Source organism: Endozoicomonas elysicola (assembly GCF_000710775.1).
Classification (GTDB): Bacteria; Pseudomonadota; Gammaproteobacteria; order Pseudomonadales; family Endozoicomonadaceae; genus Endozoicomonas; species Endozoicomonas elysicola.
In genome coordinates, this window is sequence record NZ_JOJP01000001.1 from 760414 (window position 1) to 818084 (window position 57671).

Below are 57671 nucleotides of genomic sequence, written 5' to 3' on the forward strand. Positions count from 1 at the left end.
TGGCTGAAGCCCTTGGGCACCAATCATTCCGGTCTCTTCGGTGGCGGTAAACAGTGCTTCAATAGGACCGTGATGCAGGTCTTTGGCTGCCAGCACAGCAAGGGCTGCTGCCATGCCAATACCATTGTCAGCACCCAGGGTCGTTCCTTCAGCAGTGACCCAGTCTCCATCAATATAGGCTTTAATGGGGTCTGTCGGAAAATCATGAACGGTGTCGTTGTTTTTCTGAGGCACCATATCCATGTGTCCCTGAAAGATAACGCCAACGCGGTTTTCCATGCCAGGAGTCGCATGCTTTCGAATGATGACGTTGCCTACCGCATCGGACTGCCACTCCAGGTCATGCTCTTTGGCGAAACCAATCAGGTGCTCACGAATCTGTTCTTCATGAAAGGAAGGATGAGGAATATCACATATGGCCGAAAAGTGCTGCCATAGCGCGTGAGGCTGCAGTTCATGGATAGCGCTCATTTAAGACTCCAGTGCTAATTATGTTGACTGCTGTATCGGATTTTTTATTCGCAGTAGCCGTATAGTGGGGATGTTGGACACAAACATCAATGAGGGGTTTCTACTTTATTGCTATGGGTAGTGTAAAACAGCCGTCAATCTGAAAGATGAAAAAACGCTCTATGAAGAAGAACGGAGTGAAAGAGTAAGACGACGTTGATCTTTTAGAAACTTCTGGCGGGATAACTTATTTCTCCTATTCTTGTGTTCGAGATATAAGTCAATGTCAGGGTTTATTTGTCATGCAAGCTCACAATGTTTTTATGAAGCTGAAAGCGGCTCAATGGTTTGCTGTTGCCTTGTTTGCGACATCTGTACTTATGGTTGAGGCTGCGTATACAGGACCGGGTTCTAATGTCGGAAGTACAACAGTGTCTGCTATTTTAAAGCAGCCTCAGGATGATATGAGAGTGGTTCTGAAAGGTAAACTTGTCAGAAAAGTAAAGCATGAAACCTATATGTTCAGTGATGGAACCGGTGAAATTCTGGCGGATATTGATGATAAAGATTTTCCAGCTCAGCCTGTTGATGCCAAAACTAAAGTAGAAATTATGGGTGAGGTGGATGTTGACCGGAGGTCTGGCGTTGAAATTGACGTAAAGTCGCTTCGAATTATCGGCCAGTAAAGGATGCTCAAAAGTATCTGGCTAACTGCAAGGTGCTTGTTGAAACAGTTAGCCAGTGTCTTTTAAATCAGCAGATGTTTAACCACTCAGGGTTTTCCTGGCGTTTACCTCGCACCTGATCAAAGTACATGGACTGTAGCTTTTCAGTGATGGGTCCACGTTTTCCAGAACCGATCTTGCGTCCATCGTGTTCACAGATAGGCATTACTTCCGCGGCGGTTCCCGTAAAGAATGCTTCTTCAGCGATATAAACTTCATCACGGGTAATACGTTTCTCCCGAACTTCCAGTCCAAGCTCCCGGGCAAACTGAATGATGGTATCCCGGGTAATACCTTCCAGGCAGGAAGTCAGCTCAGGTGTGTAGAGAACACCACCTTTGACTATAAAGATATTCTCACCACTGCCTTCTGCGACATAGCCTTCATTATCCAGTAGCAGCGCTTCTTCACAGCCACTGTCCAAAGCTTCCCGCAGGGCCAGCATGGAGTTCATGTAATTACCATTGGCTTTGGCTTTGCACATGGTGATATTTACATGATGTCGTGTATAAGAAGAGGTACGAATCTTTATGCCTTGTTCCAGAGCTTCTGGTGACATGTAAGAGGGCCAGTTCCAGGCGGCGACCATGGTATGTACCTGAAGACCTTCCGCTCTTAATCCCATACCTTCGGAACCCAGGAAACACATGGGGCGCAGGTAAGCTTCATCAAGGCCATTCTCGCGAACGACAAGTTTTTGGGCTTCGTTCAGTTCTTCCTTACTGTAGGGGATTTCCATTCTCAGGATATGGGCACTGCGAAACAGGCGGTCAGTGTGTTCCTTCAGGCGGAAAATGGCAGGCCCCTTCGGAGTGCTATAGGCTCTGACTCCTTCAAAAACCCCCATGCCGTAGTGCAATGTGTGGGTCAGTACATGGGTTTTGGCTTCGCGCCAGGGAATCAGTTCTCCATCTAACCAGATTACGCCATCACGATCGGCGAAAGACATCGGGAAACTCCAGCTTTAAATTGTTTTATGGTTTGTTCTTTTGGGGATGGTGTTCCGTCTCTTATTCGTGGACACCACCCAAGACCCTGTGGTTGCCTTCAGCCGTCATCACTGAAAGCTATGTCATGTTCAAATGGGCCTGATTTTATGAATCAATATCCCTTGCCAGGGTGTGGCATGAGATGAGGTGTTTGATTCAGGAGGCTGTCATCTATCATCGTTACCCCGAAGAACATGGTGATAATACCCTCGGGTGACATCAGTCAGCATCCGTTTGTAACAGAGTTCTGACAAGACGCTATTGGATCATAAATCGCGCTTAATGCCAAAGCTGAGTTTAGCTGGGATATGTCAACAAGCCTAACGCCTTCATACCATCAGCTTTCTTATTAAACGTCCATGCATCCCCGCCAGACACCAATAACATTCTGACGCAAACTCTCTGCAATAGCTTCGCCGGCTATCGGGTCTTCATTCTGCAGCGCTTTTTGATGGATGCTGAGTCGGAATGTTTTGTAGGCTTCCCTGAGTTGATGAGCATTCTCATGAGTCAACAAACCTACGGTTTCAAGCTCTTCGGATATCCTGACGTTATCGGTCCATTTCAACAGTGACGGGTGCTGAGATGAGTACCTGAGAACAGCAAACTGCATCAGGAACTCAATATCAACGATGCCACCCGGGTCATGTTTTAAGTGGAACGCTTCGCCATTCTTTACTGAAGAGGGGGTTGGCTTGGTGCCGAGGTGTTCTCTCATTTTCTGACGCATGTCCACAACATCATCACGCAGCTTTTCAACGTCTCGTTTCTGGCTGAGAATTTCTGATCTCAGATCATCAAACATACTGGCAAGCGCCTGATCACCAGCGATAACCCTGGCTCTTACCAGAGCCTGATGTTCCCAAGTCCAGGCTTCTTCTTTCTGGTACTTCTCGAAATAGGAAAAGGAGTTTACCAGTAATCCTTTTGAGCCGGATGGGCGCAGTCTCATGTCTGCATCGTACAGAATACCGGATGGTGTTTGTGTCGTCAGAATATGGATGATTCTCTGCCCCAGGCGGGTGTAGAACGTCGTGCTGTCAATGGCCCTTGGGCCATTGGTCTCTTTATTGGTACCACCGCTATGAATGAACACCAGGTCAAGATCGGAGCCTGGGCCAAGCTCAATGCCACCAAGCTTGCCATAGCCGACGATAATAAAACCGGGATCGCATAGATGACCATCAGCATCCTGAGGCATTCCATGTTTTTCGGTCAGGTTTCGCCATGCGATGGCCAGGACGGTGTCAAGAATCACCTCTGCAATCCAAGTTAGGTAGTCGCTTTCTTTCATTAGGGGAAGCGTGCCGGAAACCTGAGCCGCCGTTACCCGCAGAACGTGAGCCATTTTGAAGTGGCGGAGCACTTCCATCTGGCTTTCAAGGTCATCTTCAGGAATATGGGCGAGTTGCTGTCGCAACTCATTGGCCAGAGCCTCTTTTTCAGGTGGGTTATAGAGGTCTCCAAGGTTAAGGAATTCATCCAGAAGCGCTGGAAAACGAGCAATCTGTTCAGCAATCCATGGGCTGGCAATGCACAACTTACCAAGATGTTCCAAAGCAGCCGGGTTCTCGATCAACAAGACCAGATAAGCGGTTCGGCGCAGGACTGCTTCGATCAGTGGCAGAATACGCAACAAAAAGGTATCAGGCTCTGAGGACTGTGCGGCAACTCTCAGGAGCAAGGGGATAAACTTATCCAGCCGGTCACGGCTCTGCCGGCGTACTCGAGTGATGGCCTTCCCATCTCTCAGGGAGATGAGTCGTTTCCGGGAGGCTTCAATATCCTTGAAGCCCTCCTGTGCCATCAGTTGCTGTTCTTCTTCCTCGCTGAGCTGGTCAAGCCAGAGGGCTTCCCATTGGTCGCTATGAGACTCTTTGGTATTTGTAGTTTCAGGGTCGGCAATAACCGCGTCGAAGTGGGTAGTGACATGCCGACGATGTTCCTCTAGTGTGTTGAGCAATTCGGACCAGTCTTTTTGTCCCATACTGAAGGCTACTCGTGCCTGAGCCTCCGAGTTTTTCGGTAGATCCTGAGTCTGTCGATCAGCAATGGCCTGAATGGCATGTTCAAGGTTACGAAGGAAGATGTAAGCTGCTTTCAACTCACTGGCTTCATCAGTAGAAAAATAGTGTTTGCTCAGCAGAGTTGAAAGCACACTCAGCAGGTTTCTTTCCTGTAGGCTGCGGTCGCGTCCCCCGTGGATTAACTGGAAAGACTGAATGATGAACTCAATCTCGCGAATACCGCCTGGCCCAAGCTTGATGTTACTCTCCATGCCTTTTCGTTTTACTTCCCTCCGGATCAGCTGCTTCATTTCACGCAGGGCGCTGATGGAACCAAAATCAATATAGCGGCGATAAACAAAAGGGCGCAGCTGGCTGAGCAGTAGCTGGCCCGCAAGGATATTGCCGGCAACCACCCTGGCCTTGAGCATGGCGTAACGTTCCCAGTCCCGCCCCTGGTCTTGGTAATACTGTTCCATTGCGGCAAAACTCATGGCCAGGGCTCCGCTGGAGCCATAAGGTCTCAGTCGCATATCAACCCGGAACACAAAACCATCGGCACTTTGGCAGTCGAGAACCTTGATCAGGCGTTGGCCAAGACGAATAAAAAATTCCTGGTTAGTAATGACCTTCTTGCAGCCACGGGTTTCCCCCTGGCAGGGATAGGTGAACATCAGGTCGATGTCTGAAGAGAGGTTCAGGTCTTTGGCGCCGAGTTTGCCCATACCCAGCACGACCATTTTCTGGGGAACCGGTTCTTCGCCCGGTATATTGGTGCCATAGGGTGTTCCCATGGTCTGGCAGCAGTCCTGGTAAAGCCAGTTGAGCGCGCTATCTATGCAGGCATCAGCCAGGGCAGACATCTCCGCTGTAGTTTCCTGCATGCTGACCCGACGATTCAGATCGAGCCAGATAATTCGGAGCATTTCCCGGTTACGGTAAAGCCGGAGAGCCTTGATCAGATCCTGCTCATTTTCGACAACATCAAGTGCCTTCTGTAAACGTCCAGGGTGGGTTTGGGCGAACTCAGGGAGTTTGTCATGGTTTTCCAGAAGACTGGCAAGCCACTCAGGGTAGCGAATGCACTGCTGTGCAGCAAAGTCACTGCCTGCCCAGCAATGGATCAGCTCATCCATAACCTCAGGGCTTAGTTGATCGTTCTTGTCAGAATAAAGGCTGTCAGGAAGAGTAAATGACGGGTTGTTATCAATAAACTGCTGCCAGTGAGCACTGACAACGTTTTGGATCTCTTCAGGGATCGTTTCAGGTAACCCGGAGGCAGTTAATTGTTGACTGAATTGCGCCTTGAGTGACTCCATAAACCCGCTCTCTTCTGGTTGCTGGAGCTATTTTATGGGAACTCAATATTTATGGGCAATGAAGTCTTTAGATTTTCTTATTTTTTGAAAATATCTTGCTGTTGCAACCAAAACACAGCTGCGCCAGTATCGAAATACTTTGACACACAGCGTGTGACCATAAGGTCAACAAGTTCAAATGCTTTACCTTCAAGGGTTTGTTCACAAAACTCTGCCTCTATTCCGTCGGGGAATATTTCTCTGGCTTTACATGCACTAAGAAAATTTTGAAATGTATTTTCATTTACCAGATAAGTTGCAATACGTTGTCTGTTTGTTTTTAAACACTCTTTTAGTGATGCATCTGAATGGTCTGGAAATTCATCAGGAAATTCAATAAGTTCCGTTTTTTGAGTTGCCTGAACTTTGGGCTCTGTCTGGCTAGTATCCTCAACTAGCCTCAGCTTAGGTTCTGCACCCTGCTGTTTTGTATTTAGTTCTGAGATAACCCACTCTAATATACTTTTTTGGTTAGATCGTGTTGCATACTCCCCTAACTCATCAGTTAGCAATGAAAGCACTTTATCACGGGTTTTGATTTTTGCATTTTGTTCAGTCTCATTTTGTGGTGCGCAATAGTTTACTTGTGGTGTCTGAGTTGAAGCATGTATGGTGTTTGACATGTCTGAATGACTTTTTTAAATGGTAAAAACATATTGTGTAGATATCTTTGCTAAATTTTAGTTTTAAATAAATTTTGCATAATTTTTCGACTTTTTATCTAAATAATCTTTAATTAAGTTCTGGTATTTTTGAGTATAACTTGAGATTTTGCTGTGTTAATCGGATTTTTGAGATTATTGTCGGTGCTCCCATTTTTTCTTCTTTACTTAATGTCCTCTATGGTGAGTGCTGCATTACTCTATATTTTCAGATATCGAAAAGACGTTGTTCGAAATAATATCCGCCAGGCATTCCCAGGAAAAAATGAAAAGGAAGTGTTATTTTTGACAAGGGCGTTTTATCAATATTTGGCAGATCTCTCGGTCGAAATAATCAAGGCTAGAGCAATGAGTGCTGTAGACTTTAAAAACAGGTGTGCAGTTATTGGCGGAGATAAACTCATACGTGAAACTGAAAGAGAGAGAAACCCTGTCATCGTTCTAACCATCCACCAGGGAAATTGGGAATGGATGCTCCATGCCGTTTCACAACACCTTGGAGTGCCTATTGACCCGGTTTACAAGCCTTTGCACCACAAAGGATGGGATCAGTTTATCCATGAGATTCGTAGCCGCTTTAATTCCCGTCCCATTCCAATGAAGCAGGCTGGGCGGGACATTCTCAAGCGCAAAAATGGTTTTCGGCTTTTCGTTATGCTGGCGGATCAGACTCCGGTAGAAGGAGAGCGCGGTTACTGGGTCTCTTATCTCAATAAAGAAGCGCCTTTTTATCTGGGAGCGGAAAAAATTGCTTATCTAACCCAGTATCCCGTCTTTTTCGCCCAGTGTCGACGTTTGAAGCGTGGTTATTATGAGCTTGAGTTCAAAGAGCTGGCTGTGCCTCCTTACGAGAATACTCGCGATAAAAATAATCATCAGATTATTGATGCTTATGTCAGAGCCGCGGAAGAAGCGATCTATGAACAACCAGAGACTTTTCTTTGGAGCCATCGGCGCTGGAAGCGGCATCGTGATAATGACACTCTAAGCGAAAAAGTCTGATATTAATTTTTGTCAGAGGCTTTCGGCTGCGAATTGCCAGTTCTTGATCGAAATCAATTTTTCTGACTACTGGGAAGGATTGCAGCACATTTTTAGGCCGCTAGACTGTCCGCTTGACAGCTTGTGTGCTGGGTTGTTTCGCTTTGTTGCTCAACACGAGAAGTTTCTCCTGAAAAATCAATACTATTTGTAAAAAAACTACACGTAAGTACTGGTACTCATTGCGGGAATTGCTTATCTTGTAGTTATATTACATTTGATTAATATCAATTTTTTTTTAAGCTTGGACTGTTAGACGAAATTTGTGCGTTACGCTTAGTGTTTCAGGTGATCAACCAATAACATAAGCGAACATTAAATTTGGTATGGCAGTCTGATACGTCAAACAGGTGTAAGGGTTGGCAGCATCGCTCTTGCTGAACAGAATAATTGGGTAAAAGACTCATCTGTTGAAGCTGGCAAGAGGCGTGGACATTACTTTCTGTGTGGAGTCTGTTCAATCCATTCCGACCATTTAGTCCGGAAACTCTGATCCAGGTACCGGGAAGGAATCGTATTCCTGCCCGGGCTTTGTTTCATCTGCGCCTGACCTGGGAGTTTGGCTTAGAATATATTGCCTTGCAATCATGGCAGTCTATTCTCAGTCAGATCCCCAGCTCTATCGATCTCGGAGCCGATTTGTATGCATGATATCGACCCTATAGAAACCCGGGAATGGCTGGAAGCACTGGATTCCGTACTGGAACAGGAAGGAGAGGACCGTGCGCATTTTCTGCTGACCCGTCTTTCACAGCACGCTCGTGCCCAGGGTACTCAGCTGCCTTATGCGATTACCACGCCGTATCGCAACACGATTCCACCGGAAAAAGAAGCCCGGATGCCAGGCGACCTGTTCATGGAACGTCGCATACGTTCTCTGGTTCGCTGGAACGCGCTGGCTATGGTTATGCGTGCCAACAAGAAAGACAGCAGTCTGGGTGGCCATATCTCCTCCTTCGCTTCCAGTGCTACTTTGTATGACATCGGCTATAACTACTTTTTCCACGGTCATGAAAGCGATCGTGAAGGTGACCTCGTTTACTATCAGGGACACGTGGCGCCTGGCATTTATTCCCGTGCTTTTCTGGAAGGTCGTCTGAACGAAAACCAGCTGGATAACTTCCGTCAGGAGGTGGATGGCAATGGTCTTTCTTCCTACCCTCACCCCAAGCTGATGCCTGACTTCTGGCAGTTTCCAACAGTTTCCATGGGGCTTGGTCCTCTGCAGGCGATCTATCAGGCTCACTTTATGAAGTACCTGATTAACCGCGGTATGTCTCCAGACCAGAACCGTAAGGTCTGGGCATTCCTGGGTGATGGCGAAATGGATGAGCCAGAATCTCTGGGTGCTATCTCGCTGGCCGGACGTGAAAAACTGGATAACCTGGTCTTCGTGGTTAACTGTAACCTGCAGCGCCTGGATGGTCCGGTGCGTGGTAACGGTAAGATTATTCAGGAGCTGGAAGGCGTCTTCCGTGGCGCTGGCTGGAACGTTATCAAGGTTGTCTGGGGCCGCCACTGGGACCCTCTGCTGGCTCAGGATAAGCATGGCAAGCTGCAGGAGGTGATGGATAAAGCCGTTGATGGTGATTACCAGAACTGTAAAGCGAAAGGTGGTGGTTGGACCCGCGAACACTTCTTTGGTCGTGACCCTGAAGCTCTGAAGCTCGTTGAAAACCTGTCCGATGATGATATCTGGCGTCTGAACCGTGGTGGTCATGACCCTTATAAAGTCTTTGCTGCCTATCATGAAGCGGTTAACCATAACGGCCAGCCTACCGTCATTCTTGCCAAGACGGTTAAAGGATACGGTACCGGTGCCACCGGTGAAGCGGCCAACGTTAGCCATAACGTTAAGAAGCTGCCTATTGATGACCTGAAACATTTCCGTGACCGTTTCGATCTGCCCATCAAAGACGAAGATATTGAAACACTGCCTTACTTCAAGCCAGACGCTGACAGCCCTGAAATGAAGTACATGCGCAAGCGCCGTGAGAAGCTGGGCGGTTTTATTCCTCAGCGTCGTCGTGAAACCGACATTAAGCTGGAAATTCCGGCACTGAGTGCTTTTGAAGCGGTGACTAAAGGCAGTGGTGAGCGTGAAATCTCCACTACCATGGCTTATGTCCGCATTCTGGGTGCTCTTGCGAAAGACAAGAGCCTTGGCAAGCACATCGTACCGATCATTCCTGATGAAGCACGTACTTTTGGTATGGAAGGTATGTTCCGTCAGTTGGGTATTTACTCTGCAGAAGGCCAGAACTATGAGCCGGTAGACTCCGATCAGGTCATGTTCTACAAGGAATCCAAGCAGGGCCAGATTCTGGAAGCAGGTATTAATGAAGCCGGTGCTCATGCTGCGTGGATTGCTGCTGCAACCTCATACAGCAACAACAACGTACCTATGATTCCGTTCTATGCTTTCTACTCCATGTTCGGCTTCCAGCGTACTGGTGACCTGGCATGGGCTGCAGGCGATATTCAGGCTCGAGGATTCCTGATTGGTGCTACCGCTGGTCGTACGACCCTGAACGGTGAAGGTTTGCAGCATCAGGATGGTCATAGCCATATTCTGGCGTCTACTGTGCCAAACTGTATCAGTTATGATCCAACTTACGGCTATGAAATGGCTGTGGTCATTCAGAATGGTCTGCAGCGTATGTACGGTGACGGTGAGAACGTCTGGTACTACATCACCGCCATGAATGAGAACTATCGTCAGCCTGCGCTGCCAGAAGGTCCTGAAGTTATCGAGGGTATTATCAAGGGTCTATATAACCTTGAAGAAAATTCCCGTAATCAGGGGCTCAAGGTTCAGTTAATGGGATGTGGTACTATCCTTGAAGAGGTTCGTGCTGCAGCGGGCATTCTGCGTGACGAGTTCAATGTAGAGTCGGATATCTGGAGTGCAACCAGCTTTAACGAACTGGCTCGAGATGGTCAGGATGCCAAGCGCTTTAACATGCTGAACCCTGAAGCTGAAGCCAGAGTAAGCTGGGTTGAGAAACAGCTGGCAGGTCGCAAGGGTCCGGTTATTGCTGCTTCTGACTACATGAGTCTGTACGCTAACCAGATTCGCGAGTTTGTTTCTGGAACCTTTGTTGCCCTGGGTACTGACGGTTTTGGTCGCTCTGACACCCGTGAGCAGCTACGTCGCTTCTTTGAAGTTGATCGTTACTTCATCGTCGTTGCTGCCCTGTACGCACTGGTTCGTGATGGAGAGCTGGAGGCTTCTGTCGTCAGTCAGGCCATCAAGAAGTTTGATATTGATCCAACCAGAGCTAACCCTCTGTATTGCTGAATCTGGAACTTTAGAGAAGGTATGAGGAATGAGTGACGAAATCATCAAGGTTCCAGATATCGGCAGTGGTGAAGCAGAAGTCATCGAAATCTGCATCAAGCCTGGTGATACGGTATCGGCTGAAGACTCCCTGATTGTTCTGGAGTCTGATAAAGCGACCATGGAGGTTCCTGCACCACGTGATGGTGTTGTGACTGAAGTACTTCTAAATATCGGTGATAATGTTGCCGAAGGTGCTCCGATGGTCAAGATGGCCGCAGCTGGCGATAAGCCTGCTGCTGCACCTCAGGCTGAAGCTGCTGTGCAACCAGCAGCGCCCGCGCCTGCTGCAGAAGCTGCTCCAGCTGGGGGGACCCATATTGAGTCTGTACGTGTGCCTGATATCGGTGCCGAGAATGTGCCGGTTATTGAGGTTTGCGTGAAAGTGGGTGATACCGTTGCCCTGGAAGACTCGTTGATTGTTCTGGAGTCTGATAAAGCGACCATGGAAGTGCCTTCCCCGGTGGAAGGTGTAGTGAAAGCCATTCACGTTAAAGAAGGTGATGCCCTGAACCAGGGTGATCTCGTGATTGACGTTGAAGCTAATGGTGGTGGTGCTGTCGCTGTCGCTGAAGTACCGGCACCTGTATCAGCACCTGCTGCTGTTACTGCGGCTGCACCAGCACCACAAGCTGGGTCTCGCATTGAGAAAGTGATGGTACCGGATATCGGAGCAGAGAATGTTCCGGTGATCGAAGTGTGTGTCAGTGTTGGCGACCAGATTGAAGAAGAAGCTTCACTGATTGTGCTGGAGTCTGATAAGGCCACCATGGAAGTACCTTCACCGTTCACCGGTGTTGTTAAAGCCATTACGGTCAAAGAAGGTGATACCCTCAGTCAGGGTGATCTGATCCTGGATATTGAAGTGTCTGGTGGTGCTGTAGCACCTGTTGTCAGTCAACCTGCACCTGCTGCAGCGGCACCAGTGCCGGCTCCTCAGAAAGCAGAAGTACCTTCTCGTGCCCCGTCAGCGCCGCCGCCACGAGCTGAAGCAAATCCGGTTGAGCTTGAACGTGTTAACCGCAAATATCATGCAGGTCCAGCAGTTCGTAAGCTGGCTCGTGAGTTTGGCGTTGATCTCGCTGATGTTTCGGGTACGGGACCACGCCGTCGGATACTGAAAGAAGACGTTCAGAAGTACGTTAAGACGCGCCTCAATGAGAAGCCAAAAGCTGCTCAAGGTGTTTCTTCTGGCCTGGGTATTCCTGCCATGCCAGAGATCGACTTCAGCAAGTGGGGTGAAGTTGAGAAGGTTGCCCTGAACCGTCTGCGCAAAGTTGCGGCTCAGAACTTCCAGCGTTCCTGGCTGAACGTGCCGCACGTTACTCAGTTTGATGAGTGTGATATCACTGAACTGGAAGTGTTCCGTAAGGCTCAGAAGGCTTTGGCAGAAGCTCGTGGTACGAAGCTGACACCATTGCCGTTTATTCTGAAAGCCGTGGCTTATGTGTTGAAAGAGCTGCCACAGTTCTGTACTTCCCTGAGCCCGGATGGTGAAACGTTGATCTACAAGAAGTACATCAATATTGGTGTCGCGGTAGATACTCCAGATGGCCTGCTGGTTCCGGTCATCAAGAATGTGGATCAGAAAAGCCTGTGGGAACTCTCTGCAGAGTGTATCGAACTGGCCGGCAAGGCTCGTGATAAGAAGTTGAAACCTGATGAAATGCAGGGCGGCTGCTTTACTATCTCCAGCCTTGGCTCTATCGGTGGTACTGCATTTACTCCAATCGTAAATGCTCCAGAAGTGGCAATTCTTGGCCTTTCTAAGGCTTCCATGAAGCCGGTATGGAATGGCAAGGATTTTGATCCTAAGCTGATGCTGCCTCTGTCTCTGTCTTATGACCACAGAGCGATCAACGGTGCGGATGCGGCTCGCTTCACCACGATGCTGGGTGAACTGCTGACGGATATTCGTAAATTACTGCTCTGATATTGAGTAATTAGCATTTGGAAATGCCTCAGGGGAAGTCTTCTCCTGAGGCATTTTTATTAATGCTCATTTTATATTTAAATATCAATTTTTCGTTTTTATCATTGTTCGTTCGAAGCTGTAGTTCTAAATTTTATCACCTCAGAATAGGCCCTGTTTTAGGATTAGGTTTTCTGACCAAAATAGGAAGCGCTCTTTTTAAAACTGAGAAATTCATAAAATAGTGCAGGATCTAGCATTCACCTGAGTAGTTTGGGCAGCTAAGGATGTTTTTACCTCTGAAGTTTCGGTATTTCTATCATTACTTTGGGGTGAATGATGTGAGGTGGGTGGGATAGCCATATTCGCTCTTGGTGCGATTGATGCCTCAATACGGGTGGATGGCGTTTCTGGCTTTAATGGCTGCTCAGCTTGCAGACCAGGAGCTTCTTTTAGTTTATCAAGTACTTTCTGAGCTTGGGGAGTCATCAAAGGCTTTACTCTATATCCACTGGTGGGCTCTTCCCTTGGGTTTCTTCCTATTCTTATGGGGATGATTGTTTCTTCACTAATTGTACTGGCGCTTGTTGACCTCATGCTTGCTAGTGAACAGGTTCGTTGTGGATCATAAAAGTTTACCTCTGCTTTTCTATCCAGTATTTTTTCTTCAGGGAGTATTTCTCGATTATTTGGCTCAGCCTGTTGTAAAGGCTTGGATTTTTTTTTGCTTCAGAATTATTTTTGGGCTCTTCCTTTAGAGTAGATTCGAATGAAAAACTATATGGACCAACTTGTAGCATTGAATTTACCTACTTGATTAAAAGATACATGATATTTTTTATATCACTTATATAGATTAGAATTAGCTTGATTTAAAATTACGTGGAATAATTTTCTTCTTATTTCAAGTAATTCTTTATTATTGATTTCAGCTGTATTTTCCCATTGCTCAGGAATTTTATCTCGAATTTCTGTCAGTAATTTTTTTGCTTCTGGATTTTCTTCAGATTCATGTTCAAGCCACTGTAACCAACGAAGATCAATAGTCGCTTCATGCAGATCCAGAAAGCGGCGGTGAATATTCAATGCTTTTGGGCATTGGTTTGCTGAAGGGTATATATAAATAACATCCCCCTCCCGGCCATCAGTGGGATCAAAGGGATCTGCAGTAGGCATACGGCCATGCCATTGTAAATAGCCATCAGCACCAGACCGCCACAGGTAAAGACCAGCGGCTAACCTTGGTCTTGGCATGTTATATAGCCAGACAGTACTGCCCTCTTTCAGGTGACTGATATTGTCTTCAGTAACCTCTGTTCCATGGTTGATCAGGAGAAGATCTGTTACTTTTGCAAGCTCAACCTGGTTTTTGTGATTCATATGGCCAGCCGTTTTAAATTGCAAAGAACCATCTTTAAGTAGGTTTGCTGTGTTCTTTATTTGAGAAAAATCGTCTTTGGCTGGCTCATCAAAAATTGACCAGTAAATCTCCGGAAGCCTCTGGTTTTTCAGTAATTGTTGAAGCTGCATTAAGTCCGCTCCGGCACTGAGTTCACTCTTCTGCTTTAAAAGACGCTTCAGCGGAGTGTAAGCCAGTACCTGTCCATCGAAACCAAAGCGTTTTACTTCGCTTAGCTGTTGAATAAACGCCTTTCGCGTTGCCTCGCTGTCGGGCGTTATCAATGCTGGTGCAACCGTACTGAAGCCGTGTGAGGCGAGTAATGAGAGGTCGCAAGATATAGACGTTGAGGATTGTTCTTTCAGTGATTTGAACCATTGGTAGTAGGGGGCAGGCTCCATATAGAGGCCTACGGAGGGTTTCAGACTGGGAAGTATTATAGGAAGTACTCTGACTTTGTAGTCCAATAGCTGGAGTTCACCGCGACTGAAAAGCTGAATCTTTCCAGAATAATCACCAGAAAATGCTTCAGAGGGAATCTTTACCTGCACATGGAGTCGTCTTGGTCTCTTATTGGATAGCTGAATGCTTTCCATATCCGCTCTGAGATAGCTGTCATCCAGTATCAGAGAGGTTGCATTAGGGGTTGGTCTTTCATAGCGCCAGTGCCCATAGCGTGTTGTCACCTTGAGGGACTTTCCATCGGAGGATTTTGGCGGTGAAACAATGATGACTGGGGCGATATCATCAACAGGGCTTTCGATTTCAAACGTCAGGTTCAGAATGCTATCTCTTGCAGAGAGATAGAATGCCTCGTTATCTTTAACCTGTTGACTGATGTCCTGTAATGAGAGTGATTCAGGAGGGCTGTAAGGGGGACTGGCGACCGGCCACTTACTCAAGAACCGCTCCCGTCGTTTTGCCTGTGTAGCTTGGGCAAAGATGCCATCAAGGGGCTCCAATACGAGGGCTGAAAGGTATTTGGCGTCATAGTTGCCTTTCAGAGTGATATTGACCATACCGCCGGAGACGTTGATGTTTTTGCTAATGAAGCCACTTCGACGCTCACCAATCAGTGTCCATGGATCGCCAGCAATACCGCCTTCTTTTTTGTTGCCCGCTAGATATACTTCGTTGATCCACTGCTCTCTGGTTCGTTTTTCATCAACGATAGTGATTCCATTGGCAATGATTTGCCGTGTGAGGAAGTGTGGTAAGTATTCCCATTCACCCTGATCCTGTGTCCAGAGGCTGAGCTTCCATTGTCCATCAGGCCAGGGGATCTGTAGGTTATTGATGCCTGCAATGCCGTCTTGAATTAATGAATCACCAGAAGCTCGAGAACGCTCAGTCACTTTTCCCGTGATGTAAGGACTGCTTTTGCTTATGGACTCGAAGCCAGGAAAAGCCGCACTTGTATTGGAACCAAAATCCAATGCGAGTGTTTTTTCTGGCAGTTTATTGGCTGAACTGATGAGAATTTTTTTCAGCTTAATACCAGACCATACATCTGCGCCGAAAATAAATAGTTTTGAATATGGCTGCTTAAACGATTTGCCATCAGATGTTCTCAGTCCAGAGAGAGGCAATACCAGTTCAAATGGGCCTGGCGTCAGAGTGAACTCTTCGTTGACCCGGGAGTGGTAATTTGAGGAGCTTTGGTTGTCAATACGGATAATCAGGGTTTGCTGACGGTCTGACTCGTTAGCTCCACTGATTATCAGTTCAGTGCCACTATCTAAGCTGGTTTGTTGGAAGTTATGGATAAAGGGTGGAGACTCAGCTTCACTCAATAATATCTCATCACTGATTGATGGAAAGGCAATCATCATGAGGCTTAAAGCAGAGCTTGTCAGTGAAATCAGATTAATAAAATCTTTTTTGACAGCTTTGATTGCTGGCCAAAAGGGCTGTTTAGTTGTGCGCTCAATGGCCTGCTCCATGTTGCTATCAGTTTCCTTCAAATGATGGAGGTAATAGCTTTAATATCGACAGAGCAATTAGCTTTTGAACACCTTGTCTATAGGCTAAACCTGAAGGGTATGACGAATAATTCCACTAAAGCTCACCTCTTCTGATCATGTCTCTAATTGCCATATGCATATAACCTAACGTGTTTTGTCCACTGCCGTTTTGACCGATCCCCCAGTAGTAATCAACTGGAGAATTTTCAAAAAGAACAGAGTTGCCGGTACCTATCAGTTCAGTACGGTATTGCAGGTCATCTACTGCTTTATGCGTTAATGTTTTCCACATGACTCTATCTTTTTCAGCTCCCCATGCATGGCCATTACCTCCATGCAGGCAATCCGGGTTATGTGGTTTGAAATGGTTTCCGGCGTGTACCCGGGCATGATCAGGTGATGGGTTATTTTTTATAGTACTCCATGAACTGGAGCCGACTTTAAACTTTGCGCATTGAAAGTAATGTTCAGCAGTTGGCCATCCCACACCATCAATGGTGATTGGATTCTGCCCTTTATGATAATTGGTTAAAGAGTAGAGCGGCTGGCCTTTGTCGTAAAAACCCGTCTTATCAGGTATGGACATCAGCGTTGGGTGATACTGATTTTTATATATTTGATAAGCTTGGTGTTTTCCTGATTTATTGGCTGCAGATAAGAGATTCTGGGCTGAAGGTGTTGGTGGTGTTTGCGAAGCAGTAGGAATCTTATCAATTTTGTATTCTGATAGCGCCCTGTAGCCTAAATACAGGGTAGTAACCAAACCAGTCAGGATGCATGCTCCCGCCCAGAAAGCCCAGCCGGCAGGGGCTGCTACAGAAAAAGCAGCTGCACCCAGACAACCCAAAACCAAGGGTAAGGCTGTTTTAATAACTTTTACCAGAAATCCTTTCCATGAGCCGCTTGATGTTGCATTTTTACTATCGTCTGGCGGGGCATGAGGTGAAGTGCCAGTAGATGTTATCGGATGGGAGTGGGTTGGGTTCATTATTAATTGTGCAGATTTTTTAATAAATATCAGGCTGTTAGCATTTAATGGGATATGAACGTTACTGAGTTTTTAGCCTGTATTAAGTAGTCATTATAAGCACCACTTTATGGAACTAAGAGTTTCTTCAAGGTTTGGACAGTGATTTGGATTTTTGGTTCTATTTATCTTGTGGGTTGGGATGGATAAACTGCCTGCTTCTGCTGTAATTTGATCAGTTCAAGAAGCCGGTTTTGAATTGATAACATGGCAGCTATTGCAGCTGCCATGTTAGGAGAGAAGCTTGCTTCAATTTCTTAAGCAAGAGCTCCCAGAAAGTTCTTCAGGGTAATAATAATGATCACCAGTACCATCAGGGAAAAATCCAGACCGCCAAGAGGGGGGATTACTTTTCTGATACGACTGGTTAGAGGTTCTGTGATTTGATGGAGTAGCATCAGTCCGGGGTTATAGCTGTTAGGGGCAACCCAGCTAGCAATGGCGATAATGATCAGGCTGAACATGTAAATATTCAGAAACTCAATACCCAGCTTAACCAGACTGCTGATCAGAACACTGGGAAAAGGGACGGCTGCAATGGAGTAGCCGCCAATAAGCAGCAGTACATAGAGCAACACTATCTGCAGTATTAGGGCCAGTACCAGAGAGGCTACATCAATACCGCCGAAACCGGGAATAATCTTGCGGATTGGTTTCAGTAGTGGCGATGTTGCTTTCACGATAGCCTGAGAAATTGGGTTATAAAAATCAGCCCGAACCAGCTGGAGTAGAAAGCGAATCAATACAGCCATGATATACAAACCACCCAGGGTTTGGATCAGAAAGCTGAGACTCGAAGAAAGTGCAGACATAGAGCGTATTGGATACCCGTCATGTAAAGGTATAAGGGAATAACCGCCTTATACTGAAGTTAATAATCTTTACGCATAATACAATAAAGACTCACCATCTCACGTCAACAGGGTGAAAATCAGTCTTTCAACGCTTCAGCCAGTTCTATCGACCGGTCGACGGCCGCATTCATTGCCTTCTCAACCAGTTCGGGGAGCCCCTGCTCCTGAAAAGTCTTTATTGCCTGTTCAGTCGTTCCTTTTGGGGATGTGATACGGCGGCGCAGTTCCGCAGCATCAACACTACTTTCTGTTGCCATTCGAGCAGCGCCCAGGGCAGTTTGCAGGGTCAGCTGTCGAGAGGTTTCGTTATCAAGGCCGAGGCGGGAACCCACTTGTTCCATAATTTCCATCAAGAGGAAGTAGTAGGCCGGGCCACTGCCAGAAACAGCAATAACAGCATCAATCAACGACTCCTGATCGACCCACTTGGCAATACCAATTGCATTGAAGATATCATCAGTCAGCTTTTTATGATCATTGCTGACATTGTTGTTGGCATACAGACCGCTGGCACCGCATTGCAGTAGAGATGGTGTATTCGGCATGCTGCGAACAATTGAAAGGTGCTCTCCCCCCCACTTTTGTAAGCTTTCCATGGTAATACCAGCAGCGACGGAGATGATCAGGGCATTCGGTTTTATGGATGAACTTAAGTCTGTCAGAACCTCTTTCATCACCTGTGGCTTCACGCAAAGCATAATGACGTCAGCCTTGCCAACGGCCTGATGGTTATCCACAGTCGTTTCAATGTTAAATTTTTCGCGGATATCAGAAAGTGTTTCTTCCGTTCTTGCGGTAGCAATCAGCTGATAGGTTGGCCAGCCATTATTGATCAGGCCTCCAATGATGCTGCTAGCCATATTGCCAGCACCGATAAAAGCAATGGTTGATTCGTTCATGAGTTGTTATCCGTTGGAGTAGCTTCTGGCACCAAAAAGAGCGGTACCTATGCGAACGATGGTTGACCCTTCCTGTATAGCCGCCTCAAGATCATCCGTCATGCCCATGGACAGGGTATCCATATTCAGAGAGAACTCTTTATTCAGAGCGTGTAAGGTATTGTTCAATACCTTGAAGGGTTCACACTGTTTTTCGATATTTGTTTCAGGGGCTGGAATGGCCATCAGACCACGCAGCTTAAGTTTGGGCAAGTTGGCAATGGACTGAATCAGTGAGGGAAGCGCTTGCAGTTCGATTCCTGACTTCGTGCCCTCCCCACTGATATTGACCTGCAGGCAGATATTTAATGGTGGAAGCTCGTCAGGGCGCTGATCATTAAGCCTCTGCGCGACTTTGAGGCGATCAACACTGTGAACCCAATCAAAGTGATTACTGATATCACGGGTTTTGTTTGACTGAATCGGGCCGATGAAATGCCAGTGGATGTCCGAAAGGTCACTTAGCTCATTAATTTTGCCTAAAGCTTCCTTAAGATAGCTTTCGCCAAAATGCTTTTGACCAAGATGCCATGCTTCACGCACCATAGAGGCAGGTTTGGTTTTGCTGACTGCCAGCAGTTGTACTTGTCCATCGCGGTTGCAGGCTTGCTCAGCTTGATGAATTCGGTCATAAACCCGTTGAAATCGGTTTTGTAATAAGGTCATCAGGTTGTACATTACCGGGTAAATAAATCGACTATTTTACCTGCTTCCTGGTGTAAGGGGGATAATAAATGGATATTACTGAGCTGTTGGCATTCAGCTTTAAACAGGGGGCTTCGGATCTGCATCTGTCAGCAGGGCTTCCGCCAATTATTCGCATGGATGGTGATGTCCGTCGTATAAACTTGCCTCCCATGGACCAGAAGAAGATTCATGGTTTGGTCTATGACATCATGAACGACAAACAGCGAAAGGATTTTGAGGAGCATCTGGAAACAGACTTCTCGTTTGAGGTTCCCGGTGTTGCCCGTTTTCGTGTTAACGCCTTCAACCACAATCGGGGTACTGGGGCGGTATTCCGTACGATTCCCAGCAAAGTGCTGACCATGGATGATCTGAGTATGGGGCAGGTGTTTAAAACCATTGCTGATAAACCCAGAGGGCTGGTGCTGGTTACTGGCCCAACAGGCTCAGGTAAGAGTACAACACTGGCGGCTATGCTGGACTACATCAATGACACAAAATACCACCATATCCTGACCATTGAAGATCCCATTGAATTTATTCACACCCCAAAAAAGTGCCTGATTAATCAGAGAGAAGTGCATCGTGATACGCACAGTTTCAGTAATGCGCTCCGATCAGCACTGCGTGAAGACCCGGATATTATTCTTGTTGGTGAGATGCGTGACCTGGAAACCATTCGGCTTGCGATGACTGCAGCTGAAACCGGACACCTGGTTTTTGGTACACTGCATACCACCTCTGCAGCCAAAACCATTGACCGTATTGTCGATGTCTTCCCTGCAGAAGAAAAGTCCATGGTCCGAGCCATGCTGTCCGAATCACTTCAGGCTGTGATCTCGCAAACACTTTTGAAGAAAAACGGTGGAGGACGGGTCGCTGCCCATGAGATTATGCTGGGTACTGCAGGTATTCGAAATCTGATTCGGGAAGATAAAGTTGCTCAGATGTACTCAGCGATTCAGACGGGTGGTGGGCTTGGAATGCAAACACTGGATCAGTGTCTGATGAACCTGATCAAAAAAGGATTAATCAACCGTGATGTGGCCCGTGAAAAGGCTAAGGATCAAGACGCATTTTAAGTGTCCCGGGGACTTTTGAGTCTATCTCTCCATTGTGCTCCCAGACTACTTACCAGTCTGGGAGCACATACATTCTCCTGACTGGAAGAGTATCGCATATAACCGTTTACCAAGAGTGAGCGACTGGCTGTATTTTAACGTCAATGTGATGATGAATGGATATTGAAAAATTATTAAAACTGGTCGCCGTTAAAAAAGCATCGGATCTGTTTATCACCGCAGGTTTTCCTCCCAGCATAAAGCTGGATGGACATCTGATACCTGTAACCAAGACACCGCTTACGGCTACGGAAGCAAAAGATATGGTGCTTGGTGTTATGGATGAGAAGCAGCGTCTTGAGTTTGAGCTGAAGCAAGAATGTAACTTTGCCATTGCTAAAGTGGGTACTGGACGATTCCGGGTCAGTGCTTTTCAGCAGAGAAACCAGGCTGGCATGGTTTTACGGCGAATTGAGGAGAAAATCCCCAGCATTGATGAGTTGAAATTACCCCGAATATTGAAAGACTTAACCATGATCAAGCGTGGACTGGTCATACTGGTTGGAGCTACCGGTACGGGTAAGTCTACAACATTGGCGTCAATGCTTGGCCATCGTAATGAAAACGAAACAGGCCATATCATCAGTATTGAAGACCCTATTGAGTTTATCCATCAACACAGAAAATGCATCGTAACCCAGCGTGAAGTGGGTATTGATACCAAGTCTTATGAAGTGGCTTTGAAAAACACCCTTCGTCAAGCTCCGGATGTCATTATGATTGGTGAGATTCGAAGTCAGGATACCATGCAGTATGCTCTGAACTTTGCAGAAACCGGTCATCTCTGTCTGGCGACTCTTCATGCCAATAATGCCAACCAGGCATTGGATCGTATCCTGCATTTCTTTCCCCCGGAGCACCATCACCAGGTCTGGATGGATCTCTCTCTCAATCTGAAAGGGATTGTTGCCCAGCAGTTGATTCCTTCACTGGATGGTACAGGGCGACGTCCGGCTATTGAGGTGCTTCTGAATACGCCTTTGGCCCAGGATATGATTCGCAAGGGTGATGTTCATGCGTTGAAAGAGCTAATGAAAAAGTCACGTGATCTTGGGATGCAGACCTTTGATCAGGCGCTGTTTGATCTCTATAACAATGGAGAGATCAGTTACCAGGAAGCTATCCGGCATGCTGATTCTGCGAACGACTTGCGTCTGATGATTAAACTGGGTTCTGAAGTTGACGAGAGTTATCTGACAGAGCGATCCGATAAGTTGACATTGCAGATGGATGAAGTCTAAGAGCTTGAACAGGCTCTATGCGTGAGATGATTGAAATGAGATGCCCACTGTTGGTTCAGCGGGCATGCTATGCCCATCGCCCTGCAAGTTGTTACTTTATTGGATGCAATCGCTCACTGGAGCCCCGGCCTAGCCCTGTCACTTATTTTGCCTAAGCTTCTGGGGCTTCGATCTTTTGCCGCCGCGTAGCAACTTGAAATCCTTTGGGTATAATCATTTCATTGGTTGTTCATCAGATGCTCATTTTTTGGATCGTTCAGCCAGGCCTCCAGTATGATCTGTGCGGCCATGGCATCAACTGGGTTTGATCCGTAATGCCCTTTATGACCTAGTTTGCCTGCCCACTCTTTGGCTTCAAAAGACGTGAGTCTCTCATCAGCCTCATAAAATGGCAGATTGAAGCGCCCGTGAATTCGGTTACCAAATTTTCTGGCCCGACGGGACATCTCTGACTCCGAACCATCCATATTCAGTGGAATACCCACTATGATGGCATCCGGTTTCCACTCTTGAATCAGGGCTTCGATCTGGTGCCAGTCAGGGATCCCATCCTTTGCTTTAAGTGAGGGGAGAGCTGAGGCTGTTTGGGTAATCACCTGCCCGGCTGCAACGCCAATATTGCGGGTTCCAAAGTCAAAACCCAGTACGGTTGTTAATGTTTTTTCAGTCATCACTTTCTTGTGCCAAAAGAGCCTATGCATGGCCAACCTGATCGGAAATCAGGTTGAGATTAACGCCCAGAGTATTGGCAGCAGTACTCAGACGCAGGTGGTAAGGTGTATCGAATACGATCGATGGATTTGCTTCACAGGTAAGCCAGGCATTCTCAGATATTTCCTTCTCCAGCTGGCCGGCACCCCAGCCCGCATAGCCAAGAGCAACCAGAGCCTGTTTTGGGCCTTTGCCCTCGGCCATTGCAACCAGAACATCAGTTGAGGTGGCCAGCTGTAATCCGGAGCAGATATCCAGGCTTGCATCCCAACTGGACTCTCCCGAGTTGAGAACAAATCCTCTTTCCTGAGATACAGGCCCGCCAGAGTATACTGCGTGTTGGCTGATATCCGTCTGGTCGTAGTTGCCAATCCCCACCTGCCGGAAGATTTCACTCATCGCCAGAGTACTTGGGCGATTAACAACAATTCCCACAGCACCCTGTGGACTGTGCTCACAGATGAGGGTGAGTGTTTCAGAAAAAGAGGGATCAGCCATGCTGGGCATGGCAATCAGAAAGTGGCTTTTGAAATTCTGGAAAGGAACACTGCTCATAGCGGCAGTATTAGGGTAAAGATCATTTATAGCAAGTCTGGATATCCGTATTCGCTTTATCCGGAACGCACTGGCTGACTTATTGACTAAATAGCCGGTCTCCAGACTCAAATCGCCAGGTACGTATGATTTCAACCATGTCGTAACTCTTCAGAGTGTCGTCAAATGGTGCAAAGGGCGAGGCCATTTTCACAATGCGGACAGCCGCATCATCCAGAACCTGATAGCCAGAAGAGTCTAGTATTTCAACATTCGACAATGTTCCATCACGATTGATCGCCACCATCAGGCGAAGCTCTCCATAGAGTTGGTCCTTACGTGCTTTTTCCGGATAATTCAGGTTACCGACCTTCTCTACTTTTCGTCGCCAGGATTCTTTGTAAAATGCGCCTGCTTCCTGCAGTGTTGAGGCTGCTGTCAGTCTTTTTATCCGCGGGCGCTTGGCATACTCCTGCCGTTGCTGGTGGAACTGGGCTTCGAGGCTGGCAATTTCATTTTTCAGGTCAATGTGTTTGCGTGGCTTATCTTTTTCAACTGCAACGGGTTCCTGCTTCTCACTGTCATCGGTTGCGGCAACTTTCTGATCACTCTTTGCTTGAGTGGTAATTCTTGTTTGTTGTGCCAGTGTCTGTTCTGGCTGTGCTGCCGTTTGTGATTGGGGCTGTACTTCCTTGATAGTGTCTTCCTGGAACTGAGCCTGCTGATCACTGGATGGCAGTGCTTTTTCTTCCAATGTGCCACTGCCCTGCTGATTGATTTGGGCAAGATAGTCGGCCTCTTTTGGCTTTTCCTTACTTTGATAGGTGGCCAGAGTGACTTCCAGAGTTGGCGGAGGAGCTGGTTTGTCCTTGAAGCTGAATGTCACTCCCAGCACGATCAGAACATGCAGGGCAGCAGCCATAAAGAGAGTAAAACCCAGGCGGTCTGAAGTTGATACGGCGGCAGGTGTTATGGTCGCTGGCTGAGTCATAGCTTTCTGATTACTGCTTTCCTTGGTAAAGCACTGTGGCAGAGCCGTCCTGACCAGAACCGGAGAGAGCCCCTGGTTTTCTTCGGGCTCTACATTGGGCTATAAATCCCATCTTACCGGTCAAGTCTCATATTAAAGACTATATGCAAGATCGCACTGGAAAAAAACAGTCTATACCCTTCGCCTTTCAAGTTGCTACTTTGTTGGTTGCGTTCGCTCTCTGGAGCGCCAGCCCGGCCCGATCACAGACTCTTTGTAAACTCACGGGGCTTCGCTGACTTGCCACCGCGTAGCAACGTGAAATCCTTTGGGTATAAAGGATAATCGTTACTCAATCTCTGGCCTTGAGCTTTTCTTCGATCTTATCCATTAACTGGCCGGCGATGTTGAGTTTAAACTGATTGTCCAGTTCACGGATACAGGTGGGCGAAGTGACGTTGATTTCTGTGAGGTAGTCGCCAATAACATCCAGCCCCACAAAGATAAGTCCCTTTTTGCGAAGTACCGGGCCTACCTGATTGGCAATCCATAGATCCCGTTCACTCAATGGTCGCCCTTCTCCGGTGCCCCCAGCTGCCAAGTTTCCCCTCAGTTCTCCAGCTGCCGGAATTCGTGCCAGGCAGTAAGGAACTGGTTCTCCATCAATCATCAGAATACGCTTGTCCCCTGATTTGATATCTGGAATGAACTTTTGAATCATGGCCTGACGCTGTCCCATCTCTGTCAGTGTTTCAATAATCACACTGAGGTTGGGATCATCAGGCCGGGTGCGGAAAATAGAGCTGCCACCCATGCCATCCAGAGGCTTGAGCACTACATCTCCATGCTCTGTTGCAAACTCCTTAAGCAACCTTGGGTTACGGGATACCATAACGGGGGGCGTGCACTGTGGGAACAGTGTGGCAAACATCTTCTCGTTACAGTCACGGATACTGCGAGGGTTGTTGACGATTAATGTGCCTGCAGCCTGGGCTTGTTCCAGAAGGTAGGTGCTGTAGATGAATTCCATGTCAAAAGGAGGATCCTTGCGCATCAGAATGACATCAAGCTCATCCAGTGACATCTCCTGACGTGCCTCAAGCTCAAACCAGTCGTTTGGGTCAGCCTTCACTTTCAATGGCTGTACGCTGCCCATGGCGACCCCTTCTTTCTGATAGAGGTCTGCCTGCTCCATATAAAACAGTTGCCAGCCTTTCTGGCTGGCGGCCAACAACATAGCCAGGGAGCTGTCTTTCTTGTAATTGATGGAGGCAATAGGGTCCATCACAACGCCGAGTTTGATGCTCATTTTCAGTGTCCCCGATTACTTTTCTGCAATAGCGTCGTCAGAAGGCGTTTTTTGGGTGTACATGTCTTTGCTGCGAGCCATCGCTTCACCCATTTGTATAGAAAGTCCGGGCTGCCAGTTTTCCAGCCACTCAATCTGATCCTTACCAAAAAGCACAATAGCAGTAGAACCCAGTTTGAAACGGCCCAGTTCACCGCCACGGTTCAGTTCCACAGACTGGCTGGCTTCTCCATAGGTTACAGAAGACACTTGTCCTCGCTGTGGTGTTACCAGACCTGCCCAAACGGTTTCAATACTGGCTACATTGATGGCGCCAACCATGATCACTGCCATGGGGCCATACTGGGTATCGAAAATACTGATTACTCGTTCGTTCCGTGCAAAGAGGTTGGGTATGTTCTCTACCGTACCCTGATTCACAGAGAAAAGACGGCCAGGGACATGGACCATTCTGTGTAATGCTCCGGCAGCCGGAACATGGACGCGATGGTAGTCTCTTGGAGAAAGATAAATGGTGGCAAACTTTCCACCCATGAACTCTTGTCCCAGTTCCAGGTCGCCACCCAACAGCTCTACCAGACTGTAGTCATGGCCTTTAGCCTGGAAAATTCTGCCATTCTTTATGTCACCAATCTGACTGATGACACCATCCGCAGGACTGACAATCATCTCCGGGTCTTCGGGTAAAGGGCGGGCACCATCCTTCAATGATCGGGTAAAGAAGTCGTTGAAATGGATGTAATCTTCAGCCTCTTCACGTTTAGCCTCACTCATATCGACATCGTAATGATCAATCGCCCAGCGAATCAGGCCATTCTTGAACCATGGAATCTGGCATTCCACAAAATAGTGTACTGTCCGGGAGATCAGGTGATGGGGCAGCACATATTGAATGGCTGCAAACAGTTTTTCTTTCACAGTGGTGGAATATCCTGTGGTTAATGTAAGTACCTGAACGGGTACTTACAATGCAGCAAATACCGTTTTAAGGCTGGCTCACCTGCGATGGAGACAGCTTCATTTGGAACGCAAGCTGATGAAGCTCAAGGTTGCGCTCCTGCAAAATATGAAAGTGCCCGCCATTGTAATTCATGCCATGAAAGCCTGCACCTTAAGTAACTAAACATGCTTCTTAAGCAACCGGGGTATGAGGCAGATTTCCCCATTCTGACCAGGAGCCGTCATACGCTCTGACATGTTTAAAACCAAGCGCTTTAGCGACCAGATAGGTAAAGCCGGAGCGATGGTGGGCCTGGCAGTGGGTAATGATTTCTTTGTCTCTTCTGATCCCCAGAGCGTCAAGTTCTGACACCACATCTTCTTTGATTCGGTAGTTCTTCTGTGGATCCATGGCCCGGGTCCATTCAAAGTTGATGGCACCGGGAATATGCCCAGCCTTCTGAGCCATCACTTTCTCCCCGGAATACTCCTCTGGAGACCGGGCATCCCAGATGGTGAATTCAGGGTTATCCAGTGTCTCAAGAATAAAGTCGCTGCTGGCAATGACACTGTCATCAATGGTCAGAGAACATGCAGTGGATGTTCTCTCATTGGCTCTGGACTCTCTTGGGTGACCCTCTTTCAACCAAGCATGAATCCCGCCATTGAGATAAGAGTATTTTCTATGGCCAATGACGTCGAGGGTCCAGATAAAACGGCCTGCCCAACCACCACCTTCATCATCGTACACAATAAAATGCTCTTCGCCGGTAAAGCCCAGGTCACTAAATAATGATTCCAGTTGGCTCAGTGCGGGTAACTTGCCACGAGCAGGCTGTGTGCCTGCAACCAGTAGGTGAGGCTGCACGTTAATGGCACCGGGAACATGGACCTGGCGGTAGAGTTGGGGGTTACACAGATCAATAATAATCAGGCGCTCTTTAAGGGAAGCGCTATCCTCAGAAGCCAGAAGAGATTCCAGTACATCCGGCTCCAAGACCAATGGCAGTTTGTTATTCTCAGTCATATTACGTCCAGCTTCTGTTTTGAACGCATTGTAATGGCAATTGCTGCTTTGATCACCTTGAAGCGTACTTAACTATGTCTGAGAGCGGTTTCCTCACGAGCAACAACGCCTAATCGAAGACCAACTCGTTGCTGATGTATTGAGTCATAGGGTTGGCCACAGTGCATGACCTGTGAGTTATCCCAGAAGACAATATCACCTTCCTGCCATGGATGAGCATAAACCACGCACTGTTCAAGTATTTCATCCAGCAGGTTCTGCCAGAAAGATTTTGCGGCATCAGGGTCATGCTCCAACCCTACAGGTATGGCAGTATCTGAACCCATATAAAGGCCTTCCCGCGCGATCAATTCATGTTCTGAAACCAGAGGGTGTGTTTTAAGTGGTGTTTCGGCAGTCCATGCATCGGGTGTCAGGAAAGGTGGTGAGTGAATAAGTTTGACCTTCCTTAGCTCTGACTGACGCTCAGGGCTGAGTGAACGCCAGGCTTCCAGCTGATCAAGAAAGTGAGTGGTATGAGGTTGGCCATCACTGTCAGTCCCTGGCACTTTGTGCAAATGAAGCATCACGATATAGAGTGCATTCATTGTCAGCCCTTCCAAGCGGGGAAGTGCATCCTTATCGTGATGCCACTGCCAGGCGACAGCTTCAATAGGCTTTTCAGCAGGTCCGAGGGGATTGCCAAGGATTGCGACATGATTACTGACCAGCTCTGCTGGTAAGGGAGGGTGTTCTTTGCGATAACGATTATCCCCAATCATCATTGGGCCAAACGTATCCAGTGTGAACTGTTCCAGTTCATAGGCGTTCATATGCTGCTTTCTGGCGAATATCACGCCGTGTTGCCAGAGGGCATGTTTCAGTCCCAGTCTCTGGCTACTGCTCAATTCTTTCAGGCTTGTGCCTTGGCAAACCTCATAGCCCAACCGAGGGTGATGGCTGGTCACTTTATAGTTGATCATTGTGGGATAGTTGATCATTGTGGGCCTGTTGATATTTCATTGCGAGGCTCAGTGACCCAGGAAAACGTCGTATGCGCGCCCTGATGCGCTGAGCACGCAAAGAAACGTCAACAGGCCCTAACTGTGGTAGTTTATGATGCTGCAGAGCAGTATAGGTAATCTCAGAACGAACCGATGAAAAGTCATTGGAAAGGGTTTTCAAACCACGGGAATTTGTGGCAATCAGCCTTTTCGTAGGGGACTTGAGTGAAGTCCGGGTTCAGTGGTCCGGGCGCACCCATTAGCAGAACGTCTTCTGCCACCGGAGCAAACCCAGCATAGAAGTGAAAAATTGATTTTACCACCAGCACTTTCATATGACTGAGGTCGATGCCAAAAGAGGTAAAGACTGAAGGGTGAAAAACCTGGGTTCGGATACTGTTAACAATAATTGAAATGCCCTTACACTCTAAGCAAACGGTATCTCCGCAAGGTACAGGGATATCACCTCCTGCTTCCTGTGGAAAAGGTTGGATCAAATTTCTGACAATACCTGTAACTTTGACCTTCAGATCCAGCGGTTGCCCGGAATCCACTGAAGTTTTGCCACCGAGGCGAACTTTTATGGTTGCACCAGCACCCGCTTTGCTGGCGATATTCACCACCTGAGGGTCCCATATCATACCGATGGCAGAGTCTTTAACTTCATTGGACAGCATGGCTGCAAGAGCAGACGTTGAGTCACTGGCTGCTCCCCCTCCGGCATTGTCGGAGATATCGGCAATAACAATAGGTTTTCCCGTATGCTCTTTTTTCAGAACAGTTTGCATGGCGCTATCAAGGCTGACAGGACTAAAAAGAAGCGGGTGTCGATGCTCAAAGAGACAGTCACCGATCTCCTTTGCAGTGTGGCGGGCCAGATCAGGAGCATTATTTGTAATAACCAGTGTCCGGGTCCCACAGTCAGCCACATCCCCCCAGGGGAAGCCATGGCCTATATCGACGGAGATAATATCAGGCCTTTGCTCAAACTTTGGAAGTTGGTCGACAATACTCCGCATGGGTTCAAGTGCTGTTGGATAAAGATTGATCATTTTGCAGTCGTACATTGCCATCACAGGCTGGGTTTTACCCTGAGCCATATCGACCGTCATATTCAGTAGTGCCTCAGCTCTCTGGAGAATATCGGTGTGAGGGTACTCACGGTATATGGCAATAAGATCTGCCTGGTTCACCATGGTCTCAGTCAGGTGGCAATGAAGATCCAGCTCTACGCCAATGGGAATGTCGGGGCCGATAATTTTACGGACGCTGGAGATGATATCCCCTTCACAGTCATCATAACCATCAGCCACCATGGCGCCGTGGAGTGGCAAGATGGCGATATCAACCGTTTGCAGCTTTTTGAGGTCAGAAAGCAGCATATCCCGGAGCTTCTCGTAAGTATCTCTGGTAGTTATTCCACCGGGTTCAGCTATAGCAATGAAGGATGAGCAGCACTCCCATCCCCGGGATTGAATCAGATGCTGTAAATGATTGAGTATCTGGCTTTCCAGGGCGCTTTCGGAGGAGTCTTGTCTGGAGATGACGTAGTCATCGAAGCCGGTGGGAACAGGGGAAAAAGTGTTGGTTTCTGTAATAATCCCGCCAACAAAGACTCTCATGGTATTCCTGAATGGTTATTGAAAGAACCTGGTTAAGGTAGATCAATTTTCGGGGGTACCATGAGAATTATTCCTGGCCTTTAAATCTTCTCCAGAGAATTCAGAATATTCTGATAGCTGTTCATTCTTTCCTGAAGAATGTCGCCATTGAGCAAGGCTTTGCGAATTGCACAGCCGGGCTCCTGCTCATGACTGCAGTCCCGAAATTTGCAATAGCCAATGAATGGGCGGAATTCTTTGAAACCGTGTAATACATCCTCTGGATCCATATGCCAGAGCCCGAACTCCCTGATGCCAGGAGAGTCAATCAGCATGCCGCCTGCCGGGAAATGAAACAGTTTTGCCGCAGTGGTGGTATGGGTGCCTTTACCGGTGCTTTCTGACAGGGGGCCTACCTTGGTATCAACACCCGGTAATAGTGTATTGACCAGTGAAGACTTACCCACGCCGCTTTGACCAACGAAAACACTGGTGTGCTCATTCAAAAGACTCTTGAGTTCATGGAGTCCATCTTCAGTGCGTGTTGATGCTTTAAGCACTCGATAACCAATGTGTTCATAGCTAATCAGCATATCGTCAAGAACCTGACGATCCGCTTCATTTTCCAGCAAATCTGTTTTATTTAGCAGAATTACTGGCTCAATACCTACGGTTTCTGCAGCGACCAGATAGCGATCGATCAGATTGGAGTGGGGGACAGGAACCGGAGCTATGACCAGAACAATATAATCAATATTGGCCGCTACCGGCTTTAACTGACCTCTCATATCCGGTCTGGATAACAGGCTCTCTCGATCTTCAAGGGCAACAACAACCCCCATATCGCCTTTATTAGAGGCCCGCCAGATAATCCGGTCACCGGTTACCAGCGGCGGCAGGTTAGCACGAAGATGGCAACGGTAGGTCTCTCCGGGCTTGCTAATGGGTTCGATATCAAGCTGGGCGCCATAGTGGGCAATAATCAGCCCCTGCTGCTCTGGTCCCAGTGATTCATCCTGAAGATCCTCTGTGATCTTCAGCTCACGCTTTTGGGCACGAGCTTTACGTTCATCCTGAATTTTCTGTATGCGCCAGCTTTGTCTGCGCGTTAGTTTGCGCTTACTCATGGTGCTTTGTATATAAAATTTGAAGTATCATAAATTTGTATTGAGCTGATTTCGCTGCAATTATGAATGAAGTAGACTTATTATGTCAGCTCATTCGTTATCTGCTCTTAAATTGATTTAGCTTTTGTCAAAAAAAGGCTCATAAAAAGGTCAGGTAAATGCAGATGTCTATAATATATTGAATAAGCTGGTATTTTGCCTAACTGGCTGATAATTAAAGAACAGTCCATATTTTCTAAACAGTGACTACTGGGTGTTGGATGGCTAAATCGGATAATCTCATATGGATCGACTTGGAAATGACGGGTCTGGATCCAGTAAATGACCGGATTCTTGAGATCGCGACAATTGTTACCGATAGCCAGTTAAACATTCTGGAGGAAGGACCGGTTATAGCTGTTCATCAGGGCGATGAAGTTCTGGATGCCATGAATGAGTGGTGTGTAAATACTCATGGTGCCACAGGTCTGACTGATCGGGTACGAGCCAGCACCATCAGTGAACGGCAGGCTGAACAGATCACCCTGGATTTTCTCCGCAAACACGTTGACCAGGGTATTTCCCCAATGTGTGGTAATTCCATTGGTCAGGATCGCCGTTTCCTCTGGCGTTATATGTCAGAACTGAACGATTACTTTCACTATCGGAACATTGATGTTAGTACTCTGAAGGAACTGGCACGTCGCTGGAAACCGGAATTACTGACCCAGTTTTCCAAAAAAGGTACTCACCTTGCGCTTGAAGATATCCGTGAGTCTATTGATGAGCTTCGGTTTTATCGTCAGCACTTTATAAAATAAATTCTTTAGTTGGTCCCCTTGATGACTATATCTTCTTGGGGACAGTCTGCTGCGAACTATTCATAGAAAACGGAATTGAGACCAGCTAGCCTGACTTATTATTTTAGGTAATGCCATTTTCCTTATCCACCAGCATTAAACTGTGTCTATGACCGTTTTTATACCTAAAAAGATAAACTAATCAAATTTGTATAAGTTTTTACAACGGCCTTGATGTTTGGCTGCTTGTTTAGTTTTGCGCGCCCAGTGGTCTGTGGGTATAAAGTTGGTCTAGGTTGTATGGTGTTACAGACCAAGGTTTCATTTGGCTAATAGAGTTACTTGCAACCATTTTGCGTGTACAGTGAGGGTTCTGTTGATCATGAGTCTTTGTAATTTCTGATACAGTTCCAACTTTGCCTCTGTACATAATCACAAACCTGCCACCACAGCCGCCAACACATTTCACCGCTGCTTTATCATTATTGTCAGAATATAATCCTGCTGCAGCAAAAGATCTGGCCTCTTCCAGGCCACTTACATGGGCTGGGCTGGGTTTGGCATTCGATGTAACAATATATTCCGTCACAGGTTTGTTATCTTTGCCGTCTTCTAAAATACATCCTGAAAGGTACTTTCCAGCGATCACTGTCACCACGTCTTTATCATTAAAAAAAGATCCCACCCTCATGTTTACATCAGGCATTGTTTTGGGAATTTCACTGTGATAATGAACGGCTGTTCGAAGGTACATGTATGAGGCTGCATCCATAGGTTTACTTCCTTTAAGTACTAAAACACACAAAAAACGGAACTGTACGGTTTGAGTGCAAAGTAGTGGTGAAGTTCAAATCGATTATATTTACGTAACTTTGCTGAATTACCAAAATTAAAAAAGCCTCTCAAAGAGAGGCTTCTAAATCATGAACCATTCGATCCATTCGCTTTTATTTGTTGATACCACTGCCCAAGCAAACTGCGTTCTTCGTCGGTCATCCCCGTGCGATTTGCCAATGGCATAATCTGTGTCTGTACTGTCTGGCTATAAATCTTATCGGCCTTGTTGGCGATGGAGTCATAGTCGTGGAAAACCAGACCGCCAGGAGGTGACTGAAAGAGAGGGTCCGTTGGTGTTGCTGAATGACAGGTGCTGCAGCGGGCAGTAACAATCTCAACAATTTCACTCTGCTCAAAAGCGGGCTGTTCGGCCACAGGTGTCTGTTGAACCGCCATTTGTGGCCGGATAATAAAGGCCAGAGTCAGCATTAATACAGCAGCAGCAGGCCATAGCCAGGTTAATATGGCTCCTTGATTTCGTCGGTTAAAGAAATGACGAACCAGAACTGACGCTGCAGCCAGAACAGCAAGAATGGCCCAGTTCCACTCACTGCCAAACGTCATGGCGTAGTGGCCACTGATCATGATAAACAACAATGGCAGTGTTAAGTAATTATTATGACGTGATCTCAACAGTGCATGCTGTGCAATGTTTGGATCAAAGCTTTTGTCCCCGTTTTCCGCTGCTGCCACCAGTTTTCTCTGGGAAGGGATAATGACCCGGAAGACATTACCTACCATCATGGTGCCAATCAGGGCACCCACATGAATATAAGCTGCCCGACCACTGAACAGTTGTGCATAGCCCCAGGCGGCAAACACAATCAATGAAAACAGAACCAGGCTGAACAGCGTTTCCTGCTTGAAAAGCGGTGATTTACATAAGCCGTCATAAATCAGCCAGCCGGCTAACAGGCTGAAAATACTGATAGTGATTGCCTGTATCGGAGTCAGGGAAGATTGTGCAGCCAGCAAATAACTTTCTGCCCCCCAGTAGTAAATGATGGCCAGTAGTCCCATGCCGCTGAGCCAGGTGACATAAGCTTCCCACTTAAACCAGTGCAGCGTTGTTGGCAGCTTTTCAGGGGCGAGATGATATTTGTTAACCTCATAAATACCGCCACCATGAAGTGCCCAAAGTTCACCCTTGATGCCCTTTTTCTGTTTGTCCGCTGGTGCCGCTTCGAGTCGGCCTTCCAGCCAGTTGAAGTAAAAGGATGCGCCAATCCAGGCAACACCGGCAGTGACATGCAGCCAGCGAAATAGCAGGTTTAGCCACTCTTGTAGATAGGATTCCATGGTCAGATACTCTTTTATTAATGAAAATGCTGATTTAAGCCTCCTGCCTTCACTGTGGAGGCAGGCAGCATTTTCTGCTTAAGGCTGTTTCAGGCTTCCTGGCCCATGATGATGGTTTTTTCAATGACTCGATCGTCACCCATAACCATCAGCACGCCCAGCAATTCTTCCAATGTTTTTGTTGTTTTAGTTCTAAACTCAAGCATCGGGGTGGCAGCAGGATTTAACACCAGAAAATCTGCTTCATTACCTTTACGGAAGCTACCAATCTTGTCTTCAAGATGGAGTGCTCTCGCACCTCCCAATGTGGCCAGGTAAAAAGCTTGAAGCGGCGAGATGGTTTCCTCCCGCAACTGAGATACCTGGTAAGCGTCTTTCATTGTATTTAACAGACAGAGACTGGTTCCTCCGCCTACATCGGTACCAAGACCCGTTGGAATACCATGAGCCTTTGCCTTGTTCAGGTTGAACAGGCCGCTACCGAGAAACAGGTTGGAGCCAGGACAATAAGCAATGGATGATCCTGAGCTGCCCATACGCTGCCAACTGTGATCACACAAATGAACTGAATGGGCAAATACCGACCGTGGACCCAGCAGGCCATGTTGATCGTAAACATCGACATAGTGTTTACTGTCTGGAAAAAGCTCCTGTACCCAGTCAATCTCTTTTGGATTTTCCGAGAGATGGGTGTGCAGATAGAGTCCGTCATGCTCCCGCAATAGCTGGCCAGCCAGCTTCAATTGCTCTGAAGAAGAAGTAGGAGCAAAGCGTGGTGTCACTGCATAAGACAGCCGACCTTTATCATGCCAGCGGTTGATGAGTGCCTTGCTGTCTTTATAGCTGTTCTCAGGGGTATCCAGTAGATAATCCGGAGCGTTTCGATCCATCATCACCTTGCCGGCGATCATGCGCAGATTTCTCTGATGCGCTTCCGAAAAGAAGGCATCCACCGACTGGGGAGCAACGGTTCCGAAAACCAGTGCTGTAGTGGTTCCATGACTGATGCATTGGTCGAGAAAGAAGCGCGCAACCTCACTGGCGTATTCAGGGTCTGAAAACTTCTTCTCTGCCGGGAATGTGTATTGATTCAGCCAATCCAGCAATTGAACACCACAACCTGCCAGTACCTCCAGTTGAGGGTAATGCACGTGGGTGTCGATGAAGCCAGGTACCAGAAGTTTTCCGGGAAGGTTTTTTATTTCAGTTCCAGAGGGCAGGTTGTTCATAACCTGGTCTGATGGGCCACAGTTTTTAATGTGACCATCTTCTATCAGGAGTGCACCATCCTCAAAAAACTCCCATGCTTCCCCGTAACTGGATTGCTGAGAAGGGTCTGCAAGAAAGTGGAGAACTGAAGCACGCCAAACTACCGATTTACTCATTTTGGCACCTCCACAATGAGGTGCTGTTCTAAAGGTATTAAGACTTCATCGCAGTTATCACCAGGCCCTTTGCGGTCAACCACCAGATACTCTTCGCCTGAATCAATGGAGAGCAGAGGGTGATGCCAGACCCCGGGATGATAGGTAATGCCCTGCTTTCCATTAGTCAGAAAGCAGCGGATAGACGATAAATCCGGTTTTTCTGCGTCGCTAGAGCCTGATGCAACCACTACCAGAAAACGTTGCTCTGCCAGAGGCATAAATGTCTGGCTTCCCAGAGGATGCCGCTCAAGAAGATCTAATTGATAGGCCTGGCGAATCCGGGCTGTTTTATAGATATGCATTGTCGCATACCCTTGGTCATCTGTTGTGACAGACGTCAGGTCACTGTATTTCTGACAGCGCCCCTGATTGATTACCAGAGGGTTATCCCGAATTTCGAGTACATCTCCAAAAGGTTCAAAGGCTTCACGGGTCAGTACTTCCACCTTTAGTGTTTGGGCTGGTATTTCTTTATCCATGTGCCTTCTTCTCTTTTTTATTACATGGCAGCCAGTAGCTGCTCACTATGGCTTAACAACGGCCTTGGTTAACTCCCTCGGTAAGTGGAGTAACCATAAGGTGATAGTAGCAGTGGAACGTGATGATGCCGGTCATCACTGACTTCAAAGGTCACGATGACTTCCGGATAAAAGCACTGGATCTGGCTCTTTTGAAAATAATCTTTAACTAAAAAATGTAGTTGGTAGATTCCTTTGGGAAGGTTGAGTGTATCGTCAGCCAGATTTTGTATACGCCCGTCATCGTTAGTGATGCCGCTGCCAACAGGCATCCAGTTTTCACCTTCCTGCTTTGCTAATGAAACTGGCACTCCAGTTGCTGGCAGGCCGCTGCCGGTATCAAGAATATGGGTGCTGATGCCGGTCATGATGCCTGCCTCCATTCAATCATCTTATTGAGACGAATCCGGGTTATTTTGTGCTGCTCTGCTGCAGCTATTTTAAGCTCTTCTGCTGGTTCATTATCGAGCCGGTGCTGTAGCAGAGTCAGCATTTCATTGGCGGACTTACCGGTTGCACAGACAATAAATATATAACCAAAACGCGCTTCGTAAGCTTGATTGCCTTGTGCCAATGCATTGAGTGTTTCTTCACTGGCAACTGCCGTACCGGATTGCTCATGGCCTGCCATATCACGGGTCTTGGCATACTTTGCTTTCAGGCTATTAACATCACCAATTTTCGGGTGGCCTTCAAAAGCTTGAAGAACGTCTTTTTCCTCACAATCAGACCAACTTTTATCGGCTATGGATAAGAGTTCATCCTGATTGGAATATGGACGATTATTAACCATGGATTCAAGCCAGCGCTCGCTGGTGCAGCATTGGCGGAAAAAGTCACTGGCGCTTTGAATAGCAAGGTTGTTTAGTTCCTTAAGCGTCATGAATCACTCCCTTCAAAGCCGCTCTCAAAACCAAAGACACGAAGCCTTGATACGCCACCATCCGGGAATATGTTCAAGCGCACATGAGTGTATTGCTGTTCTGTATTCTGCAATTCATTCAGGAAAAAGTGATTGCGATGAGCATGCAGCTTTTGTTCGGGAAGAATGGTGTGCCATTGCACGGTAACGGCTGCATCTTCAGGGTTGTCACCGTTAAAGGAGCACGCTTCAAGGCTACAGCGATCAGGGTAATTGCCTTTAAAGTGTAATGTATCCACCTCTACACGATGAACGGTTCCTGGCAGAGCCAATTTGACAACCATCCAGTCATTACCACCCTGGCGTCGACGTTTTGTTTCCCAGCCATTGTGCATATCGGCACCACGTCCAGGCAAAAGCAGGTTTTGCATAGGGCTGAAAAATGAGTCACTGCAGGCTACAGAACGTCCACCATTCATCAGTGCAGCCAGATCAAGGGGTTCGCCGGGTAAACGGTAACGCTGATCCAGATGAATTTTGCCATACACCCGTAGACGGGCAACTCCGCCATCTGGGTAGATTCTCAGGCGGATGTGGCTGGCTTTTATCGGTTGATCCAGGGTAATCAGATTTCTGAAGTCGGGCTTTACGTCTACTCGATCCGTCAGGGGCTGCCAGTTACTTTGTTCGTTTGGGTCTGCATCATCGAGCAGGTAGTCCAGTTGCACAGCACCCGGTGCATTACCCTTGAAATGACGTGTATCAACGTCTAAGGCTTCAATTTCACCGACAGACGCCAGACGCACAGTTACCCAGTCACAGCCTTCATACCCGGGGGCATCACGACGGCGACGTGACTCCCAGCCATCCATCCATTTGCCATAGGCCGTATATTTTTCAGGAAGGAAAATGGGGTCTTCAGCTAATAGCAGGTTATCTTTTTCGGCAAAAAAATCATCACTGGAATCCAGCACGTCGCCACCTAGCGCCCGGGCCGCCAGATCAATTCTTGTTTGCTGCCATTGTGCTGCCAGATCATCAGAAGAGACATTCATAATGTGCTTTGAACCTGCTGTTATTATTTTAACTTTATACCCAGAGCAATTACCTTTGGTAAGGTTTACTCCGGTTTATCCTGATAGAATATGTTTTATTTTTTGACTATTTGGTCAGATTTTTCAGCATTTATGCCATAGAACGCATCAGGCAGGCAATAAAAAAATGGAGAGCCCAATGAAGTTCGACCCTCTTAATAACAAGGATGACTATCCAAGAGATCTGGTTGGTTATGGCGAAACTCCCCCCGACCCTAAATGGCCTGGTGATAGCAGAATTGCAGTCCAGTTTGTCATTAACTATGAGGAAGGAGGCGAAAACTGCATCCTTCATGGTGATGAAGCCTCTGAGGCATTTCTCTCGGAAATCATTGGCGCCCCAGCTCATAAAGGTGAGCGTCACATCAGCATGGAGTCAATTTATGAATATGGCTCAAGAGTCGGGTTCTGGCGACTGCATCGACTTTTTACCCAGCGGAAGATTCCGGTCACCGTCTATGGTGTAGCAATGGCGATGGCGCGCAACCCTGATGCCGTAAAAGCCATGCAGGACGCCAGTTGGGAAATTGCCAGTCATGGCTATCGCTGGATTGATTACCAGTTTATGGACGTAGACGAAGAGCGTCGCCATATGCAGGAAGCGATTCGAATTCACACTGAAGTCACAGGCAAGCGCCCTACCGGTTGGTATACCGGGCGCTGCAGTCCAAATACGGAACAGCTTGTGGTGGAAGAGGGCGGTTTTTTATATCACGCTGACAGTTATGCTGATGAGCTCCCCTACTGGGATACCCGGTTTGGGAAACCTCAGCTAGTGGTTCCCTACACTTTAGACTGCAATGATATGCGTTTTGCTACCGCCCAGGGGTTTAACAGTGGTGATCAGTTTTTCAATTATCTGAAAGATGCTTTTGATGTGCTTTATGAAGAGGGTGAAGCATCTCCAAAAATGATGTCTATAGGTCTTCATTGTCGTTTGGTTGGAAGACCAGGGAGAGCAGCGGCTCTGGCTCGTTTTCTGGATTATGTGCAATCAAAAGACCAAGTCTGGCTCTGTACGCGGGAACAGATTGCACAGCATTGGCATACTAACCATCCTTATGCTGGTTGATATATAAAATTGTGAGAGTTGCCCTCAGTGGGCAACTTTGAGAAAACCAATACGTGGTTTATTGATCATTTGTTGCCAGCTCTCTTCTCCCAGTTTCTCAATCCCTTTTGGGTCAAGGGAAAGTGGAAGCCATTCCACCTTTGAGAACCCTGCATTATTCATGGCCTGAATGATGGTTGCTTTGTCGAAATGTACTGCATAAATGTCGAGGGGAGGGTTCACAGGAAGTGTCATACGGAATGACTCTCCATCCTTGAGTGGGTGTGTATGGTATATTTTTGCACAAACGTTATCTGTTATCTCATGACAGCCATATTCCCCCTGGCAATCCACTGTGATGATCATTGTTCCCTCTGAAGAGAGGAGTGATTTCAAATGAGTACAAAGCTGTTCCAGATGCAGTGTGTCCTCGCAATAGTTTAATAACCAGCCTGCAGTAATCACGTTAAATGGTGTTTCTGGATGGAAATCTTCTATTCGAGACTCGATGAACTTTATATTTTTCTTATCTGCAAAGTGTGCTCTGGCCAAGGATATCATGTCAGCTGAGCAGTCTACTCCAGTCACTGGAGTGAAGCCCATCTCAAGCAATAACCCAGAATAAAATCCAGCACCACAGGCAAGATCCAGACTGCTGCATGGCTCAAGCTCTTCAAGAACCTTCCTATATACCCAATGCTCCATGTATTTCCGATAAGGAAGCTGGTCGGTTGTCTGGTACTTTTCTGCCAAAGGGTTGAAATTCAGATCTGACTTCATGTTATGAGTGACCCATTTTTATCAATGTTGCAGGTAGAGGACAGCGAGAAGATTTGAAGATAGTTGAACTTTGTAGTTTCTCTTCAGTTTTGTTTCTTATGTAAACAGTAAAATAGCTTCCCATAGTCTTTACAGGATTCGTTAGAATTGTTGGCACAATGGGTTTTCCAGGGGAAGGGGGATATGGGTAGTCAGATTAGCATTCGTGCCGGAGCGCAGGCATTGGACTTTATTCGAGCCAATGGCCTGCCTCAGGAGAGTATCAAAGTCATGGTAGGTGCTTCCGGAGGCCCGAAGTGGTTTGTACTCAGTGGTTTGGATAAAGCCTTGCTGGGCGAATATTTCCGCAATAGAACGTCACCTCTTGATCTTATTGGAACCTCCGCAGGCAGCTGGCGCTTCAGCTGTTATGGTCAGGACGACCCCCTCGCAGCTCATGAACGCTTTGAACAGGGCTATCTTCATACCGATTATTCCGAGAAGCCTGATCCTGCTGAAATAAGTCATAAAGCCCGAAAGTTGGTAGAAAATATCGTTTCGCCTGAAAGTGTAGGACAGATTCTTAATAATCCTGTTTTTCGCTTCAATCTGATTGCCGTAAGAAGTCATGGACTGGCTGCTTCTGAGCGTAAATCGCTACAAATGGTGGGTCTGGGGTTTGCTGCTACGGGTAATTTGATTAATCGAAAGCATTTGTCATCATTCTTTACCCGTACTCTTTTTTATCATCCGACATACGAAACTTCAGAGAAACCTGCGTTTTATCACGCCAGTGATCTTCCAACGGAGCGTGTAAGACTGACTGAAGCCAATCTGGTGGATGCCATAATGGCCTCTGGTTCCATTCCTGCCGTGATGCAAGGTGTGAAGAATATCTCTGGAGCTCCTGCCGGCTGCTACCGCGATGGCGGGATTACCGATTACCACTTCGATATGCGCTTTCATCAGGGCGATGGTCTGGTGCTTTATCCACACTTTTATTCAAAAATGATTCCCGGCTGGTTTGATAAGGCGTTAAAACATCGCAGGCCATTACCTCAGAATACAGACAATGTAGTATTGGTATCTCCCTCTCAGGCATTTGTCGATCAGCTTCCCTATCGGAAAATACCGGATCGTAATGACTTCGCCCGGTTTACCTATGATGAACGTGTTCGGTATTGGAAGCGGGTTGTGGATGAGACCAGGCGGCTGGGTGATGAGTTTCTGGAACTGGTTTCGAGCAATAAAGTACGAGAGGTGGTTAAGCCCTTGTAAGGCGTTTAACCACCGAGGTACTACTTCAATCTAGGTTGCAGTTCAGGCCACACATTCTTTAACAGAATTGGCTGGGCTGCTTCCGTGGGATGGATCCCATCGGGTTGGTTCAGTGAATCATTGCCTGCAACGCCATTCAGGAAGAAAGGAATTACTGGTACACCCCACTTTTTGCCCAGCTCATGAAAAGTTTCTGTAAAACGTTGGGTATAGACCGGTCCATAGTTGGGCGGGATCTTCATTTCAAAGAGAATAATGTCAGAATTGTATTCTCGGGTCAGTGCAATCATCTGATCAAGGTTGGATTTTATGGTTTTCAGCGGCTTTCCCTGAAGGCCATCGTTAGCACCCAGTTCCAGTAACACCAGGTCTGGCCCGGTTTGTTCCAGTGTTTTACGGAATCGGCTCAGACCACCGGCGGTGGTTTCTCCACTGATGCTGACATTGGTAATCTTCCAGGGATACTGATGACTGTCGATTTTGTCCTGGAGTAATTGCACCCAACCCCGATTGATATCCGTAAGACCATAGGCAGCACTCAGGCTGTCGCCGTACATCAGCAGTGTTTTTTGTGAAGCTGCAAGGCTGATAACCGGAAAGGTCAGTAAAGCAACAGCAAGCAGCCTAGAGCTGGTAAAAAGACGACGAAATAAGGATTTTCTCATGAATGACGCGCTCTCCAGTTCTCCCAACGCTCTCACGCCTGAGGCTGCTGCTGAAACAACTGCATCGATAGAATCTACTTCACTGGCAGTGACTGCTTCTGGTCTTGAAAAGACCGTTGTTGCCCGTGATAACCCGCTCACCATCTTGTCCGGACTTGACCTTCAGATCAAGTCTGGTGAGTCTGTTGCGATTGTAGGGACTTCCGGTTCCGGCAAGTCAACATTGCTGGGTATTCTGGCGGGGTTGGATTTGCCGACGGCAGGCAGTGTTAGTCTTGCTGGAAAGCGCATTGATCATCTGGATGAAGACGAACGGGCAAAAGTGCGTGGGGAGCATACCGGATTTGTATTTCAGTCGTTTCAGTTACTTTCTAACTTAACTGCTCTCGAAAATGTCATGCTGCCTCTCGAATTGGCAGGTGTGGATAACCCGGGTGAGCGGGCTAAGAACCTATTAACCCGTGTTGGCCTAGAGCACCGACTGGAGCATTACCCAAGACAGCTTTCCGGTGGAGAGCAGCAGCGAGTGGCTATTGCCAGGGCATTTGCCGGAGAACCCGATATTCTCTTTGCTGATGAACCAACCGGTAACCTGGATGAAAAGACGGGAGAAAGCATTATTGAACTCCTGTTTGAAGTCAATCAGGGAAGTGGTACGACCATTGTGCTCGTTACCCATGACATGGATCTTGCCAGACGTTGTCAGCGGGTACTGAAGCTGCACGGTGGTCGTCTGGAGGAGATTTCATGAGTGTGAATAAATCTTCCACAAGTATTCAAGGGAAAGCGGTTATCCACAGACCAAAAAGTACTTTTGGGCTTTCCTGGCGCTTCCTGATTAGGGATTGGCGCTCAGGTGAACTCTGGCTTCTTGTCGCTGCCCTTTTGATGGCTGTTGCTGTCAGTACGGCCATTGCCTTGTTCAGTGAACGCTTACAGCTGGCTCTTGGACGACAAGTGGCGGAAGTCCTCGGGGCTGATATGTTAATTCGCAGCCCAAGGCCGGTTCAGCCTGCGATTCTGGCTGAAGCTCAAAAGCAGGGTTTGAAGTTATCCACAGTTCTTGAGTTTCCTTCCGTGGTGATGGCTGGGGATGAAATGCAAATGGTGTCTGCCAAGGCTGTGGAAAACAATTATCCACTGCGCGGACATATTCGAACTGCATATCAGCCATTTGCACCCGACCAAATAGTTAATGATACACCCGAAGCTGGCGAAGCCTGGTTGGAGCCCCGATTATTTCCTTTATTGGGTGTGGATATCGGTGACCAGGTCATGCTGGGTAATACTTGGTTGACGATTACCCGGGCGATTACTTTGGAAACGGACCGAGGTGGTGACTTTTACAGCTTTTCTCCAAGGCTGATGTTCAATATGGCGGATTTGGAAAGCACCGGTATTATCCAGCCGGGCAGCAGGGTCAGCTGGAAAACGTTGATGGCGGGAGAGCTTTCATCACTGGAGCAATTCAAAGAATGGTCCAAAGATCGCCTGGATACCAGTGAACGGCTGATGATGGCTGACGACAGCCGACGTGATCTTCGTAACTCGGTGGTGCGGCTGAAGCAGTTCCTTGGGTTGGCCAGCATGGCTGCCATGCTGTTAGCGGGTGTAGCCGTTGCCATGGCCAGTCAGCGGTTTGCGGAGCGGCGGTTTGACAGTTGTGCGGTGATGCGTTGCCTGGGTGCCAGTCGGCAGCAGGTTCTTAAATTACTACTTGGGGAGCTGGCTTTTGTGGCTGCGCTGGTGGCCCTGCCCGGTGTAGCCATTGGCTGGTTGCTTCAGGAAGGTGTCGTGCAACTGCTCAAGGGCGTACTCCCTGCCTGGCTGCCAGCCGCCGGTGTAATGCCGATGGTGGTTGGTGGCGCCACCGGTGTCATTACTCTTGCCGGTTTTGGTTTAGCTCCTTTGTTGCGGCTACAGGACGTTTCACCCCTGCGGGTGCTAAGGCGCGATCTGTCACCAGCCCCTGCCGCCTCCTGGCTTGTGTACAGTTTCTCTTTGATGGCTGTCTTTCTATTGCTCTGGTATCACACGGGTGAGGTCGTTATGGCCCTTATTCTGGCCATAGCTTCCGGCGCAGTGCTGTTGATGATTTCTCTGGGTGTTCAATTCCTGCTCAATCATCTGGGGAATCAGCAGAGGCTTTCAAATTTGCCGGTGTTCTGGCGCCCAGGGGTCAGCAGAATTATTCAGGGAAAAGGAAAGACATCAGCCCAGCTTCTGGCGTTTACCCTGACGTTTATGGCCATGGCGGTGGTGTTGATTCTTCGAACCGACTTGTTGGATCGTTGGCAGAATGAATTGCCGGAAGAGACGCCTAACTACTTTGCCATGAATATTCAGCCATCAGAGGTTGAGGCGTATTCTGGATTTCTGGAAACCAATGATGTGGATACCAGCCAGCTTTACCCCATTATTCGGGGTCGTTTGATTCGCATTAATGATGTTCCTGTTCGGGAAGCGGTGTCCAAAGAAGAAAAGAATAACCATGCGCTCAACCGTGAGCTGAATATGACCTGGTCAGAAACACTGCCGGAAAACAATCACCTTGAACAGGGTAAATGGTGGGCACCGGGTAGTGATGATGGGCTATCCATCGAGGCCGAACTTGCGCAGAAGCTCGGCATTAATATGGGCGACCGTCTGACGTTTATGGTATCAGGGAATGAATTCACAGAGGCCGTGAGCAGTATACGGACAGTACAGTGGGAGTCTTTTCGGCCAAACTTCTACATGATTTTCCCTGAACAAGCTCTGCAGGATATGCCTGCTACCTGGCTGAACAGCTTCTACCTGGACTCAGAGGACAAGCTATTACTCAATGGTTTGATTACCCAGTTTCCAACCATGACGTTGCTGGATCTGGATGCCGTGATCAACCAGGTTCAGAAAATGCTGGCTCAGTCTACTATTGCTGTGGAGGCAATGCTGGCTGCGCTGTTGCTGGCTGGGCTGCTGGTAATGATGTCAGTGATTGAGTCCAGTATTGATGAACGTTTGAGGGAAGGTGCGTTGATCCGCTCTTTGGGGGGAACCCGTCGGCAACTGTTGATAATGCAGATTGGTGAGTTCGTGTTGTTTGGCATTCTGGCTGGTTTGCTGGCGGCCTGTGGCACAGAACTGACCAGTTATTTGCTGAATACCCGGGTTTTCGAGCTGAGTTGGCAACCAGCCTGGTTTATATGGGTTGCTTTACCGCTGTTTGGAGCCATTGTTCTGGGTGCTGCGGGGTGGTTGGGTATTCGTCGGGTTATCAGTCAGTCACCTGCAAATATTTTGAAAGAAGTATGAGTAAAAATGCATCTGGTTAAAAAATAACCAGATGTTATTTTGTATAGCATCTATAAGGGGTAAAGGGAGTTATCCACAGCTCATTCAGGGGGTTGATCAGGGAAACTGTGGAAATCTATCAGTCAATTGGATTAACCTGAAGAAAACACTACCTCAGGGAAGGAGGTTATTATGGCGTGGGTTAGTGATACCGATGTCGAAGGGCTCAGTGCTCAGGAGCCTGTTGTTACAGGAGAAAGTGTTAAGGGAGCGATAACATCAGCTTCTGCCGACTCAACGGCTCTCCCCATTGAAGATGAATCCTACCTTTGCCTCTTATGCCTGCGGGACAGTACAGAGCGAATCGTGATGCTCTATTTCAATTACATCAAGCTACGCCAGGAGATATCAAGGGACACGCCAGCAGTGCTGCTCGGCATGTTGATGGTACTGCAGGAAAAACACAATGGCCTTCAGCATAAATTGCTGCACTATTACCCGGCAAATATGGCTGCTGGAAAATGGCATGACCGGGATGAACAGAATGAATTTCTGGGGTATCTCAGTGAAGACAGCCGTGAATCCCTCCAGCAGATCTGCCTGACGGAAATGAAGATGATGATGTTGATATCTCAAATGATGGAACAATAAACAGCCATTCTCAGGTTGTGTACAGGATTGTGTGGATAACCTGTGTGCGACCTGTATAACTCCTGTTCCCAGTGCTGAATAAGTTTATTAATTCTGAGCAGGGTGTGGAAAAGTCAGATAGATAAATGGTGAGGCAGAAAAAACCTGACATTGAGATCAGCTGCCTAGGTTCTGTTGACATAAGGCTCCAAACTCAGTGACACGTAAAGCCGCATTCCATAAGGCGAACTGGTGCAGGTGTAGTGGTTCTACATCAAAACCAGTTCAACGAAACTGGAAGGCGGCTTTACATGTCAGGCTGCGCGCCCCGCCCGCAGGGCTCAATCCAGAATGCTTCTGCCGTTGTTGCAAGAACTTGAAAGACATAAGTATTCCTGCGTTCTTGCGCCTAACCAGAAGCATTCTGGATTGAGCTGAGAAAGGATACTTATGTCAACAGAACCTAATATGATGCTTGTTATTGTTGATCGAGCTTCAGGCGTCAGACTTCTCTGATGATTTATCATCACCCGAATTGGAACGAAGCAGCTTTTTAAACTGCTCTGCCAGATCAGCCTGCCCTTTGACATTAGCCCTATCGACAACGGGAGCATCAAAGTCTTTGAGCAGGGTAATATTAGTTGGCGTAATACCGATCAGGAGATCTTTGCCGGCAACCCGAACCAGTGACAGGCGTGACTGACTTGATACCGGAGCACTTGATATAAGCTCTATATCTTTCCCCATGGCTGGCAGCTTGGGGTTAAATCGCTTGACCAGCCAGGCCAGAATGAAGATCAGGCTGACGACCATCAGCATGGGCATTACAACCTGAAAAAGATCCAGCTCATTAACCGGACTGACGGGCTCTTCTGATTCAGCCATCAGTGTGGCAGGCAGAAAGAACAGGAATGCATAATATTTTAATAGTTGTCTCATGTTTATGACTATAAATGTCTCAAACCCTGAAGTGCAACCCTATGATTTGGTTTATATTCTGATGAGTAGTGTAATCGAAGGGAGTAGTTACAATTTCTTTACTTGCTCTAATGTCGTAGCTATTAAAAATGACTTATCCTTTGGCGATTATTTTTAGATTGATGGACATAATAAACATTTGTTTTCAAAGGATATAAAGTATCAGGAAAATAATTTTTATAGTGTGGATTATTTTTTGTGAACTATCGTGCATTGATTCAGGTCTAACATCACTAATTAGAAAGTCTAATGGTAATTAATAGCTGGAAGTGTAATAAATACTACCCAATTTTATTGGTTGCCCAGCAGCTAACAGCATTGATAAAAGACTTTTTTCTATATCAACCCAGCAGGGTTGTTAGCAAGCTCATGCTTTAAAAAATGGTAATTATTCTTGGAATTAAGGAGTAAACAGGAATGGACATGAATATCGACGAAATGGTGGATGGTTGGTTGATGGTGCCAAGAGTAAATGGAAAAGAACCAACCACTCGTCAAGAAGGTGATAGAGCCAGCGATAATCAAGGTACTACCGGATTATCTGGTCAGGCACCAAGGCTTGGCGCCCATACCTGTTCAACAAATAGGCCTGAGAAATCCAGAATACTCCATCAGGAAAACACGGCGCGAACAAGCGACAATTCAAGACAACATTTACCTCGTTCTTCAGTACAGCAGTTGCCACCTCGTATTCAAATGAGGCAAGGGTCTGAAACTCCTCAGTTAACTTCATCGCCTGATAATCAATTAACAGCTAAGTCACATTTTCCTGTTTTAGATGAAGCTAGCTGGCAACGTTTTTATGATATTTTTCAGAAGAATTCTCCCGGATTTGCAAACCGATTTAGTGCTGATCATGTTAAAAACGCTCTGATGAAAGCTTTGAAAGAGGAAAGAGTGTCACTAGAAACTGTGAAGGGTATGGGGGATATCGCGACTCTGACTCAGATTCAAAAGAAAGCTATAGGGGAAACAATTACACAGTGCTATTTATGGAAACCTGACAATTCATCCAGCAAGGTGTTAGAGCCGCTGGTCACGAAGCATGAGCAAACTAAAGCTGCTACAGGAGTTGCAAGGAGAGAATCCGCACTGGTTTCACCGTCAGATTCATCTAAACCGGATGATGCTCTATTAGATCTAAAAGGCGATGACCTGGCTACTCCTATGAGGCGAGACATATTCTTGGGAAGAGCGGGGGGATCCAGCAATGACTGGAAGCCTGTGGACTCTTCCCAGTCTGCTCGTCCACGACAAGCTCTAAATTCAGCAGCAAAGAACAATGCTACCCCGGTTTTACAAGGTAATTTTCCGAAGACACCCGCATTTACTGACACTTTTGCCCTGACTCCTGATACCAACAAGACTAAGAGTACAGGAAGCTCACTTGTTAGTGGTGCAGCTGGTAGCTCTGCCCAGTTACGCCCCCTTCTTCCTGAGACTCATGGCTCTCGACAAGTCATGGCAGCTGTAATTCCCTCTAACAGAAAATCCAGTACTACTCGAGAGCAGTCTCACCAAGCTGCAGCCGTAGGTTCATCTACTTCACGCTTGAGTCCACCGGCAGAACGTAAGCAGGGAATGCCACTGTCTCCACAGGACTCATTCTTCCGGCCAATCAGCACTCAAACCAAAGCTCCGGAGTATTCTGGAGCAAGGCCGAAGTATCCACAGCCTGTATTGGGTAGTGGTTTAGTATGTCCAAAACCTGTAAGTCCGGCCAGAAAAGAGGCTGTTCCAGCAAGATCCACTGGTACGTTAAGCCAGCCTGTAACTCAGACCATACTTGAGCCTGGCTCTGTACATTTGGAGAATGCTACTGAACAGCAAATATCCAAAATAGTTCGAAACCTTAAGCTCCTTGACTCGACTATGGATGAGGCAACATGTTCAGGCATTGAAGAGAGCATTAACTCAATGGGCTTGGACAAGACGACTATTGAACAAGCAGCCGGGGGCATATGGATAGAGGAAACAAGGGATGCATTGGATAGAGTTCGGATGGAGTACGCTCTTCAAAAATTAAGTCCGCCCTCAACCCCTTCTGTTGGAGCAGGGTTGGCTTCAGGTTCAGATAGATCTGCGGGTTTTGCTAAGCCTATTGCTTCAGCCCCCGTTGTCGTTCAGAAAAAAAGAATGGGTTTGCCACCTGCCCACAACACGGCTGAAGCTAATATACCGGCTTCTAGACAGGCTCCTTCGCCATCTGGGAAAGGAATAATTGTGGGAACACCTTTGGCTTCACAGCCTGTGAAATCAGTAAAGCAGCGTGAAAAAACAGATCGTGCTCTCTCGGATGATGCTCAACAATTGAGAGGTCTGTTGTGGGGGTTAGGTATTGATCCGGCCAAACATGATCAGATCATTGCTCTAAAGCCTCATTCAATGGAAGCAGTGGAGTTGCAGCGTAAGTTAAAGGATGAAGCTCGTTTAAGCGATTCTGACGTTCGTTTTATTTTGAATTGCTTGAAACCCTCCAGTATTCCTTTTGGAGCTTCCGGGAATTTACCCAGAGCTCAGGCTGATAGAGCTGTACCTTCGGCTTCGAACCCGATGGCATCTGAATTCGGAAGCAGAAGAGGGGGAGCCGCAGGCGGAAATAAAACCCCTTCCTACCATCATCGTCCAGTAATACAAAGCCCTCTAGTGGAAACAAAGCAAAGTCCTGCTTGTGGCTTCAGTGGCTCAGCAGATGCTATAGACGGAGCAGCAACAAGACCTGGCCTTTACGATGAGATCATGTCGAACCCATTTGATGATGTTGAAGCAGAGAACACCAATGATTTTGGAGCTGTATTGAATTCTGGAAACTTAAGAGCTCCGGTTTTGAATACAGGGAATAAGCCGTCAGAACAGAAGGAGAAAATTGAACTTCCTATACCGGCCACACCAGTCCCTCAACATTCTGCTCCCATGAAAATAAATAGTGTCACAGAATATCAAGTTACTAAAATATTAGCTGCATATGAATCAGAATTCTCTGATTTACCTGTTTCAGAAATAGAGATAATAAAGAAAAATATTCGACTTATTGAATTAGATCATAAGCAAATCGATAAAGCCATTCAACGAAGTTGGGATACACTTGAGGCTATTCGTGCGTGTTGCCTTACTCTTGAGTCAGATACTAATTCTAATGGTGATGTTGAAGCAGATGGGGCTGGCAACTATGAGCCTGTCTTTGTCCCCGCTCAATTTAGGCCTCAAGCTCTATATACCGGTAGTCAGCAGTTGCAACAGAGAGAGCAAACCGTTGATGCTGCTGGACAGTGGTTGGGTATGGGTGCTGTATCTGACTCTCTGAGGCTGGATTTAGAAAGAGCCAGCGAGCAAGGGCAGATTAAGCTTTCAGAACTGGTTTCACCAAATAATCAAAATTCTGCTCTATTTGGTAGTAATGGCGTTACGCCAGCACAAGCTAATTTAATTCTTGCTGGGCTTAAAAAAGAAGATCCCAATCTAAGTGACACTAATATTGAAATGATTAGGAGACATATTGGTTTCATTCAGCTTAATCAGGAGCAAATCGATAATGCTATCCATGGTGGTAGAGATTCGCTTGGTGATATTCTATTTAAATGCAAGATGCGTGAAACAGAAGTTGTTGCTGTTGAGCCTGATTTTTCTTTATTGGCATCCGGAAAAACTCAGGCAAGTGTTTTAGTGGATATCAGAGATGCTGGTAAGTATCCCACCCAAGGAATAACTCATTCACATGGTAATGTCGCTTTAAGGGTACGAGCTGGTATTCAAGCAAGAAACAATAACTGTGGTCTTGCATCATTTTTTATATCTCTTTCGCATAATGGATTATTGGATAAGTTGATTGAGGATGGAGAGAATAAAGTTGAAAGACTTCGTGCCTCAAGGGATCTTGATCGAGCTAGGTCATTGACAGAGTTAGTTAATACACTGAAGAAATTCAACGTTGGCGGGGATCTTGGTAAATATATTCCAAATGATGAGCTTGATAATATTAGACTGCGCTATGGCCTAAGAGCTGCAAAATTGAATCGTAATGCTGTAGTTGACGCTTTAACTAAAAAAGGGCAGGTCGTAAATTTTGAGGTTGAATCGGTATTCGATCGTGGCGCAGATTTAAATGCCGTAACTCGAAAAGCTGCAATATCATTACGAATGTCAGCAGCTCCAGTCCAAGGCTCATCATATGCTATGGTGGTTTCTCTACCTGATCCATCTTTAGGTTATATGCGGTTAAGAGGTATTGACTTGGCTATAGGCCAAAAGTTAACTCAAACTGACCTATTGGGGTTGGAATTTGTACCACTTGGAGAAATTCTGGAGCCTATTGAGTTTATACCCCCGATCCTCGATGAGATCTATGGGTATGTGAATACTGAATCAGGGCCATTACAAAGTTTATCTCAACTACAGAGTTCGACAATGTCACTCAAACAGAAAGTATCAATGGTTGAGGTGCAGAATGACCGTAAAACTCTGGATTCTAATAGTAAGGCATCAGTAAACTTTGATCATACGATCAATGATGAAATAATTCCTGGGGATTGGATACTCAAGGAGAGTGAAACTGTAAAACAACCTCATGCTTATCTAAGACATCTTACAGGAAAGGTTACTGAACATTATTATAAAGATGGCATTTTAAGATTGAAGCTGACGAAGGATCTTCATCATAGAGATCAGTCTGAAACTAGGAAGGTATTCGATTTCTTTGATCAACATGGGAATATATTCAGGAAAACAGTCGTTGAAATGGAAACGCACTTTCAAAATGGTACTCCCTTCATTCGTGCAAGAGAGTCGGAGTTTGTTAGTCCACAAAGTGGCAAAACTATGAGAGTTGAGCAAAGAATGTTTGGATATGGCGAAGATTATCCAATGAGTGGTGAAATTAAAGTAAATATTATGCAGCGAGCAGGAGATTTTGAAGAGCTGATTGATATTTTTATTAATAGCTGGGAAGCGCGGTTTCAAGGTAATGTTGAAAGAGCTAGAAGGGCACTTTTACCGGATGAAGATAATAGCCCAGAAATTATATTCATGACCATACCTAATGAGGGTAAAGACAACAGGTGTAAGTTTGACTGGCAGAAGGATGTTACCGTTCCTATGTATGGAAGTGATCAACGAGTTCCTTATGAAGTCAGTGCCGTGATGGCTATTGAAGGAAGTCACTATTTATCCTGGCGAAGAGATCCTCAGAACGGCCTGATTCACTTTGCAGATTCAATGGGCGATATTGATGATAATAGGGTTACTATTCCAGTGGTTGTTACGATGCCTGATCAAGGTACAGACGCTGCTCTTCAGGCCGCTAACCAAAACATAAATGGAGCAAGTAATTACTATAAAGAGGCTAAAGATAGGCTGAAAGCTCTTGGGAGTCAGGTTGCTTTGGTTATGTTAAAGAGAAAACAATAAATTGGACTATTGGCTATTTGTGCCGATAAGGAGCTATCTTATTTATCTTGGTACATTTGAGCCATTTATTGGAGAATAAATGGCTCTTTTTTCCCTTGTACGATGCAGGGCTAAACAATTATTCAGGCTTGAATGCTTGAATTAAATTTGGTCATGCATTTGTTTGAGATTAAAAGTCTCGTTTCAACTTTCCCTTGAATCAGCCCAGTGCTCAATTTCAGGCTCAATATAGGCATGTTCAAGTGCCTCAATAGCCCAATCCTGCTTTTCCGATAGCTTCCTTAGCTGTCTGAGAGAAACTACTTGCACAACTGGTAACTGGCTCCATATGCTTTTGGTCAGGCAACGCCAGTGATTGGGTTCCAAACGCTTTGGGTTCTCCAGTTGCGTCTTGCAGGTTTCGCAAAGCATAAGACAGTGGTCGTAGTCTGGTTCACTGGGAACCGGTGCCACTTCATAAATGGACAGTGGCACTCCAGACGCTTCACAGATTTCACACTTTGATTTTGCCCTGCGTGCCAGGTCTTTGCCCAGGAGACTTAAGGCATCCTGACGCTCCTGATGTTTTAACAGCCCCTTGGCCATTGTGTCTCCTCCAATGATGTCTATTCATTAAGTCGTGACGGCTTGCAGTCTGTAGAGAATCAGACAATGATAAGTTGATCGACACCTATCTGGCTGAGCTCATATGACTCTTAATGTGAACAGGATAAAAACTGCCAACTGGGATGACTGGTTAATTCCTGTGGATTATCTGGTAATTCATTATACAGCGGTAGACCTGCAAGATACTCTGGATATCTTTATGAATCCTGAGTCCTGTGTCTCTTCACACCTGGTTATCGATACGGATGGCGCGATTTATGAGCTGGTTGACTGTTTGAGTGGTCAGGCATGCAGAGGCTGGCATGCGGGTGTTAGCCATTGGGAAGGCGTTCAGGGCTTAAATGATTGCTCCATTGGCATAGAGCTGGTGAATTACAACGGCAATGTATTCCCGTTTACTGACGCTCAGTATCAGTCCCTGCATCAGGTGGTTGCCAGATTTAAAGAGCATTATCCTAACCTGAGGGATCCTCAGAGGGTGATTGGTCATGAGCATATTTCCGGCTTTCGCGGTAAAGCTGATCCTGGTGTTCTTTTTGACTGGCCCCGTTTTTACCGGGAGAACTATCCGGAGTTAACTGCGCCATTACGTCAGGCAGTGTGCCCGGCAGTACTTCAAGAGAGCTTGATGCTACTTAAAGAGAGTGAGCCTGAGTCACCAGAAGCAAAGAGTCAGTTCTGGCGTTCAGTCAGTTTGCTGACAGAAACAACCGTGCGCCTTATTCAGGAAGCTTCAGAGCCATCAGCCGGTAAAGAGCCATCAGCGGATAAAGAGTCCAAGTAATTGTTTACCAATCTCCGTCAGTTGGGCGGGTTCGCCCGGTTCCGGATCCTGCTGATAGGGGAAATTGCGCCAGCGCTCAGGCGCTCTTTTTTCACGCCATAACTGAATACGTTCTTCCCGGTTATCTTCGGTGCCTGCGGGAAACATGGAGATGTATTGTGTAAGCCGTGGTTTGGTATGGTGATTCAGGCTGCTGGCATGGGGCAGGCGCGAATCCCACAGGATAAAGGTGCCGGCTTTGCCTCCCAAATTAACAATATCATGGTCTTTCAGCTCTTCATCCGTGAACAGTAAAGACTTTCGGTTCAGTGTTGTTTGTTCTCTCTGGTAGAGGCTTGGGACACAGCAAAAAGCACCTTGGTTATCTTCAGTGTCCGTCAAATAGAGTATTCCCTGATACCTGGGAAGGAATACCTTTTCCGGATGGCTGTCCAGATGAATCCGGCTATCGTCTTTTTCCTCGGGGTGCTCTGGTCGCCAGGGTGGTTTGAATGAAGCCCGGTCCAGCCTTATCCAGAGATCTTCCGTCTTAAAAAGATCTGCAAACAATCGGTACACTGGCTCATACTGACGAATATCCCAGAAGGCCTGATGGTGGTGAATAGGAACAATGCCATTGCTTCCCAGGTTTTTCTGATACCAGGTGGCAGGATCTTTCAGATTAACATCCAGAAAGTCAGTAATGGCGTTGATGGCGGGCTGGAGTAAATGCTCAGGTACCAGATCAGGAACGATGATATAACCTTTTTCCTGTAACCCACTCTGGTCGATCATTATTCAGTTACCCCATGCCGCTGCTTTTGATGAAAAGTTAGTGAAGTGTGGTCTCCATTGCCTGCAATTCATAAGACTCTGGAGGAACACTGTTTTCGAGACTATCCAGTAAGGCCAACACCGTTTTACGAACGATGTCTGTGTTTTTATTCAGCTCATGGTATTTGACAATACTGATCAGAATTTGTGCCAAGGGATAGGCGCGCAGATTATTTTTTATATCGGCAGGAGATAGTTTACCTGTTGCCTGATCGACAAAGTCATTGGCACCAAGAGTGAAACCCTTATGGGCAGATTCAAGCAGGTCCATCATTGATTGGTCGTCAGTGCCATCCATCAATGATTGGAGCAGGGTGTTTAACTGTTCTTCGTTGTTGTTATGAGACATCTCTACAGCTCCTGAATAGGTTTAGTAGAGACTAAAGTTCCGCAAGAGGCAAAAGTATTCGTACATGTCCTGAAGTAATATTGATCGCTATCTAGACACACTTCGGGATATTAAAAGCAATAAGATAAAAATAACGCGATTGTACTTGGAAGTCGTCGCTTTCTTTAAATAGACTGCACACTAGGCTCTGTTGACATAAGGTTCCAAACTCAGTGGCTCGTGAAGCCGCATTCCACAAGGCGAGCTGGTACAGGTGTAGTGGATCTACATCAAATCAGCTCAACGAAGCTGGAAGGCGGCTTCACGAGCCACCCAAAGGGCTCAAGCCAGAATGCTTCTGCCGTTGTTGCAAGAACTTGAAATACATGAGTATTCCTACGTCTTTGTGCCTAGCCAGAAGCATTCTGGCTTGAGCTGAGAAAGGAATCTTATGTCAACAGAGCCTATAACAAGATGCTAAATGCAGGGGATGGTATGTCGCTCATAGCAAAAACTCCAGAGCCACCCTATTACGCTGTGATCTTCACTTCACTCAGAACCGACGGGGACAATGGCTATCAGCAAATGGCTGATCGCATGTTGAAGCTTGCTGCAAACCAGCCCGGGTTTCTTGGTGTTGAGGCGGCAAGAGAAGCGGTTGGTATTACAGTCTCTTACTGGTCAGATTTGGATTCAATAAAAAACTGGAAAGAAAATTCTGAGCATATGGAAGCCCAGAGGGGGGGCTATGGAAAATGGTATTCATCTTTTAAAACCAGAATTTCAAAAGTAGAGCGTGAGTATGGCAATGAATGAGGTGCTCACACAGCGGTATTGCAAGCGGGCTTCCTTTGTTTTCTTGTTGGGCTTGCCGTCATGATTGAAGCTCGGACTCAAGGTTTCTGGCGTGCAACACTCGCTCTTTGTCTTGGCTCATTTATGGTGTTTGCCAATCTTTATATCAGCCAGCCACTACTGCCAATGCTGGCTGAAAATTTCAACCTTTCTGCGTTGGAAGCCAGCCTTAGTTTTACCATTACCACGTTTATGCTCGGGCTTTCCTTGTTGTTCTACGGGCCGCTATCGGACGCCATTGGACGTAAATGGCTTATGTTGTGCAGTATGGCTGGCGCTGTGTTCTGTACTTTTCTGATTTCGCAGATCAGTGATTATCAGCATATTGTTATTCTTCGAGCGATACAGGGATTTTGTCTGGGGGGGTTGCCCGCGATTGCCATTGCCTATATGGGCGATGAGTTTGCCACGCCCGCACTGACTCTGGCTGTCGGTTTCTATATCAGTGGCAATTCTCTCGGAGGGATTGGTGGTCGGTTGATTGGCGGATTTATGGGAGACTGGTTTGGCTGGTCTGACGCCTTTTTGTTTATGGCCCTGTTGAGTATTGTATGCCTGATTGTGTTTGTATACCTACTGCCTGATTCAAAGCAGTTCCAGCCGAGTCCTCTGCGATTCAAGAAAGTATTCAGTGATTTATTAGGTCATTTACAGAATCCGTTATTACTGACAGCTTTTCTGATCAGTGGGTTTAATTTCTTTATTTTTGTCAATCAGTACACCTATGCAACATTTCTGTTGTCGCAGGAGCCCTATAATCTCTCAGCCAGCTGGCTGGGTATGCTGTTTTTAACGTATCTCAGTGGCACTTTGGGGGCTGCTTTTTCAGGACGACTGACGGGGTGGTTGTCGCAACCTGCTATTATGGCTTTTGGCGTCTGTTTGCTGATTCTTGGCTCAGGCTTGATGTTGACGTCATCCATTGACTGGATCATTACCGGTTTTCTGGTGAATGCCTTTGGATTCTTTGTTGCTCACTCCAATGCCAGTAGCTGGGTGAGTCATAATGCTAAAAGGGCGAAAGCCAGTGCCTCTTCTCTGTATCTGGTTTTCTACTATCTGGGAGCTAGCACCGGTGGCTTTTATCTGGATATCTTCTGGCGCTGGATGGGATGGCAGGGTGTGATCTTCGGGTCCTGGCTTATCCTTGCTTTGACGCTTGGGCTATCTCTCTGGCTTTACTGGTACTCTGGCCGCAGTGTTTCTTCTTTGTAGCGTAGCCTGAGCTATAACAAAGAACGTTTCGGGCTCATAGGTTCTGTTGATATAAGGTCTGGGCAAAAAAGGTTATCACATGTTTTTAAAAAGATTGCGCCTGAAAAATAAGGCAGATCGTCGCCTCAAAGCCGGGCATTTATGGATCTACAGCAACGAAGTTGATACTCAAACCACGCCTTTGAAGAGCTTTGAGGTGGGAGAACCTGTACTGGTAGAAAACTCATTTGGCAAGGCGCTGGGCACGGCTTATGTCAACCCGAATAGTTTGATCTGTGCCCGTCTGGTCAGTCGTGATAGTGAGCAGCCACTGGATAAATCTTTGCTGGTTCATCGAATTAAGATAGCCCTCAGCATGCGGGAAAGGCTATTTGAAAAACCTTTTTACCGGTTGATTTATGGAGACAGTGATGGGCTTCCCGGGTTGGTGGTAGACCGGTTTGATGATGTGCTGGTGGCTCAGATATCCACAGCAGGTATGGAACGAGTCCGGGATGATGTGGTTGCAGCACTGAATCAGGTTCTGAAACCCAAGGGGATTCTGTTTAAAAACAGTGGTAATGCTCGCAAGCTGGAAGACCTTTCACAATATGTTGAAGTTGCCTCAGGTGTGGTTCCTGAAGTGGTGGTTTTGGAAGAAAATGGTGTGAGTTTTCAGGCGCCCGTTATGGAAGGACAGAAGACTGGCTGGTTTTATGATCATCGACTTAATCGGGAGCGCCTTCGGAATTATGTGAAAGGTAAGCGGGTACTGGATGTATTTAGTTACGTAGGGGGATGGGGTATTCAGGCCGCTGCTTTTGGTGCGGATAAAGTGACCTGTATTGATGCGTCCTCCCTGGCTCTGGAAAATGTACATGCAAATGCTGAATTGAATGAAGTGCAGCATAAAGTAGATACCCTTGAAGGCGATGCTTTTGAAGCTCTCAAGGCATTAAAAGAGTCAGAAGAACGTTTTGATGTTGTGATTGTTGACCCACCGGCATTCATAAAAAAGCGCAAAGACATCAAGGTTGGTGAACAGGCATATCGGCGAATCAATGAGTTGGCCATGCGTTTGCTGGAGCGGGATGGTTATCTGGTGGCAGCCTCCTGCTCAATGCATCTGCAGAAGGATAATATGATTGACCTGCTCAGAGCAGGCAGCCGCCATATTGATCGAAATCTGCAGATTGTGGATCAAGGCCACCAAGGCCCTGATCATCCTGTGCATCCGTCTATTCCAGAGACTGAATATATCAAGGCAATTTTCAGCCGGTTAACTTTTCAGTGATTGGGCATTAAGCCTTAGATTCTAAAGAA

General features: G+C 46.9%; 48 protein-coding genes (1 of these 48 running past the window's edge). 17 read left to right on the forward strand and 31 right to left on the reverse strand.

What is annotated here, in order from left to right:
- Positions 1 to 471, reverse strand: partial view of an aminoacyl-histidine dipeptidase gene (locus tag GV64_RS03210; protein WP_020584602.1) — the 5' end (the start) only. The gene continues 984 nt to the left of window position 1, outside the view; 471 of the gene's 1455 nt are visible here — the first part of the coding sequence; it begins with the start codon at positions 469 to 471; the stop codon falls past the left edge of the window.
- 281 nt (positions 472 to 752) lie between these two features.
- Here GV64_RS03210 and GV64_RS03215 point away from each other — a divergent pair, with 281 nt between their 5' ends.
- Complete coding sequence (locus tag GV64_RS03215) at positions 753 to 1136, forward strand: NirD/YgiW/YdeI family stress tolerance protein (protein ID WP_020584601.1); 384 nt, start codon at positions 753 to 755, stop codon at positions 1134 to 1136.
- A 67-nt stretch (positions 1137 to 1203) separates the two neighbouring features.
- On the opposite strand, the gene GV64_RS03220 is transcribed toward GV64_RS03215, so the two are convergent.
- From GV64_RS03220 to GV64_RS03230, 3 genes are all read right to left on the reverse strand, one after another.
- Positions 1204 to 2124 carry a branched-chain amino acid transaminase gene (locus tag GV64_RS03220; protein WP_034843980.1) on the reverse strand — a complete coding sequence of 307 codons (921 nt, stop codon included), beginning with the start codon at positions 2122 to 2124 and terminating at the stop codon, positions 1204 to 1206.
- Between the two features lie 389 nt (positions 2125 to 2513).
- Positions 2514 to 5489, reverse strand: coding sequence for a bifunctional [glutamate--ammonia ligase]-adenylyl-L-tyrosine phosphorylase/[glutamate--ammonia-ligase] adenylyltransferase (glnE, locus tag GV64_RS03225; RefSeq protein ID WP_020584599.1), 2976 nt, complete (start codon positions 5487 to 5489; stop codon positions 2514 to 2516).
- A 77-nt stretch (positions 5490 to 5566) separates the two neighbouring features.
- Entirely contained in the window at positions 5567 to 6151 is a 585-nt protein-coding gene (locus GV64_RS03230) for a hypothetical protein (RefSeq protein WP_020584598.1), read from the reverse strand.
- Between the two features lie 153 nt (positions 6152 to 6304).
- Here GV64_RS03230 and GV64_RS03235 point away from each other — a divergent pair, with 153 nt between their 5' ends.
- The 3 genes from GV64_RS03235 to aceF all read left to right on the forward strand — a co-directional run bounded on the left by GV64_RS03235 (position 6305) and on the right by aceF (position 12504).
- Complete coding sequence (locus GV64_RS03235; protein WP_026258575.1) at positions 6305 to 7192, forward strand: lysophospholipid acyltransferase family protein; 888 nt, start codon at positions 6305 to 6307, stop codon at positions 7190 to 7192.
- Positions 7193 to 7874: 682 nt separating this feature from the next.
- A complete protein-coding gene (gene aceE / locus GV64_RS03245) occupies positions 7875 to 10532 on the forward strand; it encodes a pyruvate dehydrogenase (acetyl-transferring), homodimeric type (RefSeq protein ID WP_034843982.1) in 2658 nt (885 codons plus the stop codon).
- A gap of 28 nt (positions 10533 to 10560) precedes the next feature.
- The gene (aceF, locus tag GV64_RS03250; RefSeq protein WP_020584594.1) at positions 10561 to 12504 is read left to right on the forward strand and encodes a dihydrolipoyllysine-residue acetyltransferase; all 1944 of its coding nucleotides are present in this window, start codon (positions 10561 to 10563) and stop codon (positions 12502 to 12504) included.
- An 822-nt stretch (positions 12505 to 13326) separates the two neighbouring features.
- On the opposite strand, the gene GV64_RS03260 is transcribed toward aceF, so the two are convergent.
- The 5 genes from GV64_RS03260 to GV64_RS03280 form a co-directional block, all read right to left on the reverse strand.
- Positions 13327 to 15714: a glycoside hydrolase domain-containing protein gene (locus tag GV64_RS03260; protein WP_152553907.1), complete on the reverse strand. Its 2388-nt coding sequence runs from the start codon at positions 15712 to 15714 to the stop codon at positions 13327 to 13329.
- Positions 15715 to 15940: 226 nt separating this feature from the next.
- On the reverse strand, positions 15941 to 16834 hold the full coding sequence (locus GV64_RS23560) for an NADAR family protein (RefSeq protein ID WP_020584590.1): 894 nt from the start codon (positions 16832 to 16834) through the stop codon (positions 15941 to 15943).
- Between the two features lie 296 nt (positions 16835 to 17130).
- Positions 17131 to 17685, reverse strand: a complete 555-nt coding sequence (locus tag GV64_RS03270; RefSeq protein WP_020584589.1) for a YggT family protein — start codon at positions 17683 to 17685, stop codon at positions 17131 to 17133.
- Between the two features lie 119 nt (positions 17686 to 17804).
- On the reverse strand, positions 17805 to 18626 hold the full coding sequence (gene proC / locus GV64_RS03275) for a pyrroline-5-carboxylate reductase (protein ID WP_020584588.1): 822 nt from the start codon (positions 18624 to 18626) through the stop codon (positions 17805 to 17807).
- 6 nt (positions 18627 to 18632) lie between these two features.
- Positions 18633 to 19331, reverse strand: coding sequence for a YggS family pyridoxal phosphate-dependent enzyme (locus GV64_RS03280; RefSeq protein WP_026258574.1), 699 nt, complete (start codon positions 19329 to 19331; stop codon positions 18633 to 18635).
- Positions 19332 to 19399: 68 nt separating this feature from the next.
- On the opposite strand from GV64_RS03280, the gene GV64_RS03285 reads away from it, so the two are divergent.
- Together GV64_RS03285 and GV64_RS03290 are read left to right on the forward strand one after the other, a co-directional pair.
- A complete protein-coding gene (locus tag GV64_RS03285) occupies positions 19400 to 20434 on the forward strand; it encodes a type IV pilus twitching motility protein PilT (RefSeq protein WP_034843988.1) in 1035 nt (344 codons plus the stop codon).
- A 155-nt stretch (positions 20435 to 20589) separates the two neighbouring features.
- Positions 20590 to 21714: a PilT/PilU family type 4a pilus ATPase gene (locus GV64_RS03290; protein ID WP_020584585.1), complete on the forward strand. Its 1125-nt coding sequence runs from the start codon at positions 20590 to 20592 to the stop codon at positions 21712 to 21714.
- 218 nt (positions 21715 to 21932) lie between these two features.
- On the opposite strand, the gene ruvX is transcribed toward GV64_RS03290, so the two are convergent.
- From ruvX to rsgA, 9 genes are all read right to left on the reverse strand, one after another.
- Positions 21933 to 22415 carry a Holliday junction resolvase RuvX gene (gene ruvX, locus GV64_RS03295; protein WP_020584584.1) on the reverse strand — a complete coding sequence of 161 codons (483 nt, stop codon included), beginning with the start codon at positions 22413 to 22415 and terminating at the stop codon, positions 21933 to 21935.
- Positions 22408 to 23115 carry a YqgE/AlgH family protein gene (locus GV64_RS03300; protein WP_236632915.1) on the reverse strand — a complete coding sequence of 236 codons (708 nt, stop codon included), beginning with the start codon at positions 23113 to 23115 and terminating at the stop codon, positions 22408 to 22410. Before GV64_RS03300 ends, ruvX begins: the two co-directional genes overlap by 8 nt.
- On the reverse strand, positions 23060 to 23950 hold the full coding sequence (locus GV64_RS03305) for an energy transducer TonB (RefSeq protein WP_020584582.1): 891 nt from the start codon (positions 23948 to 23950) through the stop codon (positions 23060 to 23062). The genes GV64_RS03300 and GV64_RS03305 overlap by 56 nt, the downstream gene beginning before the upstream one ends.
- Before the next feature lie 331 nt (positions 23951 to 24281).
- Positions 24282 to 25238, reverse strand: coding sequence for a glutathione synthase (gene gshB / locus GV64_RS03310; RefSeq protein ID WP_020584581.1), 957 nt, complete (start codon positions 25236 to 25238; stop codon positions 24282 to 24284).
- Positions 25239 to 25253: 15 nt separating this feature from the next.
- Positions 25254 to 26156, reverse strand: coding sequence for an archaetidylserine decarboxylase (gene asd / locus GV64_RS03315; RefSeq protein WP_020584580.1), 903 nt, complete (start codon positions 26154 to 26156; stop codon positions 25254 to 25256).
- Positions 26157 to 26370: 214 nt separating this feature from the next.
- The gene (locus tag GV64_RS03320) at positions 26371 to 27204 is read right to left on the reverse strand and encodes a sulfurtransferase (RefSeq protein ID WP_020584578.1); all 834 of its coding nucleotides are present in this window, start codon (positions 27202 to 27204) and stop codon (positions 26371 to 26373) included.
- 68 nt (positions 27205 to 27272) lie between these two features.
- Positions 27273 to 28184 carry a TauD/TfdA dioxygenase family protein gene (locus tag GV64_RS03325; RefSeq protein ID WP_020584577.1) on the reverse strand — a complete coding sequence of 304 codons (912 nt, stop codon included), beginning with the start codon at positions 28182 to 28184 and terminating at the stop codon, positions 27273 to 27275.
- A gap of 164 nt (positions 28185 to 28348) precedes the next feature.
- The gene (locus tag GV64_RS03330) at positions 28349 to 29809 is read right to left on the reverse strand and encodes a M81 family metallopeptidase (protein WP_020584576.1); all 1461 of its coding nucleotides are present in this window, start codon (positions 29807 to 29809) and stop codon (positions 28349 to 28351) included.
- A gap of 80 nt (positions 29810 to 29889) precedes the next feature.
- A complete protein-coding gene (rsgA, locus tag GV64_RS03335) occupies positions 29890 to 30915 on the reverse strand; it encodes a small ribosomal subunit biogenesis GTPase RsgA (protein ID WP_020584575.1) in 1026 nt (341 codons plus the stop codon).
- 260 nt (positions 30916 to 31175) lie between these two features.
- On the opposite strand from rsgA, the gene orn reads away from it, so the two are divergent.
- A complete protein-coding gene (orn, locus tag GV64_RS03340) occupies positions 31176 to 31715 on the forward strand; it encodes an oligoribonuclease (protein WP_020584574.1) in 540 nt (179 codons plus the stop codon).
- Between the two features lie 229 nt (positions 31716 to 31944).
- On the opposite strand, the gene GV64_RS03345 is transcribed toward orn, so the two are convergent.
- The 7 genes from GV64_RS03345 to alc form a co-directional block, all read right to left on the reverse strand.
- Entirely contained in the window at positions 31945 to 32466 is a 522-nt protein-coding gene (locus GV64_RS03345; RefSeq protein WP_020584573.1) for a hypothetical protein, read from the reverse strand.
- A 149-nt stretch (positions 32467 to 32615) separates the two neighbouring features.
- Positions 32616 to 33830: a urate hydroxylase PuuD gene (locus GV64_RS03350; RefSeq protein WP_020584572.1), complete on the reverse strand. Its 1215-nt coding sequence runs from the start codon at positions 33828 to 33830 to the stop codon at positions 32616 to 32618.
- 89 nt (positions 33831 to 33919) lie between these two features.
- On the reverse strand, positions 33920 to 35215 hold the full coding sequence (gene guaD / locus GV64_RS03355; protein WP_020584571.1) for a guanine deaminase: 1296 nt from the start codon (positions 35213 to 35215) through the stop codon (positions 33920 to 33922).
- Positions 35212 to 35736, reverse strand: a complete 525-nt coding sequence (locus GV64_RS03360; RefSeq protein WP_020584570.1) for an ureidoglycolate lyase — start codon at positions 35734 to 35736, stop codon at positions 35212 to 35214. The genes guaD and GV64_RS03360 overlap by 4 nt, the downstream gene beginning before the upstream one ends.
- A 68-nt stretch (positions 35737 to 35804) precedes the next feature.
- A complete protein-coding gene (gene uraH / locus GV64_RS03365) occupies positions 35805 to 36143 on the reverse strand; it encodes a hydroxyisourate hydrolase (protein ID WP_020584569.1) in 339 nt (112 codons plus the stop codon).
- On the reverse strand, positions 36140 to 36658 hold the full coding sequence (uraD, locus tag GV64_RS03370; protein ID WP_020584568.1) for a 2-oxo-4-hydroxy-4-carboxy-5-ureidoimidazoline decarboxylase: 519 nt from the start codon (positions 36656 to 36658) through the stop codon (positions 36140 to 36142). Before uraD ends, uraH begins: the two co-directional genes overlap by 4 nt.
- Entirely contained in the window at positions 36655 to 37692 is a 1038-nt protein-coding gene (alc, locus tag GV64_RS03375) for an allantoicase (protein WP_020584567.1), read from the reverse strand. The genes uraD and alc overlap by 4 nt, the downstream gene beginning before the upstream one ends.
- Positions 37693 to 37870: 178 nt before the next feature.
- On the opposite strand from alc, the gene puuE reads away from it, so the two are divergent.
- Positions 37871 to 38803, forward strand: a complete 933-nt coding sequence (puuE, locus tag GV64_RS03380; RefSeq protein WP_026258570.1) for an allantoinase PuuE — start codon at positions 37871 to 37873, stop codon at positions 38801 to 38803.
- A 24-nt stretch (positions 38804 to 38827) separates the two neighbouring features.
- Here puuE and GV64_RS03385 read toward each other — a convergent pair whose 3' ends face one another.
- Positions 38828 to 39562, reverse strand: coding sequence for a class I SAM-dependent DNA methyltransferase (locus GV64_RS03385; RefSeq protein ID WP_020584565.1), 735 nt, complete (start codon positions 39560 to 39562; stop codon positions 38828 to 38830).
- 183 nt (positions 39563 to 39745) lie between these two features.
- Between GV64_RS03385 and GV64_RS03390 the strand changes: the two genes are divergently transcribed.
- Positions 39746 to 40819 carry a patatin-like phospholipase family protein gene (locus GV64_RS03390; RefSeq protein ID WP_020584564.1) on the forward strand — a complete coding sequence of 358 codons (1074 nt, stop codon included), beginning with the start codon at positions 39746 to 39748 and terminating at the stop codon, positions 40817 to 40819.
- A 20-nt stretch (positions 40820 to 40839) separates the two neighbouring features.
- Here the strand turns inward: GV64_RS03390 and GV64_RS03395 are convergent, their stop codons facing one another.
- Positions 40840 to 41484, reverse strand: coding sequence for an arylesterase (locus GV64_RS03395; protein WP_020584563.1), 645 nt, complete (start codon positions 41482 to 41484; stop codon positions 40840 to 40842).
- Between GV64_RS03395 and GV64_RS03400 the strand changes: the two genes are divergently transcribed.
- From GV64_RS03400 to GV64_RS03410, 3 genes are all read left to right on the forward strand, one after another.
- Complete coding sequence (locus GV64_RS03400; RefSeq protein WP_020584562.1) at positions 41483 to 42235, forward strand: ABC transporter ATP-binding protein; 753 nt, start codon at positions 41483 to 41485, stop codon at positions 42233 to 42235. The genes GV64_RS03395 and GV64_RS03400 overlap by 2 nt on opposite strands.
- Positions 42232 to 44778, forward strand: a complete 2547-nt coding sequence (locus GV64_RS03405) for an ABC transporter permease (protein WP_020584561.1) — start codon at positions 42232 to 42234, stop codon at positions 44776 to 44778. The genes GV64_RS03400 and GV64_RS03405 overlap by 4 nt, the downstream gene beginning before the upstream one ends.
- Before the next feature lie 171 nt (positions 44779 to 44949).
- A complete protein-coding gene (locus GV64_RS03410) occupies positions 44950 to 45408 on the forward strand; it encodes a hypothetical protein (protein WP_034843990.1) in 459 nt (152 codons plus the stop codon).
- A 474-nt stretch (positions 45409 to 45882) separates the two neighbouring features.
- Here GV64_RS03410 and fliO read toward each other — a convergent pair whose 3' ends face one another.
- Complete coding sequence (gene fliO, locus GV64_RS23565; RefSeq protein WP_020584559.1) at positions 45883 to 46326, reverse strand: flagellar biosynthetic protein FliO; 444 nt, start codon at positions 46324 to 46326, stop codon at positions 45883 to 45885.
- 462 nt (positions 46327 to 46788) lie between these two features.
- On the opposite strand from fliO, the gene GV64_RS03420 reads away from it, so the two are divergent.
- The gene (locus GV64_RS03420) at positions 46789 to 51768 is read left to right on the forward strand and encodes a hypothetical protein (protein WP_020584558.1); all 4980 of its coding nucleotides are present in this window, start codon (positions 46789 to 46791) and stop codon (positions 51766 to 51768) included.
- 183 nt (positions 51769 to 51951) lie between these two features.
- Here the strand turns inward: GV64_RS03420 and GV64_RS03425 are convergent, their stop codons facing one another.
- Entirely contained in the window at positions 51952 to 52353 is a 402-nt protein-coding gene (locus GV64_RS03425) for a hypothetical protein (RefSeq protein ID WP_020584557.1), read from the reverse strand.
- Positions 52354 to 52456: 103 nt separating this feature from the next.
- Here GV64_RS03425 and GV64_RS03430 point away from each other — a divergent pair, with 103 nt between their 5' ends.
- Positions 52457 to 53158, forward strand: coding sequence for an N-acetylmuramoyl-L-alanine amidase (locus tag GV64_RS03430; RefSeq protein ID WP_020584556.1), 702 nt, complete (start codon positions 52457 to 52459; stop codon positions 53156 to 53158).
- On the opposite strand, the gene GV64_RS03435 is transcribed toward GV64_RS03430, so the two are convergent.
- Both GV64_RS03435 and GV64_RS03440 read right to left on the reverse strand, forming a co-directional pair.
- Entirely contained in the window at positions 53135 to 53932 is a 798-nt protein-coding gene (locus tag GV64_RS03435; RefSeq protein ID WP_020584555.1) for a phytanoyl-CoA dioxygenase family protein, read from the reverse strand. The two genes, GV64_RS03430 and GV64_RS03435, sit on opposite strands and share 24 nt — an antisense overlap.
- Positions 53933 to 53969: 37 nt before the next feature.
- On the reverse strand, positions 53970 to 54320 hold the full coding sequence (locus GV64_RS03440) for a hypothetical protein (RefSeq protein ID WP_020584554.1): 351 nt from the start codon (positions 54318 to 54320) through the stop codon (positions 53970 to 53972).
- A 474-nt stretch (positions 54321 to 54794) separates the two neighbouring features.
- Here GV64_RS03440 and GV64_RS03445 point away from each other — a divergent pair, with 474 nt between their 5' ends.
- The 3 genes from GV64_RS03445 (at position 54795) to GV64_RS03455 (ending at position 57642) form a co-directional block, all read left to right on the forward strand.
- Entirely contained in the window at positions 54795 to 55115 is a 321-nt protein-coding gene (locus GV64_RS03445; protein ID WP_026258567.1) for an antibiotic biosynthesis monooxygenase family protein, read from the forward strand.
- 60 nt (positions 55116 to 55175) lie between these two features.
- Positions 55176 to 56369: an MFS transporter gene (locus GV64_RS03450; RefSeq protein ID WP_020584552.1), complete on the forward strand. Its 1194-nt coding sequence runs from the start codon at positions 55176 to 55178 to the stop codon at positions 56367 to 56369.
- A 79-nt stretch (positions 56370 to 56448) separates the two neighbouring features.
- Positions 56449 to 57642, forward strand: coding sequence for a class I SAM-dependent rRNA methyltransferase (locus GV64_RS03455; RefSeq protein WP_020584551.1), 1194 nt, complete (start codon positions 56449 to 56451; stop codon positions 57640 to 57642).
- The last annotated feature ends 29 nt before the right edge of the window (positions 57643 to 57671 follow it).

Bases quoted from the DNA above. Each gene is read 5' to 3' on its own strand.
- GV64_RS03215 (WP_020584601.1), top strand. From the start codon at position 753: ATGCAAGCTCACAATGTTTTTATGAAGCTGAAAGCGGCTCAATGGTTT.
- GV64_RS03220 (WP_034843980.1), bottom strand. From the start codon at position 2,124: ATGTCTTTCGCCGATCGTGATGGCGTAATCTGGTTAGATGGAGAACTG.
- glnE (WP_020584599.1), bottom strand. From the start codon at position 5,489: ATGGAGTCACTCAAGGCGCAATTCAGTCAACAATTAACTGCCTCCGGG.
- GV64_RS03230 (WP_020584598.1), bottom strand. From the start codon at position 6,151: ATGTCAAACACCATACATGCTTCAACTCAGACACCACAAGTAAACTAT.
- aceE (WP_034843982.1), top strand. From the start codon at position 7,875: ATGCATGATATCGACCCTATAGAAACCCGGGAATGGCTGGAAGCACTG.
- aceF (WP_020584594.1), top strand. From the start codon at position 10,561: ATGAGTGACGAAATCATCAAGGTTCCAGATATCGGCAGTGGTGAAGCA.
- GV64_RS03260 (WP_152553907.1), bottom strand. From the start codon at position 15,714: ATGATGATTGCCTTTCCATCAATCAGTGATGAGATATTATTGAGTGAA.
- GV64_RS23560 (WP_020584590.1), bottom strand. From the start codon at position 16,834: ATGAACCCAACCCACTCCCATCCGATAACATCTACTGGCACTTCACCT.
- GV64_RS03270 (WP_020584589.1), bottom strand. From the start codon at position 17,685: ATGTCTGCACTTTCTTCGAGTCTCAGCTTTCTGATCCAAACCCTGGGT.
- proC (WP_020584588.1), bottom strand. From the start codon at position 18,626: ATGAACGAATCAACCATTGCTTTTATCGGTGCTGGCAATATGGCTAGC.
- GV64_RS03280 (WP_026258574.1), bottom strand. From the start codon at position 19,331: ATGACCTTATTACAAAACCGATTTCAACGGGTTTATGACCGAATTCAT.
- GV64_RS03285 (WP_034843988.1), top strand. From the start codon at position 19,400: ATGGATATTACTGAGCTGTTGGCATTCAGCTTTAAACAGGGGGCTTCG.
- GV64_RS03290 (WP_020584585.1), top strand. From the start codon at position 20,590: ATGGATATTGAAAAATTATTAAAACTGGTCGCCGTTAAAAAAGCATCG.
- ruvX (WP_020584584.1), bottom strand. From the start codon at position 22,415: ATGCATAGGCTCTTTTGGCACAAGAAAGTGATGACTGAAAAAACATTA.
- GV64_RS03305 (WP_020584582.1), bottom strand. From the start codon at position 23,950: ATGACTCAGCCAGCGACCATAACACCTGCCGCCGTATCAACTTCAGAC.
- gshB (WP_020584581.1), bottom strand. From the start codon at position 25,238: ATGAGCATCAAACTCGGCGTTGTGATGGACCCTATTGCCTCCATCAAT.
- GV64_RS03320 (WP_020584578.1), bottom strand. From the start codon at position 27,204: ATGACTGAGAATAACAAACTGCCATTGGTCTTGGAGCCGGATGTACTG.
- GV64_RS03325 (WP_020584577.1), bottom strand. From the start codon at position 28,184: ATGATCAACTATCCCACAATGATCAACTATAAAGTGACCAGCCATCAC.
- GV64_RS03330 (WP_020584576.1), bottom strand. From the start codon at position 29,809: ATGAGAGTCTTTGTTGGCGGGATTATTACAGAAACCAACACTTTTTCC.
- rsgA (WP_020584575.1), bottom strand. From the start codon at position 30,915: ATGAGTAAGCGCAAACTAACGCGCAGACAAAGCTGGCGCATACAGAAA.
- orn (WP_020584574.1), top strand. From the start codon at position 31,176: ATGGCTAAATCGGATAATCTCATATGGATCGACTTGGAAATGACGGGT.
- GV64_RS03345 (WP_020584573.1), bottom strand. From the start codon at position 32,466: ATGGATGCAGCCTCATACATGTACCTTCGAACAGCCGTTCATTATCAC.
- GV64_RS03350 (WP_020584572.1), bottom strand. From the start codon at position 33,830: ATGGAATCCTATCTACAAGAGTGGCTAAACCTGCTATTTCGCTGGCTG.
- guaD (WP_020584571.1), bottom strand. From the start codon at position 35,215: ATGAGTAAATCGGTAGTTTGGCGTGCTTCAGTTCTCCACTTTCTTGCA.
- GV64_RS03360 (WP_020584570.1), bottom strand. From the start codon at position 35,736: ATGGATAAAGAAATACCAGCCCAAACACTAAAGGTGGAAGTACTGACC.
- uraH (WP_020584569.1), bottom strand. From the start codon at position 36,143: ATGACCGGCATCAGCACCCATATTCTTGATACCGGCAGCGGCCTGCCA.
- uraD (WP_020584568.1), bottom strand. From the start codon at position 36,658: ATGACGCTTAAGGAACTAAACAACCTTGCTATTCAAAGCGCCAGTGAC.
- alc (WP_020584567.1), bottom strand. From the start codon at position 37,692: ATGAATGTCTCTTCTGATGATCTGGCAGCACAATGGCAGCAAACAAGA.
- puuE (WP_026258570.1), top strand. From the start codon at position 37,871: ATGAAGTTCGACCCTCTTAATAACAAGGATGACTATCCAAGAGATCTG.
- GV64_RS03385 (WP_020584565.1), bottom strand. From the start codon at position 39,562: ATGAAGTCAGATCTGAATTTCAACCCTTTGGCAGAAAAGTACCAGACA.
- GV64_RS03390 (WP_020584564.1), top strand. From the start codon at position 39,746: ATGGGTAGTCAGATTAGCATTCGTGCCGGAGCGCAGGCATTGGACTTT.
- GV64_RS03400 (WP_020584562.1), top strand. From the start codon at position 41,483: ATGAATGACGCGCTCTCCAGTTCTCCCAACGCTCTCACGCCTGAGGCT.
- GV64_RS03395 (WP_020584563.1), bottom strand. From the start codon at position 41,484: ATGAGAAAATCCTTATTTCGTCGTCTTTTTACCAGCTCTAGGCTGCTT.
- GV64_RS03405 (WP_020584561.1), top strand. From the start codon at position 42,232: ATGAGTGTGAATAAATCTTCCACAAGTATTCAAGGGAAAGCGGTTATC.
- GV64_RS03410 (WP_034843990.1), top strand. From the start codon at position 44,950: ATGGCGTGGGTTAGTGATACCGATGTCGAAGGGCTCAGTGCTCAGGAG.
- fliO (WP_020584559.1), bottom strand. From the start codon at position 46,326: ATGAGACAACTATTAAAATATTATGCATTCCTGTTCTTTCTGCCTGCC.
- GV64_RS03420 (WP_020584558.1), top strand. From the start codon at position 46,789: ATGAATATCGACGAAATGGTGGATGGTTGGTTGATGGTGCCAAGAGTA.
- GV64_RS03425 (WP_020584557.1), bottom strand. From the start codon at position 52,353: ATGGCCAAGGGGCTGTTAAAACATCAGGAGCGTCAGGATGCCTTAAGT.
- GV64_RS03430 (WP_020584556.1), top strand. From the start codon at position 52,457: ATGACTCTTAATGTGAACAGGATAAAAACTGCCAACTGGGATGACTGG.
- GV64_RS03435 (WP_020584555.1), bottom strand. From the start codon at position 53,932: ATGATCGACCAGAGTGGGTTACAGGAAAAAGGTTATATCATCGTTCCT.
- GV64_RS03440 (WP_020584554.1), bottom strand. From the start codon at position 54,320: ATGTCTCATAACAACAACGAAGAACAGTTAAACACCCTGCTCCAATCA.
- GV64_RS03445 (WP_026258567.1), top strand. From the start codon at position 54,795: ATGTCGCTCATAGCAAAAACTCCAGAGCCACCCTATTACGCTGTGATC.
- GV64_RS03450 (WP_020584552.1), top strand. From the start codon at position 55,176: ATGATTGAAGCTCGGACTCAAGGTTTCTGGCGTGCAACACTCGCTCTT.
- GV64_RS03455 (WP_020584551.1), top strand. From the start codon at position 56,449: ATGTTTTTAAAAAGATTGCGCCTGAAAAATAAGGCAGATCGTCGCCTC.